50 protein-coding genes (1 of these 50 running past the window's edge) are annotated in these 55,823 nt (G+C 72.4%); 20 read left to right on the top strand and 30 right to left on the bottom strand.

Annotated elements, in window-relative coordinates; translation table 11 throughout:
• The 7 genes in view from B9O00_RS25525 to B9O00_RS25495 are tightly spaced (at most 44 nt apart) and all read right to left on the bottom strand, a layout consistent with a single transcriptional unit that may run on beyond the window.
• Window positions 1-290: the 5' portion of an amidohydrolase family protein gene (locus tag B9O00_RS25525; RefSeq protein ID WP_159460331.1), read on the bottom strand. Its footprint begins 688 nt before the window's first position; the window shows 290 of its 978 coding nt (coding positions 1-290); its start codon is at window positions 288-290; the stop codon falls past the left edge of the window.
• Window positions 287-1,717: an aldehyde dehydrogenase family protein gene (locus B9O00_RS25520; RefSeq protein WP_085125548.1), complete on the bottom strand. Its 1,431-nt coding sequence runs from the start codon at window positions 1,715-1,717 to the stop codon at window positions 287-289. The genes B9O00_RS25525 and B9O00_RS25520 overlap by 4 nt, the downstream gene beginning before the upstream one ends.
• Window positions 1,718-1,761: 44 nt before the next feature.
• The gene (locus B9O00_RS25515; protein WP_085125547.1) at window positions 1,762-2,730 is read right to left on the bottom strand and encodes a dipeptidase; all 969 of its coding nucleotides are present in this window, start codon (window positions 2,728-2,730) and stop codon (window positions 1,762-1,764) included.
• Between the two features lie 33 nt (window positions 2,731-2,763).
• Window positions 2,764-4,416, bottom strand: a complete 1,653-nt coding sequence (locus B9O00_RS25510) for a phytoene desaturase family protein (protein WP_085125546.1) — start codon at window positions 4,414-4,416, stop codon at window positions 2,764-2,766.
• The gene (locus B9O00_RS25505; RefSeq protein ID WP_085125545.1) at window positions 4,413-5,426 is read right to left on the bottom strand and encodes an ABC transporter substrate-binding protein; all 1,014 of its coding nucleotides are present in this window, start codon (window positions 5,424-5,426) and stop codon (window positions 4,413-4,415) included. Before B9O00_RS25505 ends, B9O00_RS25510 begins: the two co-directional genes overlap by 4 nt.
• 18 nt (window positions 5,427-5,444) lie before the next feature.
• Window positions 5,445-6,308, bottom strand: coding sequence for an ABC transporter permease (locus B9O00_RS25500; protein ID WP_085125544.1), 864 nt, complete (start codon window positions 6,306-6,308; stop codon window positions 5,445-5,447).
• The gene (locus B9O00_RS25495) at window positions 6,305-7,132 is read right to left on the bottom strand and encodes an ABC transporter ATP-binding protein (RefSeq protein ID WP_085125543.1); all 828 of its coding nucleotides are present in this window, start codon (window positions 7,130-7,132) and stop codon (window positions 6,305-6,307) included. The genes B9O00_RS25500 and B9O00_RS25495 overlap by 4 nt, the downstream gene beginning before the upstream one ends.
• Window positions 7,133-7,257: 125 nt before the next feature.
• Between B9O00_RS25495 and B9O00_RS25490 the strand changes: the two genes are divergently transcribed.
• The gene (locus B9O00_RS25490) at window positions 7,258-8,268 is read left to right on the top strand and encodes a LacI family DNA-binding transcriptional regulator (protein ID WP_085125542.1); all 1,011 of its coding nucleotides are present in this window, start codon (window positions 7,258-7,260) and stop codon (window positions 8,266-8,268) included.
• Window positions 8,269-8,277: 9 nt separating this feature from the next.
• On the opposite strand, the gene B9O00_RS25485 is transcribed toward B9O00_RS25490, so the two are convergent.
• Together B9O00_RS25485 and B9O00_RS33185 are read right to left on the bottom strand one after the other, a co-directional pair.
• Complete coding sequence (locus B9O00_RS25485; RefSeq protein WP_085125541.1) at window positions 8,278-9,174, bottom strand: cytochrome c; 897 nt, start codon at window positions 9,172-9,174, stop codon at window positions 8,278-8,280.
• Between the two features lie 6 nt (window positions 9,175-9,180).
• Complete coding sequence (locus B9O00_RS33185; RefSeq protein WP_159460330.1) at window positions 9,181-9,639, bottom strand: c-type cytochrome; 459 nt, start codon at window positions 9,637-9,639, stop codon at window positions 9,181-9,183.
• Window positions 9,640-9,864: 225 nt separating this feature from the next.
• Between B9O00_RS33185 and B9O00_RS25475 the strand changes: the two genes are divergently transcribed.
• The 5 genes from B9O00_RS25475 (at window position 9,865) to B9O00_RS25455 (ending at window position 17,822) form a co-directional block, all read left to right on the top strand.
• A complete protein-coding gene (locus B9O00_RS25475) occupies window positions 9,865-11,124 on the top strand; it encodes a virulence factor family protein (protein ID WP_159460329.1) in 1,260 nt (419 codons plus the stop codon).
• An 87-nt stretch (window positions 11,125-11,211) separates the two neighbouring features.
• Window positions 11,212-13,779 carry a bifunctional lysylphosphatidylglycerol flippase/synthetase MprF gene (gene mprF, locus B9O00_RS25470; RefSeq protein ID WP_159460328.1) on the top strand — a complete coding sequence of 856 codons (2,568 nt, stop codon included), beginning with the start codon at window positions 11,212-11,214 and terminating at the stop codon, window positions 13,777-13,779.
• A 207-nt stretch (window positions 13,780-13,986) separates the two neighbouring features.
• Window positions 13,987-15,732 (top strand): asparagine synthase (glutamine-hydrolyzing), encoded by a 1,746-nt coding sequence (gene asnB, locus B9O00_RS25465; protein ID WP_085125537.1) that lies wholly within the window; start codon window positions 13,987-13,989, stop codon window positions 15,730-15,732.
• A 40-nt stretch (window positions 15,733-15,772) separates the two neighbouring features.
• Entirely contained in the window at window positions 15,773-16,450 is a 678-nt protein-coding gene (locus tag B9O00_RS25460) for a winged helix-turn-helix domain-containing protein (RefSeq protein ID WP_085125536.1), read from the top strand.
• Window positions 16,434-17,822, top strand: a complete 1,389-nt coding sequence (locus B9O00_RS25455) for a HAMP domain-containing sensor histidine kinase (protein ID WP_143596345.1) — start codon at window positions 16,434-16,436, stop codon at window positions 17,820-17,822. Before B9O00_RS25460 ends, B9O00_RS25455 begins: the two co-directional genes overlap by 17 nt.
• Before the next feature lie 10 nt (window positions 17,823-17,832).
• Here the strand turns inward: B9O00_RS25455 and gltA are convergent, their stop codons facing one another.
• Both gltA and gltX read right to left on the bottom strand, forming a co-directional pair.
• Complete coding sequence (gene gltA, locus B9O00_RS25450) at window positions 17,833-19,155, bottom strand: citrate synthase (protein WP_085125534.1); 1,323 nt, start codon at window positions 19,153-19,155, stop codon at window positions 17,833-17,835.
• A gap of 135 nt (window positions 19,156-19,290) precedes the next feature.
• The gene (gene gltX, locus B9O00_RS25445; RefSeq protein ID WP_085125533.1) at window positions 19,291-20,685 is read right to left on the bottom strand and encodes a glutamate--tRNA ligase; all 1,395 of its coding nucleotides are present in this window, start codon (window positions 20,683-20,685) and stop codon (window positions 19,291-19,293) included.
• Window positions 20,686-20,892: 207 nt separating this feature from the next.
• Here gltX and B9O00_RS25440 point away from each other — a divergent pair, with 207 nt between their 5' ends.
• Window positions 20,893-23,082, top strand: coding sequence for a ComEC/Rec2 family competence protein (locus B9O00_RS25440; RefSeq protein ID WP_143596344.1), 2,190 nt, complete (start codon window positions 20,893-20,895; stop codon window positions 23,080-23,082).
• 10 nt (window positions 23,083-23,092) lie between these two features.
• On the opposite strand, the gene B9O00_RS25435 is transcribed toward B9O00_RS25440, so the two are convergent.
• The 7 genes from B9O00_RS25435 to B9O00_RS25405 all read right to left on the bottom strand — a co-directional run bounded on the left by B9O00_RS25435 (window position 23,093) and on the right by B9O00_RS25405 (window position 28,624).
• Complete coding sequence (locus tag B9O00_RS25435) at window positions 23,093-23,485, bottom strand: hypothetical protein (RefSeq protein WP_085125531.1); 393 nt, start codon at window positions 23,483-23,485, stop codon at window positions 23,093-23,095.
• 28 nt (window positions 23,486-23,513) lie between these two features.
• Window positions 23,514-24,215 carry a transcriptional repressor LexA gene (gene lexA, locus B9O00_RS25430; protein ID WP_085125530.1) on the bottom strand — a complete coding sequence of 234 codons (702 nt, stop codon included), beginning with the start codon at window positions 24,213-24,215 and terminating at the stop codon, window positions 23,514-23,516.
• Window positions 24,216-24,390: 175 nt separating this feature from the next.
• Window positions 24,391-25,605 (bottom strand): molybdopterin molybdotransferase MoeA, encoded by a 1,215-nt coding sequence (locus B9O00_RS25425; RefSeq protein WP_085125529.1) that lies wholly within the window; start codon window positions 25,603-25,605, stop codon window positions 24,391-24,393.
• Between the two features lie 17 nt (window positions 25,606-25,622).
• Window positions 25,623-26,111, bottom strand: a complete 489-nt coding sequence (gene moaC / locus B9O00_RS25420) for a cyclic pyranopterin monophosphate synthase MoaC (protein ID WP_085125528.1) — start codon at window positions 26,109-26,111, stop codon at window positions 25,623-25,625.
• A complete protein-coding gene (gene trpC / locus B9O00_RS25415) occupies window positions 26,111-26,917 on the bottom strand; it encodes an indole-3-glycerol phosphate synthase TrpC (protein WP_085125527.1) in 807 nt (268 codons plus the stop codon). The genes moaC and trpC overlap by 1 nt, the downstream gene beginning before the upstream one ends.
• 23 nt (window positions 26,918-26,940) lie before the next feature.
• A complete protein-coding gene (gene trpD / locus B9O00_RS25410) occupies window positions 26,941-27,978 on the bottom strand; it encodes an anthranilate phosphoribosyltransferase (RefSeq protein WP_085125526.1) in 1,038 nt (345 codons plus the stop codon).
• Window positions 27,979-27,991: 13 nt separating this feature from the next.
• Entirely contained in the window at window positions 27,992-28,624 is a 633-nt protein-coding gene (locus tag B9O00_RS25405) for an anthranilate synthase component II (RefSeq protein WP_085125525.1), read from the bottom strand.
• A gap of 174 nt (window positions 28,625-28,798) precedes the next feature.
• On the opposite strand from B9O00_RS25405, the gene B9O00_RS25400 reads away from it, so the two are divergent.
• Window positions 28,799-31,576, top strand: a complete 2,778-nt coding sequence (locus B9O00_RS25400) for a heavy metal translocating P-type ATPase (RefSeq protein ID WP_085125578.1) — start codon at window positions 28,799-28,801, stop codon at window positions 31,574-31,576.
• Window positions 31,573-31,980, top strand: a complete 408-nt coding sequence (gene cueR / locus B9O00_RS25395) for a Cu(I)-responsive transcriptional regulator (RefSeq protein ID WP_085125524.1) — start codon at window positions 31,573-31,575, stop codon at window positions 31,978-31,980. Before B9O00_RS25400 ends, cueR begins: the two co-directional genes overlap by 4 nt.
• 23 nt (window positions 31,981-32,003) lie before the next feature.
• Here cueR and B9O00_RS25390 read toward each other — a convergent pair whose 3' ends face one another.
• The 3 genes from B9O00_RS25390 to B9O00_RS25380 all read right to left on the bottom strand — a co-directional run bounded on the left by B9O00_RS25390 (window position 32,004) and on the right by B9O00_RS25380 (window position 34,823).
• Window positions 32,004-32,774 carry an FkbM family methyltransferase gene (locus B9O00_RS25390; protein WP_085125523.1) on the bottom strand — a complete coding sequence of 257 codons (771 nt, stop codon included), beginning with the start codon at window positions 32,772-32,774 and terminating at the stop codon, window positions 32,004-32,006.
• A 225-nt stretch (window positions 32,775-32,999) separates the two neighbouring features.
• A complete protein-coding gene (locus tag B9O00_RS25385) occupies window positions 33,000-33,791 on the bottom strand; it encodes a class I SAM-dependent methyltransferase (RefSeq protein WP_085125522.1) in 792 nt (263 codons plus the stop codon).
• A gap of 108 nt (window positions 33,792-33,899) precedes the next feature.
• A complete protein-coding gene (locus B9O00_RS25380) occupies window positions 33,900-34,823 on the bottom strand; it encodes an AraC family transcriptional regulator (RefSeq protein ID WP_089229803.1) in 924 nt (307 codons plus the stop codon).
• Between the two features lie 213 nt (window positions 34,824-35,036).
• On the opposite strand from B9O00_RS25380, the gene B9O00_RS25375 reads away from it, so the two are divergent.
• On the top strand, window positions 35,037-36,092 hold the full coding sequence (locus tag B9O00_RS25375; protein ID WP_085125521.1) for an aldo/keto reductase: 1,056 nt from the start codon (window positions 35,037-35,039) through the stop codon (window positions 36,090-36,092).
• Window positions 36,093-36,124: 32 nt separating this feature from the next.
• The gene (locus tag B9O00_RS25370; RefSeq protein WP_085125520.1) at window positions 36,125-37,087 is read left to right on the top strand and encodes a 2-dehydropantoate 2-reductase; all 963 of its coding nucleotides are present in this window, start codon (window positions 36,125-36,127) and stop codon (window positions 37,085-37,087) included.
• 4 nt (window positions 37,088-37,091) lie between these two features.
• Here B9O00_RS25370 and B9O00_RS25365 read toward each other — a convergent pair whose 3' ends face one another.
• The 7 genes from B9O00_RS25365 to B9O00_RS25335 all read right to left on the bottom strand — a co-directional run bounded on the left by B9O00_RS25365 (window position 37,092) and on the right by B9O00_RS25335 (window position 44,115).
• Complete coding sequence (locus B9O00_RS25365; protein WP_085125519.1) at window positions 37,092-38,474, bottom strand: HD domain-containing phosphohydrolase; 1,383 nt, start codon at window positions 38,472-38,474, stop codon at window positions 37,092-37,094.
• A gap of 135 nt (window positions 38,475-38,609) precedes the next feature.
• The gene (locus B9O00_RS25360) at window positions 38,610-40,244 is read right to left on the bottom strand and encodes an AMP-binding protein (protein ID WP_085125518.1); all 1,635 of its coding nucleotides are present in this window, start codon (window positions 40,242-40,244) and stop codon (window positions 38,610-38,612) included.
• A 123-nt stretch (window positions 40,245-40,367) separates the two neighbouring features.
• Window positions 40,368-42,101: a gamma-glutamyltransferase gene (gene ggt / locus B9O00_RS25355; protein WP_085125517.1), complete on the bottom strand. Its 1,734-nt coding sequence runs from the start codon at window positions 42,099-42,101 to the stop codon at window positions 40,368-40,370.
• A gap of 142 nt (window positions 42,102-42,243) precedes the next feature.
• On the bottom strand, window positions 42,244-42,642 hold the full coding sequence (locus B9O00_RS25350; protein WP_085125516.1) for a DUF1801 domain-containing protein: 399 nt from the start codon (window positions 42,640-42,642) through the stop codon (window positions 42,244-42,246).
• A gap of 210 nt (window positions 42,643-42,852) precedes the next feature.
• A complete protein-coding gene (locus B9O00_RS25345) occupies window positions 42,853-43,263 on the bottom strand; it encodes an SRPBCC family protein (RefSeq protein ID WP_085125515.1) in 411 nt (136 codons plus the stop codon).
• On the bottom strand, window positions 43,260-43,586 hold the full coding sequence (locus B9O00_RS25340) for an ArsR/SmtB family transcription factor (protein ID WP_085125514.1): 327 nt from the start codon (window positions 43,584-43,586) through the stop codon (window positions 43,260-43,262). Before B9O00_RS25340 ends, B9O00_RS25345 begins: the two co-directional genes overlap by 4 nt.
• Before the next feature lie 97 nt (window positions 43,587-43,683).
• On the bottom strand, window positions 43,684-44,115 hold the full coding sequence (locus B9O00_RS25335; protein ID WP_085125513.1) for a helix-turn-helix domain-containing protein: 432 nt from the start codon (window positions 44,113-44,115) through the stop codon (window positions 43,684-43,686).
• Between the two features lie 89 nt (window positions 44,116-44,204).
• On the opposite strand from B9O00_RS25335, the gene B9O00_RS25330 reads away from it, so the two are divergent.
• The 3 genes from B9O00_RS25330 (at window position 44,205) to B9O00_RS25320 (ending at window position 47,057) form a co-directional block, all read left to right on the top strand.
• Window positions 44,205-45,083: a class I SAM-dependent methyltransferase gene (locus tag B9O00_RS25330; RefSeq protein WP_200808662.1), complete on the top strand. Its 879-nt coding sequence runs from the start codon at window positions 44,205-44,207 to the stop codon at window positions 45,081-45,083.
• 199 nt (window positions 45,084-45,282) lie between these two features.
• A complete protein-coding gene (locus B9O00_RS25325; RefSeq protein WP_085125511.1) occupies window positions 45,283-45,912 on the top strand; it encodes a DJ-1/PfpI family protein in 630 nt (209 codons plus the stop codon).
• A gap of 389 nt (window positions 45,913-46,301) precedes the next feature.
• On the top strand, window positions 46,302-47,057 hold the full coding sequence (locus B9O00_RS25320; RefSeq protein WP_200808661.1) for an alpha/beta fold hydrolase: 756 nt from the start codon (window positions 46,302-46,304) through the stop codon (window positions 47,055-47,057).
• 28 nt (window positions 47,058-47,085) lie between these two features.
• Here B9O00_RS25320 and trpE read toward each other — a convergent pair whose 3' ends face one another.
• Both trpE and B9O00_RS25310 read right to left on the bottom strand, forming a co-directional pair.
• Window positions 47,086-48,606, bottom strand: coding sequence for an anthranilate synthase component I (trpE, locus tag B9O00_RS25315; protein ID WP_085125510.1), 1,521 nt, complete (start codon window positions 48,604-48,606; stop codon window positions 47,086-47,088).
• A gap of 190 nt (window positions 48,607-48,796) precedes the next feature.
• Window positions 48,797-50,668 carry a SurA N-terminal domain-containing protein gene (locus tag B9O00_RS25310; RefSeq protein WP_085125509.1) on the bottom strand — a complete coding sequence of 624 codons (1,872 nt, stop codon included), beginning with the start codon at window positions 50,666-50,668 and terminating at the stop codon, window positions 48,797-48,799.
• A 255-nt stretch (window positions 50,669-50,923) separates the two neighbouring features.
• Between B9O00_RS25310 and tpiA the strand changes: the two genes are divergently transcribed.
• The 6 genes from tpiA to B9O00_RS25280 all read left to right on the top strand — a co-directional run bounded on the left by tpiA (window position 50,924) and on the right by B9O00_RS25280 (window position 55,733).
• Complete coding sequence (gene tpiA, locus B9O00_RS25305) at window positions 50,924-51,697, top strand: triose-phosphate isomerase (protein WP_085125508.1); 774 nt, start codon at window positions 50,924-50,926, stop codon at window positions 51,695-51,697.
• Between the two features lie 144 nt (window positions 51,698-51,841).
• Window positions 51,842-52,252 (top strand): preprotein translocase subunit SecG, encoded by a 411-nt coding sequence (secG, locus tag B9O00_RS25300; RefSeq protein ID WP_085125507.1) that lies wholly within the window; start codon window positions 51,842-51,844, stop codon window positions 52,250-52,252.
• A gap of 239 nt (window positions 52,253-52,491) precedes the next feature.
• Window positions 52,492-54,117 (top strand): CTP synthase, encoded by a 1,626-nt coding sequence (gene pyrG, locus B9O00_RS25295; RefSeq protein ID WP_085125506.1) that lies wholly within the window; start codon window positions 52,492-52,494, stop codon window positions 54,115-54,117.
• Between the two features lie 12 nt (window positions 54,118-54,129).
• Complete coding sequence (kdsA, locus tag B9O00_RS25290) at window positions 54,130-55,002, top strand: 3-deoxy-8-phosphooctulonate synthase (RefSeq protein ID WP_085125505.1); 873 nt, start codon at window positions 54,130-54,132, stop codon at window positions 55,000-55,002.
• Window positions 55,003-55,070: 68 nt separating this feature from the next.
• Window positions 55,071-55,307: a hypothetical protein gene (locus B9O00_RS25285; protein WP_085125504.1), complete on the top strand. Its 237-nt coding sequence runs from the start codon at window positions 55,071-55,073 to the stop codon at window positions 55,305-55,307.
• A 102-nt stretch (window positions 55,308-55,409) separates the two neighbouring features.
• Window positions 55,410-55,733 carry a hypothetical protein gene (locus B9O00_RS25280; protein ID WP_085125503.1) on the top strand — a complete coding sequence of 108 codons (324 nt, stop codon included), beginning with the start codon at window positions 55,410-55,412 and terminating at the stop codon, window positions 55,731-55,733.
• Window positions 55,734-55,823: the final 90 nt, after the last annotated feature.

The raw sequence follows: 55,823 nt of genomic DNA, 5'->3' as shown, positions 1-55,823 counted from the left end.
GCCAGGCCCTCGTTGAGGCAGGCGATCCAGTGGGCCGCCGGCCCGGCCTCGAGCTCCAGCCGGTAGAGCGGAGGCGGCACCGAGATCCAGGCCCGCTCGACGGCGTTGCGGTCCATCCAGTCGAGCAGCGCCTCGACCCGGTAGACCGAGGGCGCGGCCAGCAGGTAGCCGTCGATCTCCAGCGCCGGGCCCGCGCCGCGCCAGGCGATGCCCTTGAGGCCCTCCGTCGCCGCCGGCGTCAGCGGCACCAGGTGGCAGTGCAGGTCGAGCAGGATCCGCTCCATGGTCATTCCGCTCCGTAGCCGACGATGGCCTTGGTCTCCAGGAACTCCGAAAGGCCGTGCTCGCCCCATTCCCGGCCGTTGCCGGACTGCTTGTAGCCGCCGAAGGGCGCGCCGCGGTCGACCGGCGGGTAGTTGATGTGCACGCTGCCGGCGCGCAGGGCCCGGGCGACCCCGCGGGCGCGCTCGAGGTCGGCGCCCTGGACATAGGCGTTGAGGCCGTAGGGCGTGTCGTTGGCGATCTCGATGGCCTGCTCGACGCTGTCGTAGGGCAGGATCACCAGGACCGGGCCGAAGATCTCCTCGCGGGCGATGTCCATGTCGTTGCGGACCGCGGCGAAGACCGTCGGGCGGGCGTACCAGCCGCGCTCCAGTCCCTCGGGGCGGCCGGTGCCGCCGGCGACCAGCCGGGCGCCCTCCTCGACGCCGCGCGCGATCAGCCGCTGCACCTTGTCGAACTGGGCCCGGCTGACCAGAGGGCCGAGCTGGGTCGCCTCCAGCTCCGGCGGGCCGACCCGGTAGCCCTCGGCGACCCGGGCGGCGATCGCGGCGACCTCCTCGTGCCGCTCGGCCGGCACCAGCATGCGCGTCGCGGCGCTGCAGGACTGGCCGCTGTTGCCGAAGCAGCGGGCGACGCCCAGGCTGACGGCGCGCTCCCAGTCCCCGAGGTCGGGCAGCAGGAGGTTCGGCGACTTGCCGCCGAGCTCCTGGGCGACCCGCTTGACGGTCGGCGCCGCCAGCTCGGCGACCCGGACCCCGGCGCGCGTCGAGCCGGTGAAGGAGACCATGTCGACCTCGGGGTGCGCGGCCAGCGCCTCGCCGACCGTCGGGCCGTCGCCGTTGACCAGGTTGAAGACCCCGGGCGGCACCCCGGCGTCGTGCAGGATCTCGGCGACGACGAGGGCGCTCAGCGGCGCGATCTCGCTCGGCTTCAGCACCATGGTGCAGCCGGCAGCGAGCGCCGGCGCGACCTTGCAGACGACCTGGTTGATCGGCCAGTTCCAGGGCGTGATCAGGCCGCAGACGCCGATCGCCTCGCGGGCCACCAGGGTGCTGCCGCGCCGGGTCTCGAAGGCGAAGTCCTGAAGCACGCGGATCATCTCGGCGAGGTTGTTCGGCCCGCTCGCGACCTGGGCCGAGGAGGCGACGGAGAGCGGCGCTCCCATCTCGCGCGACACCGTCAGCGCCAGCTCCTCGTGGCGCGCGGCGAAGCCGTCCTTGATCCGCTGCAGCAGCGCCAGCCGCTCCTGCCGCGAGGTGGCGGCGAAGGACGGGAAGGCGCGGCGGGCGGCGGCGACGGCGCGGTCGACGTCCTCGGCCTCGCCGAGGGCGACCTCGCAGATCGGCTCCTCGGTCGAGGGATCGACGACCGGCAGGCGGCGCCGGCCGGCCGGCACGACCCAGCGGCCGTCGATGTAGAATTCGCTGACATGCATGGGGACGGTTCCCGCAGTTCGGAGAAGAGGGCAGGGGCGCGGCGTCAGCCGCCGAAGACCTCGCGGTAGACGCGCAGCCAGTTGCCGGCGGTGATCTTGGCGACCTCCTCGGGCGAGAAGCCGACCTCGGCCAGCCCGCCGGGGATCAGGTTCAGGTTGCCGACCTCCTTGAACCAGTCGGCCGGCGGCACCTTGCCCGGCCGTGCCGCCGAGCCGGCGCCGTAGTCGATGCCGCGGGTCCAGCGGCCCTGGCGCATCCAGTCGTAGTCGGGCTTGGCGAAGTTGTGGCTGCGGTCGGTGCCGATCGCGACGTGGTCGATGCCGGCGATCTCGACGGTGCGCGCGACCATCTCGGCCCAGGCCTTCGGCGTGCTGCAGTAGTAGTCGCCGGTGATGTTGCGATAGGTCGCGCAGCCGATGACGCCGCCGTTGTCGGCCAGGGCCTTCAGCACGTCGTCGGTCTTGTTGCGCTTGTGGGCGAACAGCGAGTCGGCGTTGGCGTGGGTGATCGCCACCGGCTTCTTCGAGTGCTTGACCGCCTCCAGGGTCGAGCGGTTGCCGACGTGCGACAGGTCGACCAGCATGCCGGTCCGGTTCATCTCGTCGATGACCTCGCGGCCGAAGCGGGCGAGGCCGGAATCCTCGGTCTCGTAGCAGCTGCCGGCCAGTTCGTTCTGGTTGTTGTAGGTCAGCTGCACGACCCGGACGCCGAGCTCGGCGAAGAGCTCGACGAAGCGGATGCGGCCCTCGAAGAGGTTGGAGTTCTGGTAGCCGATCAGCAGCGCGGTGCGGTTGCTGGCGGCCGCCCGCTCGATGTCGGCGGCGGTCGTCGCGAGCACGACCAGGTCCTGGTTCTCGCGGATCAGCTCGCGCCAGCGCGCCAGCGCATCCAGCGATTCCATCGTGCCTTCCCAGAAGCCGGCGGTGATGGTCACGCAGGTGACCCCGCCGCGGCGCAGCTCCTCGAAGGTCTCGCGGGTGAAGTGGCCGCACTGCAGGCCGTCGATCAGCATGTCTCGTGGTTCCTTCGTGTGGGCGACCGGCGGTCAGCGCGGGCTGCGCAGCAGCTCGGCCAGCGGCGAGTCGGCGGACGCGAGGTCGGAGAGCACGGCCCTGGCCGCGTTGTGGCCGGCGATGCCCGAGACGTAGTTGCCCGGCCAGGTGCCATTGCCGCTGAGGTAGAGGCCGGGGGTCGGCGTGCGGTAGGCGTGCAGGCCGGCCATCGGCCGCATCCAGAAGCTGTTCCAGGGCATGGTGTCGCCGTGCGTGATGTTGGCCTCGACCAGGCCGTAGCGCTGCTCGAACTCGATCGGGTCGATGCAGCGGTAGTCGGTGATCAGGTCCGGCAGGGTCGGCATCCACTCGGCCAGCGCGGCGATCGCCCGCTTGGCCAGGACGTCGCGCTGCGTCGCCCAGCTGCCCTCGCGCAGGCGGTAGGGCGCGTTGCCGATGTTCAGGCTCAGCACCTGCTTGCCCTCGGGCGCCAGGCTCGGCGAGGAGAGCGAGGGGCAGAGGCCCCAGATCACCGGCTTGTCGGAGAGCCGCCCGAGCAGCATGTCGCTGTGCGCCTCCTCCAGGTAGTCGATGCTGGGGGCGATGCGGAACTGGGCGGTCGCCAGCAGCCGCGCTTCGGCCGCGTCGGCGGCCGCGGCGTAGCGCGGCACGCCGTCGAGCGCGAGCACGATCTTGAAGGCCCGGCCGCGCATCTGCTTGCGCTGCAGCTTGCCGCGCAGCGGCCCCCAGTCGGCGGCCTCGTCGAGCAGCGCGACCGTCGTCTTCGGATTGAGCGCCGAGATCACCAGCGGCGCGTCGATCTCCTCGCCGGCGGCGGTGACCACGCCGGCGATGCGGCCGTCGCGCACGCGCAGCAGCTCGACCCGCTCGCCGGTGCGGACCGCGCCGCCCTGCTGCTGCAGACTGGCGGTCATCGCCGCGATGATCGCGCCCATGCCACCGACCGGCAGTCCGGTCGAGCCGCGCAGCGGCAGGCGGCGCGGGTCGTAGTCGGCCTCGCTCTTGATCGAGGCCAGCGACAGCGGCCGCATCAGCAGGTTGAAGGGCGTGCCCGGGGTCGAGGGGGTGACCTGGCCGCCGACCACGGCGAGCGGCCCGATCAGCGCCTGGGTCTCGGGCGCCAGGCCGAACTCGTCCATCAGGTCGCGGGCGCTGCCGAGCAGGATCCGGCTGAAGGCCTCCTGGTCCTCCGGGCGGGTCAGGTTGCGGACCAGCTGCTGCAGGCTGGGCGGAGGCTCGAAGAGCGAGATGCCGAGCCGGTCGGCGAAGTCCTGGAGATAGGCGAAGAAGGCCTGGTAGCGCGCGGCCTCGCCGGCGGCGAAGGCCTCGATCTGGGCGTTGTTGCGCGCCGGGTCGCGCCAGCCGACGTAGAGCCGGCCGCCCTCCAGCGGCTGGACCAGCGTCGGGTCGGGGCGCACGAAGCGCAGGCCGAAGCGCTCCAGGCCCAGCTCCTCGACGATCTTCGGCTCCAGCGAGCCGGGCGAGTTGCTGATCGTCGAGAAGTAGCCGGGCATGAACTCGACCGTCGCGACCGGCCCGCCGAGGCGGTCGGCGGCCTCCAGCACGAGGACCTTCAGCCCTGCGCCCGCGAGGTAGCAGGCGGCGACCAGGCCGTTGTGGCCGCCGCCGACGACCAGGACGTCGGGGCGCTTCTGCGCCCCGACGCTTGTCGAACCAGGTTTCATTGAGGGACGAACTCGTTGCTGTAGTAGGTCGACGCCGGCTTGTCGGACTCGAGCAGCCCGACCTCGCGCAGCGTGTCGGTCAGCTTCTGCCACTCCTCGGCGCTCTGCTTGCCCCAGGTCGGATCGCTCGGCGGCGTCGAGAGCGCGAGCAGGGCATTGAAGTAGTTGACGCAGCGGCTCTGCTCGCCGGACAGGTGGACCGTCTCGGCCATGAAGGCGCAGGCCTTGGCCGGGTCGGCAGCGGCGTCCTGGAAGCCCTTCTTGGTCGCCGCCAGGAACTTCTTCACCGCGTCGGGATGCTTGGCCAGGAAGTCGTTGTTGACGCCGAAGCCGAAGCCGACCAGCGGCAGGCCGTAGTCGGAGAGGATCAGGGCCACCGGCTCCTGGCCGGTCGCCTTGACGTAGGAGGTGTAGGCCGGCGCGTCACCGCTGACGACGTCGATCTTGCCGCTCAGCAGGGCCGCCGTCTTGGCGTTGGCGTCGAGCGAGACGATGTCGAGGTCGGACGCCTTGAGGCCGGAGACCTTGGTGAAGATCTTGATGCTGAGGGCGTCGGAGCCGCCCGGCGTGCTGCCGATCTTCGGGCCGATCAGGGACTTCGGGCCGTCCAGCGCGACCTTGCCCTTGATGCCGACGAAGGAGGCGCCGGACTTGTGCTGGTAGATCCCGACCACGGTCATCGGGCCGCCCTTGCCGATCATCTGGGCGGCGTTGGTGATGTTGAGGTGGCCGATGTCGAACTGACCCTGGGAGACCAGCACAGCGGTGTTGGCCGAGCCGCGGCCCTGCTCGATGGTCACGTCCAGGCCGGCGTCCTTGTAGTAGCCCTTGTCCTGGGCGATCAGGAAGGGCGAGTGGTAGGGCAGCCAGGCCCAGTCCAGCACGACCCGGACCTTGGTCGCCTCGGCCCGGGCCGGGCTTCCGGCTGCGGCCGCCAGGGCGACCGCGACCGCGACCCCGCACAGCGATGCGAATGCGATGCGGGTAAGCGTGCTTCTCAACTGCCTCATCGTGTCCTCCTGTTCGAGCTATTTCTGGCCGGGCTTGAAGTCCCCGCGCTGGCTGGGATGCCAGGGCAGCAGCCGGCCTTCGACGTACTCGGCGGCGCGCCAGAGCAGCACGCCGAACACCGAGAACAGCGTCACCGCGGCGAAGGCGAGGGCGGTGTCCATGTCGCCGACGGCGCGGATCAGCAGGTGCCCGAGGCCCTGGTTCGAGGCGACGAACTCTCCGATCACCGCGCCGACCGGCGCCAGCGAGACCGAGAGCTTGACGCCCGACAGGATGATCGGCAGGGCCGAGGGGAACATGATCTTGCGCAGCACCTGCTGGCGGGTTGCGCCCATCGAGCGGACCAGCTGCAGGACGTCGGGGTCGGCCGACTTGAGGCCGGTGATCGTCGCGACCACGACCGGGAAGAAGGTGAAGGTGACGACGAAGAAGACCTCGCTCTGCACGCCGAAGCCGAACCAGATCAGGAACAGCGGCGCGATGACGACCTTGGGGATCGCGTGGATCACGACCAGCCAGGAAGTCAGCATCCGGTCGACCGTCGGCGACAGCGCGATGGCGGCGCCGGCCAGGATGCCGAGCGAGATCGCGATGGCGACGCCGATGGCGGCGGCCAGCACGGTCCAGCCGAGCTCGGTCAGCAGGTACTGCCACTCGCCGACCAGCTCGAGCACGACCTGGGAGGGCGGCGGCAGCACGTAGCTCGGCACGGCGAACCAGCGCACCAGGCCTTCCCAGAGACCGAGGCCGATGACCGCGCTGAGCAGCGGCGGGAAGAGGTTGGTGGCGGCCCGGCGCGTGCGCAGGCCGAGTCCGCCCGTCGCGGGCGCGCGCGGCTCGTCCAGACGGCCTTCGGGACGGCCTTCGGGCAGCGCCGTCATCCGACCAGGTCCCCCGTGCGCACGAACTGCTCGCGGATGCGCCGCACGATGGCGCTGAACTCCGGCGTCTCCCGCAGGCTGAGCCGGCGTGGCCGCGGGAAGTCGACGGCGATGTCGTCGAGCAGGGTGCCCGGCCGGCCGGACATCACCAGCACCCGGTCGGCGACGAAGACCGCCTCCAGGATCGAGTGGGTGATCAGCAGCGTGGTGACGTGCTCGGCCGACTGGACCTGCTGCAGCAGCACGTTCATCTGGTCGCGGGTCATGGCGTCGAGCGCGCTGAACGGCTCGTCGAGGAACATCAGGGTCGGGCTGGGCAGCAGGGCGCGGGCGATCGCGACGCGCTGGCGCATGCCGCCGGAGAGCTGCCAGGGATAGTGCCCGGCGAAGCGCTCGACGCCGAGCTCGGCCAGCAGCCCGGCGGCGCGGCGCCGGGCCGCCGCCGGCGCCAGGCCCTTGATCTCGGCGGGCAGCAGCACGTTGCCCAGGACGTCGCGCCAGTCGAGCAGCAGGTCGCGCTGGAACACGATGCCGAGGTCCTCGAGCGGGCCGGCGACCGGCCTGCCGCCGACCCGGATCGTGCCGGAGCTCGGGGCCTCCAGGCCGGCGATCAGCCGCATCAGGGTGCTCTTGCCGCAGCCGCTCGGCCCGACGACGCTGACCGCCTGGCCGGGAGCGAGGGTCACGGAGATCGGGCTGAGCGCCTGCACCGCGAGGGCGCCGGCGCCATAGACCTTGGTGACCCGCTCGAGCTCGATCGTCGTGCCCGGGCGGGACGGGGCGGGGCTGGCCGTTGGGCTGTGGTCGCGGTCCGGCTCGGTCATCGTTGGCCTGGGCGAATTTCGGAAACTCGGTCGGAAACTTGTGGTGGAAACGTTTTCATCGTGATGAAAACGATTACATCCTGTATCAGGACGCTAAGGAAGCAGCGAGGGACCTGTCAAGTTCGATGAAGAAAGCCTCTGGAATCCGCGACGTCGCGCGTCACGCCGGCGTCTCCTCGGCCACCGTCTCGCGCGTGCTGAGCGGCCAGGCGGCGGTCAGCGAGCAGACGCAGGCCCGGGTGCTGGCGGCGATCCAGGACCTCGGCTTCCAGCCGAACCACATGGCGCAGGGCCTGCGGCGCGGCCGCAGCACCACGGTCGCGCTGCTGGTCGGCGACATCGAGCAGGGCGTCTACGCCTCGCTGACCAAGCACATCCAGCCGGCCCTCGAAGGCCTCGGCCTCGACCTGCTGCTCTACAACCTGGGCCACAGCCAGGACCGGCTGCAGAACATCCTGGCGCGTACCGAGGCGATGCGGCTGCACGGCATCATCGTCGCCGCCAGCGACCTGCTGAGCACGCCGAACATCCAGAGCCTGGCGGCCAAGGTGCAGGAGCAGGGGCTGCCGGTGATCGCGGTCGGCCTGTCGCTGCAGGCCCACGGCATCCCCTCGATCGTCTACGACGACCGCGGGGCGATCCGGCGCTCCGTCTCGTTCATGCTGGAGAGCTACGGCGGCCCGGTCGCCTATCTCGGCAGGATCCTCGGCTCCGCCTCGGGCACCGAGCGCTTCGCCGGCTACCAGGACGCCCTGGCGGCGCGCGGCCTGGCGGTCGATCCCCGGCTGGTCTGGGATTCGGCCTACCGCTACAAGGCCGGCTGGGACAGCGTCCAGGACGCGCTCGACCGCGGGCTGAGCTTTCGCGCCATCCAGGCCGGCAGCGACGAGATGGCGCTCGGCGCGATGGCGGCGCTGCAGGCGCGGGGCCTCCGGATTCCCGAGGACGTCGCGGTCACGGGCATCGGCGACATCGAGGCCTCGGCCTATCTCTGCCCCGCGCTGACGACCCATGCGGCCTTCCCGGCGGCGGTCGCCGAGACGATCGCCGCGCTGCTGGAGGACCATCGCCGGCGCAAGCCGCTGGCGCCGGTGACGACGCTCGAGCGCTCGTTCGTGCGCCGGGCCTCGGCCTGAAGCGGGACGCTAGTCCGACTGCTTCGGCGTGACGCTCAGCAGGTAGTCGGCGATCGCCGCGCGGTCGCCGTCGGTCAGCTTGCTGGTCGAGTCCTCGATGACCGCGCCCATGGCGCCGCCGGCGACGTCGCCGTTGGGCAGGAAGCCGGTCTGCAGGAAGAAGGTGATGTCCTTGGCGCTCCAGTCGCCGATGCCGCTGCGCGGGTCGGGCGTGATGTTCGGCACCTTCTTGCCGTCCGGGCCGTCGGCGGTGCCGGCCAGGAAGCGCGAGGCCTCCATGGCGCCGGCGAAGTCGCGCGGCGTGTGGCACTCGCCGCAATGGCCGAGATCGTGGACCAGATAGTCGCCGCGGTTCCAGGACTCGCTCTTCGCCGGATCCGGCCGGAAGGGCTTGGGGTCGAAATAGACGAGGCGCCAGAGCCAGAGCCCCCAGCGCAGGTCGTAGGGGAAGCGGAGCTCGTGCGCCGGCACCGCGTTGCGCACCGGCGGCAGGCTCTTCAGGTAGGCGAAGAGGTCCCTGGCGTCCGCGTCGGTCATGCCGGAATAGGAGACGTAGGGGAAGGCGGGGTAGAGCGGGCTGCCGTCGCGCCCGATGCCCTGCTTCAGGGCGCGCAGGAAGTCGGCCTCGCTCCAGCTGCCGAGGCCGGTCTCCGGATCGGGCGTCAGGTTCGGCGTATGGAAGGTGCCGAAGGGCGTCTTCAGGGCGCGGCCGCCGGCCAGCGGCGCCGACCCGTCGGCCGCTGCGGTGTGGCAGGTCACGCAGCCGCCGGCATGGACCAGATAGGCGCCGCGCGCGACGGCATCGGTGCTGGCCGGATTCGCGCCGGCGGCGTCGACATGGGCCGGCCAGGCGGCGGCCGCTGCCAGCAGGACCGCGGCCAGCCCCCGGCGGCTGAAGAGCCTCATGCCGGCCTATTGCTGCTTGGCGCGGAAGTGCTCGTGGCAGTTGCCGCAGGAGCCGCCGAGCTCCTTGAAGGCGGCGAGGATCTTCGCCTTGTCGCCGGTCTTGGCGGCGGCCGGGAAGGCGGCGGCGGCGGCCTCGAACTTCTCGACCGCCTTCTTGAAGTCGTCGGGCTTGTCCCAGATCGCCGGCAGGGCGTTGGTCTTGGCGTAGTCCAGCGGACCGGAGTTCTCCGGGAAGATGTCGCGGACCAGCGGCGCGGTCACCGCGATGGCCTCGGCGTTGGCCTGGATCTGGTCGTAGGAGACCTGCTGCTTGACGATGGAGGCGATCGCCCCGGTGTGGCCGCCGAGGGCGTCCATGATCTTCTGGCGGTACTCCACGAGGTCCTTCGGCGAGTCGGCCGCGATGGCGGCCCCCGAAGCGGTCAGCAGCAGCGCGCTGAGCAGCGCGAGGGACAGGCGTCGCATCGTCCGGATCTCCTCCCGTTGGTTAAGGCGCGGAGACGGTACCATGGGCTCCGCCGCGCCCCGGACTGACGATTCTGTGAGCGGGCGCAGGAATCGGCAAGGGGGCCTGCCTGCGACGCTATCGCCCTCGCGCGGGCCCGGGCGAGGGTGGCAGTCTGCCCGGCGAGCTCTGCGGCGATCGCACCATCCCGGTTGACCGACGACGCAGCCTTCCGGTCGACCCGATTGCGCGATCTTCTGCTGGCCTTCCTGGCGACGGCCTTCCTGCTCCCTCTGCCCGCGGCGGCGGCGCCGTCCCGGGACAGCGACGGCCGCCTGGCCGACCTGCGCCTCTACAACGAGGCGGCGGTCGACGACGGCCTGGTCTTCCTCTTCTCCGAGGGGGCCGGGTGGTCGGCCACGGACGAGGAGGATGCCCGGGCGGTTGCGGCGGCCGGCTATGCGGTGGTCGGCCTCGACGGCGCCGCGACCCTGGCGCGCGCCCAGGCCGCGGAGCAGGGCGAGTGCATCTACCTGGTCTCCGACATCGAGGCGCTCAGCAAGGCGCTGCGCCGCCGGGCCGGAGCCGCCAGCTACCATTCCCCGGTGCTCGCCGGGCGCGGGCTCGGCGGCCTGCTGGCCGAGGTCGCCCTGGCCCAGGCGCCGGCCGCGACCGTCGCCGGGGCGGCCGCGATCGCGCCGGACGCGGCGCTGCCCGGCCGGCTGCCGTTCTGTCCCGGCGCACGGGCCGAGCGCCGGGACGCCGGCTTCGGCTATGCGCTGCAGGCCGATCTCCCGGGCTGGCTCGATGCCCGGGCCGACGCGGGCGGCGGGCTGGTCGCGGCGATCCAAGAGGGTCAGGCCGGCCGGGACGGCGACGGGCCTCTGTCGGACCTGCCGCTGGTCGCGCTGCCCAGCCAGGGCCGGCCGCGCGCGCTCGCGGTGGTCTTCTCCGGCGACGGCGGCTGGCGCGACCTGGACAAGCAGATCGCCGAGATCCTCGCGAAGCGCGGCGTCGCCGCGGTCGGCTGGGACAGCCTGCGCTATTTCTGGAGCGAGAAGACGCCCGCGACGGTCGCGGCCGACCTGTCGCGCGTGCTGCGGCATTATCGCAAGGCCTGGGCGGTCGACCGGGTGCTGCTGATCGGCTATTCCTTCGGCGCCGACATTCTGCCCGCGGTGATCGCCGACCTGCCGGCGACCGATCGCTCGGCCGTCGTCCAGGTCTCGCTGCTCGGGCTCGGTCCCTCGGCCCACTTCAAGATCGAGGTCGAAGGGTGGCTCGGCATCGACGCCGCGGGGGGCAGCCCCATCGAACCGGCACTGGACCGGCTCGCCCCCGGCAGGGTCCAATGCTTCATGGGCCGGGAAGAAGAGGACAGCCTCTGTCGAAACAGGTATTTCGACAGCGCTGAGCGGATCGTGACCGACGGTGGCCACCATTTCGACGGCGATTACGAGGCCCTGGCGGCGCGCATTCTGGCAGGGCTCGACAAGCGGGGTTAGGGCTTGAGGGGCATTGCCGAGGATACCAGGGGCTCTGCCGACGCGGGGGGCGTCGCCGAGCCCGAGCCGACGGAGGTCGCAGCGGACGTGCCACCGTCCCTGCTGCAGCGCCTGCGTACCGTCCTGCCGTTCCTGATCGGGGCGGTCACGCTGGGCGCCGCGATCTGGCTGCTGCACGGCGTCTTCGCCCACTTCCGCTACCACCAGCTGGCCCGCGAGCTGGGCCGCATGAGCGCGCACCAGCTGACCTTCGCGACCGGGCTGTCGCTGCTCAGCTACTTCGCCCTGACCGGCTACGACTACTGGGGCCTGCGCCACATCGGCCAGGCCTTGCCCTACCGGCGGGTCGCCGCGGTCTCCTTCATCGCCCAGTCGGTCGCCCACTCGACCGGCTTCGCCGGGCTGATCGGCGGCGGCATCCGCTACCGGCTCTACGCCGCCGAGGGCCTGTCGCTGGCCGACGTGGTCAAGGTCCAGCTGTTCTTCGGCGTCACCTTCGGCCTCGGCCTCGGCACGATGATTGGCGGCGTGCTGGTCATCGAGCCGGGCATCGCCGCCGGCCTGGCCTCGCTCTCGGAGGGCGCCTGGCGCGCCATCGGCGGCGCCCTGCTGGCGGCCGTGCTGGCCTACCTGATCTGGAGCGACCGGACGCGCCGTGAGCTGAGGCTGTTCGGCCATAGCTTCCCGCCGACGCCGCTCGGCCTGACGACGATCCAGATCGTCCTGGCGATCGTCGACATCGGCGCCGCCGCCGGCTGCCTCTGGCTGCTGCTGCCGGCCGGCCTGCACGTCAGCTATCCCCTGCTGCTCGGAATCTTCGTGCTCTCGACCATCGCCGGCGTGATCAGCCACGTGCCCGGCGGCCTCGGGGTCTTCGACGGCGCCGTGCTGCTGCTGCTGTCGCCGGCCGACCAACAGCTGACCGCGGTGGTCGGCGCGCTGATCGCCTACCGCGGCGTCTACTACCTGCTGCCGCTGACCCTGGGCGGGCTGCTGCTGATGGTCTTCGAGCTGCGCCGCGCCTTCGGCCAGGCCCTGCTGCCGCTGGCCGACGCCGGCCGGCTGCTGAGCAGCCTGGCGCCGAGCGTGGCGGCGACCCTGGTCTTCGTCGCCGGCCTGGTGCTGCTGGCCTCGGGCGCGACCCCGGCGATCCACTCGCGGATGGCGGAGCTGGCGCGGCTGGTCCCGGAGGCCCTGATCGAGACCTCGCACCTGCTCGGCAGCCTGATCGGCGTCGGCCTGCTGATCCTGGCCCGCGGCCTGGCGCGGCGGCTGCGCCTGGCCTGGCGCCTGACCCTGGTGCTGCTGCCGGTCGGCGCGGCGGCCTCGCTGCTCAAGGGCTTCGACTGGGAAGAGGCGACGGTGCTGGCCCTCTTCCTGCTGCTGCTGGCGCCCTGCGGGCGGGAGTTCTACCGCCGGGCCTCGCTGCTCGACGAGCGCTTCGGCTGGCGCTGGACCCTGGCGGTCGTCGCCGGCCTGCTGGCGACCCTCTGGCTGCTGCTCTTCGCGTTCCGGCACATCGAGTACGCCGACCAGCTGTGGTGGCAGGTCGCGCTGCACGCCGACGCGCCGCGCGCGCTGCGGGCGACCCTGGCGGCGACGGTGGTGGCGCTGCTCTTCGCCGGCTGGCACCTGCTGCGGCCGTCCCGCGCCCTGCCGTCGCTGGCCGGCGCCGCGGAGCTGGCCGAGGCCGAGCGCATCGTGCGCGACTCGCCGAGCGCCGCCGCGCACCTGGCGCTGACCGGCGACAAGGCGCTGCTGTTCGACCGCGGCCGCCAGGCCTTCGTCATGTACGCCGTGCACGGACGCAGCTGGATCGCCATGGGGCCGCCGGTCGGCCCGCGCGAGCTCTGGCCGGAGCTGCTCTGGGATTTCCGCGACCTGGTCGACCGCAACGCCGGGCGCGCGGTCTTCTACGAGGTCTCGGCGCGCGACCTGCCGCCGCTGCTGGACCTCGGCCTGCATCCCAGCAAGTTCGGCGAGATCGCCTACATCGACCTCGCCGGCTTCAGCCTGGCCGGACGGCGCCGCGCGGACCTGCGCAACGCCCGCAGCCGGGCGGAACGCGAGGGCACGACCTTCGAGGTGCTCGAGGGCGAGCGGCTGGTCGCGGCGCTGCCCGAGCTCCGGCTCGTCTCCGACCAGTGGCTGGTGGAGCGCGGCACCCGCGAGAAGCGCTTCTCGCTCGGCTTCTTCGACGAGGGCTACCTCGCCCGCACGCCGGTCGCGGTGGCGCGCAACGAGGGCCGGATCGTCGCCTTCGCCAACCTCTGGCTCGCCGGCGGCCGTCAGCAGGTCTCGATCGACCTGATGCGCTACGGGTCGGCGGCGCCGAACTGCACCATGGACTTCCTGTTCGCCGAGATCCTGCTGTGGGCGCAGCAGCAGGGCTATCGCCGCTTCAGCCTGGGCATGGCGGTGCTGAGCGGCCTGCCGGCGCACCGGCTGGCGCCGCTGTGGAGCCAGGTCGCCGGCTCGATCGCCCGGCATGGCGCGCGCTTCTACAACTTCGCCGGCCTGCGGGCCTACAAGGAGAAGTTCGATCCCGACTGGGAGTCGGTCTACGTGCTGACGCCGAGCCTCGGGCTGGCGCCGGCCCTGGCCGACGCCGCGGCGCTGATCGCCGGCGGCTGGAGCGGCCTGGCCAGGCGCTGACGCGGGCATCCGTTCACTTTACCGATTTGTAAAGTGGCTGCGCGGCTCCGGTAAGCTGCCGCGGCCGATAGTGCCGGTCCCGGCACGGCCCGCCGTGACGGGGCGTACCGGTCGCTCGCCCTGCCACGGTCCTCGACGTCGGTCCGCCGCCCGGCCCAAGGGTCCGGGAGCGCAACCCAGGACCGTGGCGACCGGGGTGCGCGCGGCATGTGCGGAGTGGCTGGCCTGTTCATGGCCGAGGGCAGGGCGGTTGACCGCCGGGTCCTGCAACGCATGACGGAGGCGCTGCATTCGCGCGGGCCCGACGCCGCGGACCTCTGGACCCAGGGGCCGGTCGGCCTCGGCCATGCCCGCCTGTCGATCGTCGACCTCGCCGGCGGCGCCCAGCCGATGTCCTCGGCGGCCGGTACGGTGATCAGCTACAACGGCGAGATCTACAACGCGCCCGAGCTGCGGGCGGCGCTGCCGGGCTACCGCTTCCGCACCCTCTGCGATACCGAGGTGATCCTGGCGGTCTACGAGACCTTCGGGCCGGAGGGGTTCGAGCGGCTGCGCGGCATGTTCGCCTTCGCGCTGCACGACCCCGTGCGCGACCTGCTGGTCCTGCATCGCGACCGCTTCGGCATCAAGCCGCTCTACCTTCTCGACCTTCCCCAGGGCGTCGCCTTCGCCTCCTCGCCCAAGGCCTTCGTGCAGGCCGGGCTGGCCGTCGCCCGGGTCGCCGACGGCCCGCTGCAGGACTGGCTGGCGCGCGGCTACTGCCTGGGCGAGGACGCGCTGCTCGCCGGCGTCCGGCGCGTCCTGCCCGGCGAGCTGGTGACGATCGCCGGCGGCCGCCGGGCCGAGAGCCGGCTGCCGGCCCTGGCCCTGCCGCGGCGGAGCCCGCCGCCGAGCCGGGCATCGGCCCTGGTGCAGCTCGACGAGGTCCTGCTGGACAGCGTCCGGCTGCACTGCCGGGCCGACGTGCCCTACGGCCTGTTCCTGTCGGGCGGCGTCGATTCCTCGGCGATCCTGGTCGCCCACGCCAAGCTCGGCCTGCCGCCGATCCAGTCCTTCACGATCGGCTTCGACGTCGGCCCGCGCGGGGGCAAGGGGGGGGATGCCGAGCCGGAGCGGGCGCGCCGCCTCGCCCAGCGCTTCGGCAGCGAGCACCAGGCGCTGACCTTCACCGAGGCCGACTGCTGGACCTATCTGCCGCGGGTCGCCGCCTACATGGAGGATCCGGTCGCCGACTATGCGGCCCTGCCGACCTGGAAGCTGGCCGAGACCGCCGCGCAGTCGCTCAAGGTCGTGCTGTGCGGTGAGGGCGGCGACGAGGTCTTCGCCGGCTACGGCCGCTATCGCCAGAGCTGGCTGCGCAGCTGGCTGCGGCGGCTGCGCGGCCGCGAGTCCTTCGCGCCGGTCCCGGAGCGCAGCGCCTTCCGTCCGGCCGGGGGCGGGCCCGGCCCGTCGCGCCTGGTCGCCCGGCAGCTCCGCGACCTCGCCGAGACGCTGCCGGCCAAGCTGCTGCTGCGCCTGGACAACTGCCTGATGGCGCACGGCCTGGAGGGGCGCACGCCCTTCCTCGACCGCGAGGTGCTGCAGTTCGGCCTGGGCCTGCCGGACCGGCTCCGGCTGTCCGGCGGGACCGGCAAGCTGCTGCTCAAGACCTGGCTGCAGCGCGAGGCGCCGGAGGCCGGTGCCTTCGACCGCAAGCGCGGCTTCACGGTGCCGGTCGCCCACTGGATGGAGCGCAGCGCCCGGCGCCTGGCCGGCCTGCTCGCCGACAACCGGGCGCTCCGGCTCCACCTGCCGGAGCTCGACGCCGGCCGGCTGTTCCGGGAGGCCCGGCGCGAGACGGCCGGCCTGCGCTGGCAGCTGCTGTTCTTCGCGGTCTGGCATGCCCTGCACATCGAGATGCCGGGCTGCCGCGACGCCGTGAACGTCGACACCTTCGCGCTGCTCGGGGGATAGTGCGCCCGGACGGAAACGACCCGAGGGACCGACCCCGACCGTGAAAGTGCTGCTGATCGAGGACGACGCCGACACGGCGGACTACATCGTGCGCGGGCTGCGCGAGCGCGGCGACTTGGTCGACCACGCGGCGACTGGCCGCGACGGCCTGTTCCTGGCCAGCGACGGCCAGTACGACGTGCTGGTCCTGGACCGGCTGCTGCCCGGCATGGACGGCCTGCAGGTCGTCAAGCTGCTGCGCGAATCCGGGGTCGAGGCGCCGGTGCTGTTCCTCAGCGCCCTGAGCAGCCTGGACCACCGGGTGACCGGGCTCGACGCCGGCGGCGACGACTACCTGGTCAAGCCCTTCGCCTTCTCGGAGCTGACCGCGCGGCTGCGCGCCCTGGTCCGGCGGCGGCCGCTCAACCAGCCAGATGCCGAGCTGTCGGTCGGCGACCTGACGCTCAACCGCCTGACCCGCCAGGTCCAGCGCGGCGGCCAGACGATCGAGCTGCAGCCGCGCGAGTACCGGCTGCTCGAGTACCTGATGCAGCACGCCGGCGAGGTCGTCACGCGCACGATGCTGCTGGAGCACGTCTGGGAGTACAATTTCGAGCCCAAGACCAGCGTCGTCGAGACCCACATGAGCCGGCTGCGCGCCAAGGTCGACCGACCCTTCGCCGAGGAGCTGATCCGGACCGTCAGGGGAGCCGGCTATGTCCTTGCGCCAGCCGGCTAAGATCCTCTCCTCGGCCTCGTTCCGGCTGACCATCGTCTACGTCGGCCTGTTCGTCGTCGGCGTGGTCTCGCTGCTGCTGGCCGGCGGCACCGCCGCGGTCTGGTACATCGAGCGCGACCTGCGCGGCGACGTCGAGCGGGAGATCGTGCGCCTGCGCCAGCTCGAGCAGGCCAAGGGCCTGGCGGCGCTGGCGGTCGAGCTCGACGCCCGGACGCCGAACTTCCAGGACACCGGCTTCCTCTACGGCCTGAGCCGGGGCGGGCAGGGCCTGCTCGCCGGCAGCATGACGGCGCTGCCCGGCCGCGCCGGCTGGTTCGAGTACAGCGCGCTCGACGACGACGAGCCGATGATCGCCAAGGCGGTCGGCCTCGGGAACGGCATGCTGCTGGCGGTGGCGGTCAACTCCGAGCTGCTGCACGACACCACGGCGCTGGTGCGCAACGGCACCAGCTGGACCTTCGCCATCGCGGTGCCGCTTGCGCTGATCTGCGGCTGGATGATGGCGGTCATGGTGCTGCGCCGGATCGACGGCATCGCGCGGGCGACCGAGCGGATCCGCGACGGCGGGGTCGCGACCCGGATCCCGCTGCACGGCACCGGCGACGAGTTCGACCGGCTGTCCGGCAACATCAACGCTATGCTCGACGGCATCGAGGCCCTGACCCAGGACGTCGAGATGGTCTCCAGCGGCATCGCCCACGACCTGCGCACGCCGCTGACCCGGGTCCACAACCGGCTGGAGGCGCTGCGCTTCGAGGACCCCGGGCCGGAACGCCGCGACCGCCTGGTCGTGGCGGCGCTCGACGAGGTCGACCAGCTGCTCGCCACCTTCGACGCCCTGCTGCGCATCGGCCAGATCGATTCCGGGACGACGCGCGCCAGCTTCCTGCCGGTCGACCTCTCGGCGCTCGCCGCCGAGCTCGCCGAGACCTACGAGGCCGTGGCCAGCGAGGCCGGCAAGCGCTTCGCCTCGACGATCGCCGCCGGCCTGACGGTGCGCGGCGACCGGGCGCTGCTGACCCAGATGGCCGCCAACGCGCTGGAGAACGCGATCGAGCACACGCCGCCGGGCGCCAGCCTGTCGCTGGAGCTGGCGCGGCGCGGCGGCCGGCCGCTGCTGGCCGTCGCCGACGACGGGCCGGGCATCCCCGAGGCCGAGCGCGAGCTGGTCTTCAAGCGCTTCTACCGGCTCGACCGCAGCCGCTCGACGCGCGGCAACGGCCTGGGCCTCAGCATCGCCCGCTCGATCGCGCTGCTGCACGACGCCGAGATCCGCCTGCTCGACAACCGGCCGGGGCTGCGGCTCGAGGTGCTGTTCCCGTCACCGGGACAGGCGGCCCGGCCGGCGCCCTCGGCGCTGGCCGAGGCCTGAGGGCCGGCGCTCAGCCGCGCTGGTCGAGGGGCTTGTAGGCGCGCTCGGTGTAGCCCTTGTAGAGCTGGCGCGGCCGGCTGATCTTCTGCTGCGGGTCCTCGATCATCTCGGTCCACTGGGCGACCCAGCCGACCGTGCGGGCCAGGGCGAAGAGCACGGTGAACATCGAGGTCGGGAAGCCCATCGCCTTGAGGATGATGCCCGAATAGAAGTCGACGTTCGGGAACAGCTTCTTCTCGACGAAGTAGGGGTCCTCCAGCGCGATCTTCTCGAGCTCCATGGCCAGCTCGAGCAGCGGGTCGTTGCTGTCGCCCAGCTCCTCCAGCACCTCGTAGGCCGACTGGCGCAGCACCTTGGCGCGCGGATCGTAGTTCTTGTAGACGCGGTGGCCGAAGCCCATCAGGCGGAAGGGATCGTCCTTGTCCTTGGCGCGCGCCAGGAACTCCGGGATCTTGTCCTTGTGGCCGATCTCCATGAGCATGTTGAGCACCGCCTCGTTGGCGCCGCCGTGCGCCGGGCCCCAGAGGCTGGCGATGCCGGCGGCGATGCAGGCGAAGGGATTGGCGCCCGACGAGCCGGCGATGCGCACCGTCGAGGTCGAGGCGTTCTGCTCGTGGTCCGCGTGCAGGATGAAGATGCGGTCCATGGCGCGCGCCATGACCGGGCTGACCTTGTACTCCTCCGCCGGCACCGCGAAGGTCATGTAGAGGAAGTTCTCGGCGTAGCTGAGGTCGTTGCGCGGATAGACGAAGGGCTGGCCGATCGAATACTTGAAGGCCATCGACGCGATCGTCGGCATCTTCGCGATCAGGCGGTGCTGCGCGACCATCCGCTGGTGCGGGTCCCGGATGTCGGTCGAGTCGTGGTAGAAGGCCGAGAGCGCGCCGACCACGCCGCACATGATCGCCATCGGGTGGCTGTCGCGCCGGAAGCCCCGGAAGAAGTACATCATCTGCTCGTGCAGCATCGTGTGGTAGGTGATGTTCTTCTCGAAGGACTTCATCTGCGCCTTGTCCGGCAGCTCGCCGTGCAGCAGCAGGTAGCAGACCTCCAGGAAGTTGGACTGCTCCGCCAGCTCCTCGATCTTGTAGCCGCGGTGCATCAGCACGCCCTGGTCGCCGTCGATGTAGGTGATCGCGGACTCGCAGGACCCGGTCGAGGTGAAGCCCGGGTCGTAGGTGAACATGCCGGTCTCGGCGTAGAGCTTGCGCACGTCGATCACCCGTGGCCCGACCGTTCCCTCCAGGATCGGAAAGTCCCAGCTCTTGCCGGTCGTGTTGTCGGTCAGGGTTGCCGTTGCGTTCTTGCCATCCGCCGCCACGTGACTCTCCATGTTCCCTAGAGGAAATGCGCGGATATCGGCCCGCGCCCTTGGTTGCGGCGCAGCATACTGAGCGGGCCGCCGTCGATCAATTGCGTCGCTCCGCCGCCCTGCGTCGCGTGAAATTCAGGGGTCGGCGAACGCCGCTCAGGGTGGCGCGAGACGGTCGTCGAGCCGCGCCAGCGTCTCGTCGCGCCCCAGGATCGCCGCCGCCTCGAAGATCGGCGGCGAGACGTTGGAGCCGGTCAGCGCGGCGCGCAGCGGCTGCGCCACGGCGCCGAGCTTGAGCCCGGCGGCCTCGGCGAAGGCCCGCGCCTCGGCCTCGATCGCCTCGGCGGTCCAGTCGGCCAGCGACGCCAGGCGGGGGCGCAGCGCGGCGAGGGCCTGGAGCGCCTCTGCGGTCAGCAGCTTCTCCGCCTTCTCGTTCAGGACCAGCGGCCGCTCGGCGACGTAGAAGGCGCCGAGCTCGGCCAGCTCCTTCAGGGTCTTGGCGCGCGCCTTCATGCCGGCCATGCCGGCCGTGAGGCGGCCCAGCGCCGCCGGCGAGGGCGCCGGCTCGAAGCTGCCGGCGACCAGCCCGGCGAGGCGCGCGTCGTCGGCCTCGCGGATGTAGTGGCCGTTCAGGTGGTTCAGCTTGTCGAAGTCGAAGCGCGCCGGCGAGCGGCCGACGCCGTCGAGGTCGAACCACTCGATCGCCTTGTCGGTCGGGATGATCTCGTCGTCGCCGTGCGCCCAGCCGAGGCGCAGCAGGTAGTTGCGCAGCGCCTCCGGCAGGTAGCCCATCTCGCGGTAGGCCTCGACACCGAGCGCGCCGTGGCGCTTCGACAGCTTGGCGCCGTCCGGCCCGTGGATCAGCGGGATGTGCGCGAAGGCCGGCGGCTCCCAGCCGCACAGCCGGTAGAGCTGGGTCTGGCGGAAGGCGTTGGTCAGGTGGTCGTCGCCGCGGATCACCGTGGTGATGTCCATGTCGTGGTCGTCGACCACGACCGAGAGCATGTAGGTCGGCGTGCCGTCGGCGCGCAGCAGCACCATGTCGTCGAGCTGCGCATTGGCGACCGTGACCTCGCCCTGGACCAGGTCGGCGATCGTCGTCTCGCCCTCCTGGGGCGCCTTCATGCGCACGACCGGCGGCACGCCCTCCGGCGCCTCGGCGGGGTCGCGGTCGCGCCAGCGGCCGTCGTAGCGCAGCGGCCGGCCCTCGGCGCGCGCCGTTGCGCGCATCTCCTCCAGCTCGGCCGGCGTGGCGTAGCAGTAGTAGGCGCGGCCCTCCGCGACCAGGCGGCGGGCGACCTCGGCGTGCCGCTCGGCACGGGCGAACTGGTAGACGACCTCGCCGTCCCACTCCAGGCCGAGCCAGGCCAGGCCGTCGAGGATCGCGGCGATCGCGGCCTCGGTCGAGCGCGCCCGGTCGGTATCCTCGATGCGCAGCAGGAAGCGGCCGCCGTGGTGGCGGGCGTAGAGCCAGTTGAACAGCGCCGTGCGGGCGCCGCCGATGTGCAGGAAGCCGGTCGGCGAGGGGGCGAAACGGGTGACGGGAGGCATGGCCGGCGTCGGGTCCTGTGGTGGGTCAAGGTGTCGGGTCGGGCTGTCTAGCACGCGGCGACGGTCGCCGCACCCCCGAGGCGCCGCCCGCTGCCGGCCACCTTGCCGCGGGCGCGCTGCTGCATTTGCCGCCTGGGCGTGCTCAACTGTCCGCCAGGTGCAACCTGTTCGGGCGGTCCTCGTGGCGCGCGGGAGGCGCGGGCGGTCGTGATCCCAGGCTTCGGCCGGCAGATAGGGGCCCTGGTCCAGGCGGCCCGCCCGCAGGCGGCGCTCTGGCTGCCGGTGCTGCTCGGCGCCGGCATCGCGCTCTACTTCGCGCTGCCGCTCGAGCCGCCGCGCTGGCTGGCGCCCCTGGTCGTCGGCCTGCTCGGCTTGCCGCTGCTGCTGCTCTGGCGCCGCGCCTGGATCGGCCCGCTGCTGCTCGCGGCTCTGGCCGCCGCGCTCGGCTTCCAGCTCGCCCAGCTGCGCAGCCTGGCGGTCGCCGCGCCGGTGCTGCAGCAGGAGCTCGGGCCGGTGCGGCTGCAGGCGACGGTCGAGCGGGTCGAGCGCGACGGCGAAGGCCGCCGCCTCTGGCTCGGCGAGGCCCGGATCGGGCGCCTCCCCGGGGCGGCGACGCCGGAGCGGCTGCGCGTCTCGCTGCGCGGCCTGGAGCCCGAGGTCGGGCCCGGCGACCGGATCGCGCTGCTGGCGATCCTGCGGCCGCCGCCGGGGCCGGCGACACCCGGCGCCTACGACTTCGCCCGCCGGGCCTGGTTCCTCCGGCTCGGCGCCGTCGGCTTCGCGCTCGGCAAGCTGGAGCGCCTGGCACCGGCGGCCGGCGGCGAGCCGGGCCTCGGGGCGCGGCTGACGCGCTGGCGCGACGGCCTGCGCCAGGCCATCGCCGAGCGGGCGCTGGCGGTGCTGCCGGACCGGCGCGGCGCGGTCGCGGCGGCCCTGACCGTCGGCGAGCGCGGCGCGATCTCGGAGCCCGACCTGGCGGCGCTGCGCAACAGCGGCCTGGCGCACCTGCTGGCGATCTCCGGCCTGCATCTGGGGCTCGCCGCCGGCGCCGTGTTCTTCGCCCTGCGCGCCGGGCTGGCCGCGGTGCCGGCGCTCGCGCTGACCCGGCCGATCAAGAAGTGGGCGGCCGCCGCGGCGCTGGCGGCCGCCTTCGGCTACCTGCAGCTGGCCGGCGCCAGCGTCACCGCGCAGCGCGCCTTCGTCATGGTCGGCCTGGTGCTGCTCGCCGTGCTGCTCGACCGCACCGCCCTGACCCTCCGCCTCGTCGCCTGGGCCGCCGCCGCCGTCCTGCTGCTGGCGCCCGAGAGCCTGGTCAGCGCCTCCTTCCAGCTGTCCTTCGCCGCGGTCGTCGCGCTGGTCGCGGCCTGGGAGCTGTGGCGCGGCTGGCGGGAGCGGGGGCGGGGCCTGAGAGCCCTGGCGCGCGGCGAGAGCCTCTGGCTGCGGCCGCTCGGCTACCTCGCCGCGCTCGCCTTCACCTCGCTGATCGCGGGCCTCGCGACGGCGCCCTTCGCCGCCTACCACTTCAACCGTCTGGCGCTCTACGGCCTGGTCGCGAACCTGCTGGCGGTGCCGGTCGCGGCCTTCCTGGTCATGCCGGCCGCCCTGCTCGCGCTGCTCGCCATGCCCGTCGGGCTCGACGCGCCCTTCCTCTGGCTGCTCGGCGAGGGCATCCGGGCGATCCTCTGGGTCGCCGGGATGGTCGCCGGCTGGCCGAGCGCCGTCGCCCTGGTGCCGGCGATGCCGGGCTGGGGCCTCGCGGCGGTCGCGCTCGGCGGCCTCTGGCTCTGCCTCTGGAAGCCGCCGGCGCTGCGGCTCCTGGGGCTGCCGCTGCTGCTGCTCGGGCTGGCCTCGCCCTGGACCCGGCGGCCGCCCGACCTGCTGGTCGCCGAGGACGGACGCCTGGTCGCGGTGCGCGGCGCCGGCGGCGGGCTCGCCCTGTCGAGCGGCCGGCGGGCGCGCTTCGTCGCCGAGCAGTGGCTGCGCCGCGCCGCCCTCGACGAGGGGCTGGACTGGCCGGACGCCGGTGCCTCGGTGCCGGACTGGCTGCGCTGCGACGGCTACGGCTGCCTCTACGAGACGCGCTGGGGCCGGATCGCGCTGCCCGAGGACGCCATGGCGCTGCTGGAGGACTGCCGCGCCGCCCGGGTCATCGTCACGACGCTGTCGGTGCCGCGGGCCTGCGGCCAGGGCCCGCCGGCGCCGCAGCTGATCGTCGACCGCTGGCGGCTGTGGCGCGAGGGCGGCCAGGCGATCCGCCTGTCGGCCGCGGGCATCTCCGTCGAGACAACCCGCGAGGCCCGCGGCGAGCGGCCCTGGGTCCGCCGTAGCGACCGCCCGCGCCGGCCGCCGTGGGCCGCGCCCGAGGGCGCGGAGGATGGCGACGCTGAGGGCGACTGATCGTGCAGGCCTAATTGGCTTCCGGAGACGAGATCTTCGATGCCGAAGCGCGGTGGCGTCGGACCGCCTCAATGCAGGCGAAGACAGCGATCGGGATGCCGAGGGGAACGGTCGCCACTTGGAAGAAGAACCCCCAGGCGAACAGAACGTCGCCCAGCGGAAGCGCGCAGGTGCCGAGCAGGCTGAAGCACTGCGCCAAGGGCGCGTAGCGCTCGCCGGCATGGGCCAGGACGAGCAGCGCGGTGAAAACGAAGGCGACATCGCCCAGCGCGCGCCAGAGCGTCGTCTCAAGGGCGGAGAGGCCCCAGAATCGTCCCACACACTTGCGAATGACCCAAACCGGCAGCGTCAGCGTGAGGGCGATGACAAGGGTCGTCGGGACGGCGTAGACCAGAAGAATCATCGCCGCGCCTGCCGGCCCGCCGACAGCCTCAGTAGCGGCGGATCAGGCCGACCAGGCGGCCCTGGATCGTGACGCGGTCGGGCGGGAAGAGCCGGGTCTCGTAGTTGACGTTGGCCGGCTCCAGGGCGATCGCGCCCTGGCGGCGGCGCAGCCGCTTCAGGGTGACCTCCTCGCCGTCGACCAGGGCGACGACGATGGCGCCGTTCTCGGCGTAGTCGGTCTCCTCGATGATCACCGTGTCGCCGTCGTGGATGCCGGCGTCGATCATCGAATCGCCCTCGACCTCGAGGGCGTAGTGCTTGCCCCGGCCGATCAGGGTCGGCGGCACCTCGACGAAGCGGTCCTCGTTGCGCAGCGCCTCGATCGGCGTGCCGGCGGCGATGCGGCCGTAGAGCGGCAGGCTGCTCGCCTCCAGGCCGGCCTCGCTGGCCTGCACCGGCCGGCCGATCGGCTTGCGCGGCTCGGCGCGGCCGCCCTGGATGACCGCCGGGGCGAAGCCGGCGCGGCCGGTCACGTCCTCGGGCAGGCGCAGCACCTCGATGGCGCGCGCCCGGTGCGGCAGGCGGCGGATGAAGCCGCGCTCCTCGAGACCGGTGATCAGACGGTGGATGCCGGACTTGGATTTCAGGCCGAGCGCGTCGCGCATCTCGTCGAAGGAGGGCGAGACGCCGTGGTCGGCGAGGTACTTCTGCAGGTAGGTCAGCAACTCGTGCTGTTTACGCGTCAGCATGGTCCGTATTCCCCCCGGTGCGCGCTGACATCGACGACAGAACCTGGCGAGCGATGACGGTTACGACACGGTTACAGGCTGGAACGAAGCGAAAACTTATCGGGACGTTCTATCAATGTTCCAGGGTGTCGTCAAGCAACCGGAGAGTAACAGAAGTGACGTCTTTTGACGCGCCTCAGAGCGACAGCAGATCGCCGTCCAGGGGCAGGTAGGCGATCGGGTCGCCGGCGGCGGCGGGCGGCGCGTGGGGCGCCCGCACGACCAGGCCCTCGGCCTGCGACAGCACCGCCAGCATCGAGGAATCCTGCCGCGGGAAGGGGCTGGCGACGACCGTGCCGTCGGGCTGGCGCTCGAGCCTGCTGCGCAGGTAGTCCTGGCGCCGGTCGTTCTGCTTCAGCGGCACGCCGAGCCGGGCCGGCAGCAGCCGGTGCGGCGGCCGCTCCAGGCCCTGCAGGCGCTCCAGGACCGGGCGCAGGAAGAGGGTGGCGCAGACCACGGTCGAGACGGGGTTGCCCGGCAGGCCGAGCAGCGGCGTGCCCTGGATCCGGCCGAACATCAGCGGCTTGCCCGGGCGCATGGCGATCTGCCAGAAGTCAAGCTCCAGGCCGCGCTCGCCGAGCGCCTGGCGTACCAGGTCGTGCTCGCCGACCGAGGCGCCGCCGGTGGTGACCAGCAGGTCGGCGCCGCGCGCCTCGCCGGCCAGGGCCTGCAGCGAGGCGGCGTCGTCGCGGGCGATCGCCAGCAGCAGGGGCTCGCCGCCGCAGGCGCGCACCGCGGCCGAGAGCGACAGGCCGTTGGAGCTGACGATCTGGTTCGGCCCGCGCGGCTCGCCGGGCATGACGACCTCGTCGCCGGTCGCCAGGATCGCGACGCGCGGCCGGCGCCGCACCGACAGCCAGGGCCGGTCCATGGCGGCGGCGAGGCCGACGTCGCGGGCGGTCAGGCGCCGGCCGGCCTCCAGGCCGACCTCGCCGGCCCGGAAGTCGAGCCCGGCCGGGCGCACGTAGTTGCCCTGACGCACTGATTCGAGCACGCGGACCCGGCCATCCAGCGCCTCGGTGTCCTCCTGGATGACGATCGAGTCGGCGCCCTCGGGCAGCGGCGCGCCGGTGAAGATGCGCACGGCCTGGCCGGGCTGCAGCCGGCCGTCGTGGCTGCTGCCGGCCGGCACGTGGCCGACGACCTCGAGCTCGCAGGGCACCGCCGCGACGTCGGCGGCGCGCACGGCGTAGCCGTCCATCGCCGAGACCGCGGCCGGCGGCTGGGTCGCGCGGGCGACCAGCGGCTCGGCCAGGACGCGGCCGAAGGCCTCGCCGATCGGCAGCACCTCGGCGGGCAGCGGCTGGAAGCCGGCGAGGATGCGCTGCAGGGCCTCCTCGACCGAGATCATTGGGCGGTCTCCATGGCTCAGGCGGCCTCGTAGCCGCCGGACTTGCCGCCGGCCTTGTGGACCAGACGGATCTCGCCGATGCGCATGGCGCGGTCGACCGCCTTGCACATGTCGTAGACGGTCAGCGCCGCGACCGAGACGGCGGTCAGGGCCTCCATCTCGACGCCGGTCCGCCCGGTCAGCTTGCAGGTCGCCTCGATCTCGACGGCGTTGCGCTCCGGGGCCAGCCGGAGGTCGACCTTGACCGAGGCGAGGGCGAGGGGATGGCAGAGCGGGATCAGCTCCGGGGTGCGCTTGGCGCCCATGATGCCGGCGAGCCGCGCGACCGACAGCACGTCGCCCTTCTCGACGCCGCCGTCGCGGATCAGCGCCAGGGTCGCGGGCTGCATGACGATCTCGCCGCGGGCCGTCGCCGTGCGCTCGGTCTCGGCCTTGGCCGAGACGTCGACCATGACCGCCTTGCCCTCGGCGTCGAAGTGGGTGAAGCCGCCGCCCGACCCGCCCATCAGGCCGCCTGCTCGTCGCCGGCGAAGAGCGCCCGGGTCGCCGCCGTGACGTCGGCCTGGCGCATCAGCGATTCGCCGATCAGGAAGGCCCGGGCGCCGGCGCGGCGCAGGCGGGCGATGTCGGCCGGCCCGTAGACGCCGCTCTCGCCGACCAGGAAGCGCTCGCGCGGGACCCGCGGCGCCAGCGACTCCGTCGTCGCAAGGTCGACCTGCAAGGTCTTGAGATTGCGGTTGTTTATGCCGAGCAGCGGCGACTTGAGGCTGAGCGCCCGCTCGAGCTCCGCGGCGTCGTGCACCTCGAGCAGCACGTCCATGCCGAGCTCCAGCGCCGTGCTCTCCAGCTCGGCCGCCTGCGCGTCGGAGAGGGCCGCCAGGATCAGCAGCACGCAGTCGGCGCCGAGCGCCCGGCTCTCCAGGATCTGGTAGGGCTCGAGCATGAAGTCCTTGCGGATCACCGGCAGCCCGACCGCGGCGCGCGCCGCGATCAGGTGCGCGTCGCTGCCCTGGAACCAGGGCTCGTCGGTCAGCACCGACAGGCAGGAGGCGCCGCCGGCGGCATAGGCCTCGGCTAGGCGCGGCGGGTCGAAGTCCTCGCGGATCAGGCCCTTGGAGGGCGAGGCTTTCTTGATCTCGCAGATCAGGGCGAAGCCGTTCCTGAGGCAGCCGGCCTTGAGCGCGGCGAGGAAGCCGCGCGGGCGCGAGGCCGCGGCGGCCTCGGCGGCGAGCCGCGCTTCCGGCCGGATCGCCTTGCGCGCCGCCACGAAGGCGCGCTTGTCGTCGCAGATCCGTGCCAGCACGTCGCTCACCGGGACTCTCCTCCCTCGTCTGTTCAGACCGGCGTTTTGCCGTCGGTCACCTGGATCAGGCGCTCCAGCACCCGCATCGCCCGGCCGCTGTCCAGCGCCTCGGCCGCCTTGGCGACGCCCTGCTTCAGGTCGCCCGCCTTGTCGGCAACGATCAGGGCGGCCGCCGAGGTCAGCAGCACGGTGTCGCGGAACGGGCCGTGCTGGCCGCCGAGCAGGGCGCGGATCGCCGCGGCGTTGGTCTCGGCATCGCCGCCCTTGAGGTCGTCGGGGCTGCAGCGCGGCAGGCCGGCGGCCTCCGGCGTCACCTCGAAGGTCCGGACCCGGCCGTCGGCCAGCGCCGCGACCCAGCTGGTCCCGGAGGTGGTCAGCTCGTCGAAGCCGCCCTCGCCGTGGAACACCCAGGCCTTCTCGTGGCCCAGGCCCTTCAGCACCTCGGCCAGCGGCTCGATCCAGGCCCGGTCGAAGACGCCCATGATCTGGCGCCTGACCTTGGCCGGATTGCACAGGGGCCCCAGCAGGTTGAAGATCGTCCGGGTACCGAGCTCGACCCGGGTCGGCCCGACGTGGCGCATCGCGCTGTGGTGGCGCGGCGCCATCAGGAAGCAGGTGCCGACCTCCCAGAGCGCGCGCTGCACCGTCGCCATGTCGGTCTCGACGTCGATGCCCAGCGCCCCCAGCACGTCGGCGGCGCCGCTCTTCGAGGACAGGGCCCGGTTGCCATGCTTGGCGACCGGCACGCCGCAGGCCGCGACGACGAAGGCGGCGGCCGTCGAGATGTTGTAGGTGCCCTTGGCGTCGCCGCCGGTGCCGCAGGTGTCGATGGCGCCGGCCGGCGCCTCGATCGTCGTCATCTTGGCGCGCATGGTGCGCGCGGCCCCCAGGATCTCGTCGACCGTCTCGCCGCGCACCCTGAGCGCCATCAGCAGGCCGCCCATCTGCGCGGGCGTGGCGTTGCCCGACATGATCACGTCGAAGGCGCGCTCAGACTCCTCCAGGCTCATCGGCCGGCCGGTCGCGACCTCCGCGATCAGGCTGCGGATCTCCTTCAGGTCCCCCTGCATCGGCCGCTCCCGGTCAGGCGGCCGTCGCCGCGGCGGCGGCCGGCAGCGGCCGGATGTCGTTCATGCCGGCGAGACGCAGGAAATTGCCGAGCAGGCGGTGGCCATGCTCCGAGGCGATCGATTCCGGGTGGAACTGCACGCCGTGGATCGGCAGCTCGCGGTGCTGCAGGCCCATGATCACGCCGTCTCCCCCGCCTTCCGATTCGGCCTCGGCGGTGATCTCCAGGCAGTCGGGCAGGCCCTCGCGGGCGACGACCAGCGAATGGTAGCGGGTCGCGGCGAAGGGCGAGGGCAGGCCGGCGAAGACGCCGCGGCCCTGGTGGACGACCTGCGTCACCTTGCCGTGCATCGGCGCCGGGCCGCGCACGACCCTGCCGCCGAAAGCCTCGCCGATCGCCTGGTGGCCGAGGCAGACCCCGAGCAGCGGCAGCTTGCCGGCGGCCTTGGCGATCAGCTCGAGGCAGATGCCCGCTTTGGGCGGGTCGCAGGGCCCGGGCGAGAGGATGATGCCCTGGGGCTTGAGCGCCAGCGCCTCGTCGGCGGTCAGCGCGTCGTTGCGCCGGACCTCGAGCTCCGCCCCCAGCTCTCCCAGGAAGTGGAAGAGGTTGTAGGTGAAGCTGTCGTAGTTATCGATCAGCAGGAACATCAGCGCCTTACCGGACGGAGCGGAGAGGAGGGCCAAGCGGGCCGACGGAGGTTTATAGCAGGCGCGGCGCCGCGGAAGAAAGACGCCGGCTGAAGGCCCAGTTCAGCGCGACGGCGGAGGCCGCTCTATCCGTCTCTTGACCTTCCAGCTACTGGAAGCTCCATCTTGGCCGGCATGACCGATTCCATCATCGAAGATCCCGCGGCCGCGACCTCGCCACGCGCCCTGGCGCTCCGGGTCGAGGGCATGCATTGCGGTGGCTGTGCCGGCAAAGTCCGGCGCGCGCTCGAGGCGGTCGAGGGCGTCGCCTCGGCCGAGGTCGACCATGCGGCCGGCCGCGCCGAGGTGACGCTCGCGGACGCGGCGGTCGAGCCCGGGACCCTGCTCGCAGCCCTGCGCGAGGCGGGCTATCCGGCCGGGCTGGAGGCGCCTGGCGAGGCGCCGGCCGCGGAGCCTGCGGACCGGACCACCGTGCTGCGGGTCGAGGGCATGCGCTGCGGCAACTGCGCCGCCAAGGTGCGGCGGACGCTCGAGGCGGTCGAGGGGGTCGCCTCGGCCGAGGTCGACCACGCCGCCGGCCGTGCCGAGGTCGCCCTGGCCGATCCGCCGGCCGCGCGCGAGCGCCTCGTCGCCGCGCTTCAGGCCGCCGGCTATCCGGCGGCGCCCTGGAGCGAGCCCTCCGCCGCGCCCTGCCGTCCGGCCGCGGTGGACGAGGCGCCGGCCGACACCACCGGCCGGGCGGCGAGCAGCAGCCTCGATCTCGCGATCGAGGGCATGACCTGCGCCAGCTGCGTCGCCAGCGTCGAGAAGGCGCTGCTCGGCGTGCCGGGCGTCGCCAGCGCCAGCGTCAACCTGGCCAATCGGCGGGCCCGCGTCGGGCTGGAGCGCGCGGTCGCGCCGGCCCTGCTGGAGCGGGCCGTGGCCGAGGCCGGCTACAAGGCCGAATCCCTGAGCGGCAGGCCCCGCTCGGCCGCGGCCGAGTCCGCGGCCGAGCAGCGCAGGCTGCGCCGCGACCTCGCGACCGTCGGGATCGCGGCGCTGCTGACCCTGCCGCTGGTCGGCCAGATGGTGCTGTCGCTCCTCGGCATCGACGCCAGCCTGCCGCCGCTGCTGCAGCTCGCCCTGGCCGCGCCGGTGCAGTTCTGGGCCGGCGCCCGCTTCTACCGGGCCGCCTGGCCGGCGCTGAAGCGCGGCCGCGGCAACATGGACCTGCTGGTCGCGCTCGGCACGAGCGCCGCCTTCGGCCTCAGCCTGGTGCTGACCCTGACGGCGGGGGCCGCGATGCTGTCCTGGCACGGGCCCCACCTCTACTACGAGGCGGCCGCCGCGGTCGTGACCCTGGTGCTGCTCGGCCGGGTTCTCGAGGAGCGGGCGCGCCACCGGACCTCGGCAGCCGTCCGGGCGCTGCTGGCGCTGAAGCCCGAGATCGCCCATGTCGAGCGCAACGGCGCCTGGACCGACCTGCCGGCCACGGAGCTCAAGCTCGGCGACCGCATCGCGGTCCGGCCGGGCGAGCGGGTGCCGGCCGACGCCGAGGTGCGCGACGGCGAGAGCCAGGCCGACGAGGCGCTGCTGACCGGCGAGAGCCTGCCGGTCGACAAGGCGCCGGGCGACGCCCTGGTCACTGGCTCGATCAACGGCAGCGGCCTGCTGATCGCCGAGGTCACGGCGACCGGCGAGGCGACGCGCCTGGCGCGCATCGTCCGGCTGGTCGAGGGCGCCCAGGCTTCGAAGCCGCCGGTGCAGAAGCTGGTCGACCGGATCAGCGCGGTCTTCGTGCCGGTCGTCGTCGCGATCGCCCTGGTCACGCTCGCCGGCTGGCTCGTCGCCGGTGCGGCGCTCTCGACCGCGATCCTGCACGCCGTCGCGGTGCTGGTCATCGCCTGTCCCTGCGCGCTCGGCCTCGCGACCCCGGCGGCGATCATGGTCGGCATGGGCGTCGCCGCGCGCAACGGCGTGCTGATCAAGGACAGCGCGGCCCTGGAGGCGGCGCGCCGGCTCGACACCGTGGTCTTCGACAAGACCGGCACCCTGACCCTGGGGCGGCCGAGCCTGGTCGAGACCGTCGCGGCCGCCGAGGGCGGGGCGGAGGCCCTGCTGCGCCTCGTCGCCTCGGCCCAGCAGGGCAGCGAGCATCCGCTGGCCGGCGCGATCCTGGCCGCGGCCAGCGAGGCCGGCCTCGGCCTGTCGGCGCCCAGCGGCTTCAAGGCGCTCGCCGGCCGCGGCATCGAGGCCGAGGTCGAGGGCCGGCGGCTCGCCGCCGGCAACCGCCGGCTGATGGCCGAGCGCGCGGTCCCGACCGCGGCCCTGGAGGAGGCGGCCGGCCGGCTGGAGCGACGCGGCCTGACGGTCGTCTGGGTCGCGCTCGACGGCGTGCCCGCCGGCCTGCTGGCGCTCGGCGACGAGCTCCGGCCCGGCGCCGCCGAGGCGGTGACGGCGCTGCAGACCCGCGGCCTGGAGGTCGTGCTGCTGACCGGCGACAACCGGCGCGCCGCCGACGCCGTGGCGACGGCGGCCGGCATCCCGCGGGTCGTCGCCGAGGTGCTGCCCGAGGACAAGGCGGCGGAGATCGCACGGCTGCAGGGCGAGGGGCGGCGGGTCGCCATGGTCGGCGACGGCGTCAACGACGCGCCGGCCCTGGCCCGCGCCGAGCTCGGCATCGCCATGGGCGAGGGCAGCGACGTCGCCCTCGAGACCGCGCCGGTGGCGCTGATGCGCGCCGAGCCGCTGCTGGTCGCCGAGGCCGTCGATCTGGCCAAGGCGATCCATCGCAAGATCGCCGAGAACCTGTTCTGGGCCTTCGTCTACAATGCCGTGGCCATCCCCTTCGCCGCCTTCGGGCTCCTGAGCCCGGTGGTTGCGGGGGCCGCGATGGCGCTGTCCTCGGTCTCGGTGGTCGGCAACGCCCTGCTGCTCAACCGCCACCGGAGCAGGGTGCGGAGAGCGAGATGAACATCGGAGAGGCGGCCGAGCGCTCGGGCGTGCCGGCCAAGACGATCCGCTACTACGAATCGATCGGCCTGATCGCCCCGGCCGAGCGCAGCGAGGGCGGCTACCGGGTCTACGACGCCCGCGAGGTCGAGACCCTGCGCTTCGTGCAGCGCGCACGCAGCCTGGGCTTCTCGATCGAGCAGGTCTCGGCGCTGCTCGCGCTCTGGCGCGACCGCGGCCGGGCCAGCGCCGACGTCAAGGCCATGGCCCGCGGCCAGGTCGCCGCGATCGACCGCAAGATCGCCGAGCTGCAGGGCATGCGCGACACCCTGGAGCACCTGATCGAGCGCTGCCACGGCGACCACCGCCCCGACTGCCCGATCCTCGAGGACCTGGCGGGGCAGGGAACCGGCGCCGCCGGATAGCGGCGGGGCAGCCGGCGCAGATCCTAGTGCCAGACCCTGAAGTGGGTCCCGCTGTCCTTCAGGTGCCTGATGAGCCGCGTCTCGCGCAGCCGTTCCGCGCGGCGCCTCGGGTTCTTCAGGAAGAACGAGTGGAACTCGACATAGAGGGTGTCGATGTAGCGGAGAAGGTCGCGCTCGATGAGCCCTTCGAGGAGGTCGTTCTCGGCGCCCTCGACGTCGAGCTTCACGACGATGGTGTCGTAGCGTTCGCCGCTCGATCTGATGTAGTCGCAGAAGTCGATCGCCGGGACCTCGAGCGCCTCGCCGGCATCGGCGTCGTAGAAGACCGAGTGCTGGTGCCGGTTGACGGAGGCGCCCGTGGAAAGCGGGCCGCCTTCGCGCTCGGTGATCCCGAAGAGGCGGAGGGAGCCGCTGCGGGTCGAGAGCGCGGCGGGATGGAGCCTGACGATCGCGCGGTCGAAGCCGGCGAGCTTCCTCCTCAGGGGCTCGATGCAGTTCGGGTTGGGCTCGAAGACGTCATATTCGACCCGTCCCGGCGGAAAGTAGGACGAGAAGAACCTGAAGCCGCCGCCGAGATGGCCGCCGCCGTCGACGAACAGGACCTTCCCGGCCGGCGCCCTGGCCCTGAGTATTCTCCCGGAGTCCTTCCAGGCGTAGTAGCGCTCGACGAGCGGAGCGGGGCTCCGGCGGATCAGGGCGGCCAGCAGGTGCGGGTGCGTGATCGCGGCGCGGGCGTGGGCGACCAGCTCGCGCCATGCGACGGTGCCGAGAAGCCTTCCCAAGGATGTCGGCATGCGCGGCTTCGATCGGCCTTGCCCGTTCCGAAGACGCGATGATGCCCTGGCGGGTCGAGGCCTTCAATCCCGATGGAGCGGGAATGGTCCGGCTGTCCAGCCATGCGGGGTCTCGCGGTCGCGGACCTTCGACATAGCGGGGCGGGGCCGAGCCGCTCGACCGGACCGCCGTGGCCCGGGAACGGAGGGAAGGCGGTCCGGGCGCGTCGCCACGAGGGCGCGGCCTCAGCCCTCGTCGACGGGCTCGGGCGGCTCGCCGATGCGCAGGGCGAGCTGGCGGCGGCCCATGGTCATGTCGGTGACGTGGCGGAGCAGGGGGCGCAGGGACTCGTGGAGCGGCAGCTCCTCGACCGGCCGCTTCTGGAAGCGCCAGAAGACGGCGCGCACGAAGTCGCCCCAGACGTCCGCGCCGTAGTCGACCTCTCCGCCGGCCGGCTTGGCAACGGTGTGCAGGTCCTCGATGACGTAGAGGGCGCCGGGCCTCAGGTAGCGGGACAGGGTCACGAAGCTGATGCGCTGGTGCTCGCTGACGTGGCTGCCGTCGTCGATGACCAGGTCGAAGGGACCGTGGTTGCGGGCGAGGCGCTTCAGCGCCTTGGGGTCCGACTGGTCGCCCCGGACCACGGCGATCCCCTCGGGCAGGTCCTTGAGGGTGGGCTTGATGTCGAGCCCGACGACCCGGGCCTGGGGGAAGAGCGCGCGCCAGAGCAGCAGGCTGCCGCCGCCCTTGACGCCGATCTCCAGGATGCGCTCCGGCGCGAGGTCGTAGCCGCGGATCAGCCGGCGATAGAAGGCGAGCGAGTCCTCGGTCTTGTGGACGATCGCGGCGCGCGACAGCACGCCCTTCTCGACGAACTCCTGCAGCGCCTCGAAGTCACGGGTATGGCGCCTCAGCATCTGCGCGGCCAGGGCCTCGGCCAGCTTGCTCTGCAGCAGCCGGGTCGCTAGGCTCCTGGCCGCCTTGAGCTCGCCGCGCAGGCGGCGGACTTCGGAGGGAGTCGCGAAGGGGCCGAACACGAGAGCTCCTGCAGCGGGCGAGGGACCGGAAGCGGGGGTGCGGCGCCCCGTCGCGCCCCGGTTGCCAGACCTGCCGGATTTCGGCGCCGCGGGCAAGCTCTCCGCCGCTCAGAGCGGCTGCGCGACCTCCTCCCGCTCCTCGACCGAGGCCTGGCGCAGCCGTGCCGCGTCGCGCCGCGGCGGGGCGCCGAACAGCCGGCTGTACTCGCGGCTGAACTGCGACTGGCTCTCGTAGCCGACCGCGAAGGCGATGCTGCCGGCCGAGGCCTGGCGGGCGAGCAGCTGGCGCCGCGCCTCCTGCAGGCGGATGCGCTTCTGGAACTGCAGCGGGCTGAGCGCGGTCACGGCCTTGAAGTGGCGGTGCAGGGACGAGGCGCTCATGCCCGCGACCTCGGCCAGCGCCTCGATGCGCAGCGTCTCGGCGTAGTGGCGCTGGATCCAGTCGATGGCGCGGCCGACCTGGGAGATCCGGCTGCCGGCCAGGGCGATCTGGCGCAGCATCGCGCCCTGGCGGCCGAGCAGCAGGCGGAACAGGATCTCCTGGCGGGCCAGCGGCGCCAGCACCGGAATCTCCTGGGGCCGGTCGAGCAGGCGCAGCAGGCGCAGCAGCGGGTCGAGCAGCTCGGGCGTCAGGCCGTGCATCGCCATGCCGGCGGTCGCGCCGTCGACGGCCGGGAGGTCGGGGGCGGCTTCGGGCAGCTCCAGCAGCAGGGCGGCCAGCGTCGCCGGCTCAAGGTCCAGGGAGCAGGCGAGATAGGGCCGCTCGGGACTGGCCTCGACAATCTCGCCGCTGACCGGCAGGTCGACGGAGACCAGGAAGTAGTCGCCGGCGCGGTAGTCGAACAGCCGCTCGCCGAGCAGTACGCGCTTGCAGCCCTGGGCGACGACGCAGAAGCGTGGCTGGTAGAAGCCGTGCATCGGCGCCGTGGTGGCGTCCGAGCGCATCAGGGTCAGGCCGGACAGCGGGCTGTGGCAGAGGCCGCCGCCGCAGTGGCGCCGGATCAGGTCGCGCAGTTCGTCCAGAGGCTCCATCGGCTCTCCCGGCATTTCGGTCATAGCAGCAAGAATAGGCATCCGAGCGCGCCTGGAGGATGGTCCGGCCGGCTTTTTGACAGGATCGGGCAAAAAACACGGGACATCGGGCTAAGCCGCCGGGGCCGCAGAAGACATCTCGAAAGGGTGCGGCCAGCGCTCCGGGCGTCCGGGCCGACCGCCCGATTCCCGATCAAGCGAGAGGGCTCAGCCTTGCGATACAACAAGCTCGGCCGGACCGGCCTCTATGTTTCCGAGCTCTGCCTCGGCACCATGACCTTCGGCGGCGGCGAGGGCATCTGGCGTCAGGTCGGCACCGTCCAGCAGCAGGAGGCCGACGCCCTGCTGCGCACGGCCCTCGACGCCGGCGTCAACCTGATCGACACCGCCAACGTCTACTCGGCCGGCCTGTCGGAGGAGATCACCGGCCAGGCCTTGCGCAACCTCGGCATCCCCCGCCACGAGGTCGTCGTCGCGACCAAGGTCTTCGGCCGCATGGCGCCCGGCCCGAACGGCGCCGGCGCCTCGCGCGGCCACATCCTCGACCAGGTCGAGGCCAGCCTGAAGCGCCTGCAGCTCGACCATATCGACCTCTACCAGATCCACGGCTTCGATTCGCAGACCCCGATCGAGGAGACCCTGGAGGCGCTCGACCTGCTGGTCCGCCGCGGCCAGGTCCGCTACCTCGGCGTCTCCAACTGGGCGGCCTGGCAGGTCGCCAAGGCCCTGGGCGTCGCCGAGCGCCGCAACCTCTCGCCGATCCGTTCGCTGCAGGCCTACTACAGCCTGGCCGGCCGCGACCTGGAGCGCGAGATCGTGCCGATGCTGGCCTCTGAGCAGGTCGGCCTGCTGGTCTGGAGCCCGCTCGCCGGCGGCCTGCTGTCGGGCAAGTACGGCCGCCACCAGGCGGCCTCCCAGGGCAGCCGGCGCACCACCTTCGACTTCCCGCCGGTCGAGCGCGACCGCGCCTACGACGTCATCGAGACCCTGCGCGCGATGGCCAGGACCAAGGGTTGCACCGTGCCGCAGCTGGCGCTCGCCTGGCTGCTGCACCAGCCGGCCGTGAGCAGCGTGATCCTGGGCGCCCGCCACGTCGACCAGCTGGCCGACAACCTGGGCGCCGTCGAGGTCGAGCTGACCGCCGAGGAGCTGGCCACGCTCGACACGGTCAGCGCGCTGCCGCGCGAGTACCCCGGCTGGATGCTGGAGCGGCAGGGCGAGCAGCGCCAGGAGGCGGCGGCGCCACGCCAGCCGAAGCGGGCCGCTTGACGGCGTCCGCCGCTTCCTGACACTGCGGGCCCATGACCTCGGATGAGCCTCGGCCCCCTGCCATCCCGGACGCGCCCGGCACGCCGGCCGTCGCCGTCGTCGGTCTCGGCGGCGTCGGCGGGGTGGTCGCCGGCTGCCTCGCCGAGGCCGGCCGGTGCGCGCTCGTCACCTGCACCCGCCGGCCGCTGCCGGCGCTGATCTTCGAGCGTGCCGGCGCGGCCGTCGAGCTGGCGCCGCGCAACCTGACCCGGCCCGACGCGGCCGGACCGGTCGACTGGGTGCTGCTCTGCACCAAGACCTACGACAGCGCGGCGGCCGGGGCCTGGCTGCGGCGGCTCTGCGGCCCCTCGACCCGGGTCGCGGTGCTGCAGAACGGCCTGGGGCAGGTCGAGCGCATCGCGCCCTTCCTGGGCGAAGCGGCCGCCCTGCCGGCCATCGTCTACTACAACGGCGAACGGCTGGCGCCCGACGGACCGGATCGCGTCCGGGTGCGGCTCAATCCGGTCGGCGCGCGCGACCTGGTCGTGGCGGACGACCCGGCCGGGCGCGCCTTCGCCCGGCTGTTCGAGGGCACGCCGCTCAGGGTCGAGCTGAGCGGCGACTTCGTCACGCTGATCTGGCGCAAGCTGCTGCTGAACGGGGCGGCCAACCCGATCTCGGCGCTGGTGCGCCAGCGCCAGGTCGCGTTCCGGCGGCCCGAGATCCAGGCCCTGGCCCTGGAGGTGCTGACGGAGGCCGTCGCCGCCGGCCGCGCCGAAGGCGCCCGCCTGGAGCCCGACGAGGCCGAGCGGATGCTGGCGATCCTGCTGAGCTATCCGGCCGAGACCGGCACCTCGATGTACTTCGACGCGACCCTCGGCCGGCCCCTGGAGATCGAGGCGGTGACCGGCGAGATCGTCGCCGCCGCCGAACGCCACGGCATCGCGACGCCGATCAACCGCACGCTGCTGACCCTGCTGCGCGCGGTCAGCGACGCGGCCGCGGCCGGAAGCTAGCGGCTCAGGCGGACTCGGCGGTGCTCCAGCCGGGCACCGTGATCTCCTGGCGCTCGATCAGCTCCAGGCAGGCGTCGACGACCTCGGCGTCGAGCTTGCGGCCGCGCAGCGCGCGCAGGATCTCGATCGCCTTCTCGAGTCCGAGCCCGGGCCGGTAGGGCCGGTGCGAGGTCACCGCCTCCAGGACATCGGCGACCGACAGGATGCGCGATTCCAGCAGCAGGCGGTCGCCGGTCAGCCCCTGCGGGTAGCCCGAGCCGTCGATCGCCTCGTGGTGCTCGCGGACCATGCGCGCGACCGGCCAGGGGAAGTCGATGTCCTTGAGGATCTCGTAGCCGACCTCGGCGTGGGTCTTGACGATCTCGAACTCGGGCTCCGAGAGCCGCCCCGGCTTGTTCAGGATGTCGCTCGGCACGTTGATCTTGCCGATGTCGTGGACGATCGCCGCCAGGCGCAGGCCTTCCAGGCGCGATTCGTCGAGGCGGAGGCGGCGGCCGATCGCCAGCGCGATGTCGGCGACCCGATTCTGGTGTCCGATGACGTAGGGGTCGCGGCGCTCGACCGTGGCACAGAGCGCCTGGACGGTCTTGACCATCGAGACCTTGAGGCGGCGCAGTGCCTGGACCTGCTCGGTGACGTCGTGGCAGCTCAGCAGCCAGCGGCTGCTGCCGATCCTGATCGGCTTGGCGTTGATCAGGAGGTCGCGCCGCGAGCCGTCTGGCCGCAGCACGCTGGTCTCGATGTTGCGGGTCTCGCGGTCGCGCGGCAGCGAGCGGAGCAGGCAGGTGTCGCGGCCGATCAGCTCGCGGAGTGTCCGGCGCGACAGCACCTCTTCGGAATCGATGCCGAAGATCGCCCGCACGTTGGGCGTGGCGAAGGTGAAGCGGCAGGCGGCGTCGAGCAGGAGCACCGAGTCGGAGATGCTCTCGACCACCACCCGCTGCAGGGCCTCGGCCTCCGCGAGATGCTGCTCGGTCGCGCGCTGCTCCGTCCGGTCGATGATCAGGACGAGCAGGCCTGCCGGTCGGGCATAGGCGTCGTCGAGGCGCATCTTGAAGATCTCGCCGCGCACCGTCTTGCGGCCCTTGAGCCGCAGCTCGAACGGGGAGGTCGCGGTGCCGCCCTCGGTCAGCACGCGGCGGTCGATGTCCTGGTGGAGCACGGCGTCGACGATGTCGAGCTGCGCCGAGGTCTTGCCGATCAGGTCGCTCGCCGGGCGGCCCAGGAAGCGGCAGAGTGCCCGGTTGGCGTGGGTGATGACGAGATTGATGTCCTTGATGAAGGCCGGCAGGGGCAGCATCTCGAAGACCGTGCTGTGGCCCAGCGGCGTCATCGTCACGGCCGGCGGATAGAAGCTCGGCCCGACATCGGACAGCTCGGCATCCATTGATTAGCCTTCGAACGTATTAGTGGTGCACGGCGGCATCTCCGCACTTATAGGGCGGCGGCAATTAACAGTGTATTTACGTTGAAAATCGTCGACCGCCCGCGTCGGCGCGGGCGGTCGCGCCCAGGCGTGGCCTCAGGGCCGGCCGCGCAGGTCCCGGCGCAGGATCTTGCCCACCGTCGACTTCGGCAGGGCGTCCAGGAACGCGACCTCTTTCGGCACCTTGTAGGCGGCGAGGCCCTTGCGGCAGTGCGCGATCAGGTCGGCCGCACAGAGCTCGGTGTCCGGTGCCCGGACGACGAAGAGGCGGACCGCCTCGCCGGTCTTCTCGTCCGGCGCGCCGACGCAGGCGCATTCGGCGACGCCGGCGCAGGCTGCGGCGACCGCCTCGACCTCGTTCGGATAGACGTTGAAGCCGGAGACGCTGATCATGTCCTTCTTGCGGTCGACGATCTTCAGCTGCCCGGCGGCGTCGAAGATCCCGATGTCGCCGGTGCGGAACCAGCCGTCGCCGGTGAAGGCCGTGGCGTTGGCTTCGGGCTTCTGCCAGTAGCCGGCCATGACCTGGGGGCCCTTGACGCAGACCTCGCCGGCCTCTCCGAGCGGCACCGCCCGGCCGGTCTCGTCGAGCAGGACGATGTCGGTCGAGGGGAAGGGCAGGCCGACGGTCGCCGAGAAGCCGCCGCCCGGCCGGTTGAGCGTCAGCACCGGCGAGGTCTCCGACAGGCCGTAGCCCTCCAGGATCGGGCGGCCGGTCACGGCCTCCCAGCGCTCCGAGGTGATCGGCAGGATGGTCGCGCCGCCGCCGATCGAGACGCGCAGCGCGGCGAAGTCGAGCGCCCGGAACCTGGGATGCTGCACCAGGCCGCCGAACATCGTGTTGACCCCGGTGAAGACGCTCGGCTTCGCCGCGGCGAAGGTGTCGACGAAGGCCTCCGGGTCGCGCGGGTTGGGCACCAGCCAGTTCTCGGCGCCGAGCGAGAAGTAGGTCAGGAAGTTCACCATCAGCGCGAAGACGTGATAGAGCGGCAGGGCGGTCAGCACGACCTCCTCGCCGGGCCGCGTCATCTCCGGCAGGAAGGCCTTGAACTGCTCGGTGTTGGCGACGAGGTTGCGGTGCGACAGCGCGGCACCCTTCGCCTGGCCCGTCGTGCCGCCCGTGTACTGCAGGAACAGCAGGTCGTCGCCGGTCAGCGCGACCGGCGCGAAGGGCAGTGCGGCGCCCCGCGCCAGGGCCTCGGCGAAGCCGACGGCGCCCTCGAGGCGCGGGTCGGGCGGCGGGCTGGGCAGCGCTGCACCGGTGCCGTCGGCCAGCCCGACGGTGACGACGTTGCGCACCGGCGTCTGCCCGACGATCTCGGCGAGCGCCGCCGAGACGCCGCCGAAGATCACGATCGTCTCGGCGCCGGCGTCGGCGAGCTGGTCCTTCAGCTCGCGCGCCGTGTAGAGCGGATTGACGTTCACCTGCACGGCGCCGGCCCGCACGATGCCGATCAGCGAGATCGGGAAGGCCGGGACGTTCGGCAGCATGACCGCGACCCGGTCGCCCCTGGCGACGCCGAGCCCGCCCTGCAGGAAGGCGGCGAAGTCGCGCGACAGCCGGTCGACCTCGCGGTAGGTCAGGGTCTGCCCGAAGCAGCGGAAGGCCGGCCGCTCGGCGTAGCGCGTCATGGCCTCTTCGAGCAGCGCCAGGACCGACGGATAGGCGTCCGGGTCGATCTCGGCCGGGACGTGCGCGGGATAGCTGGCGAGCCAGTGCTTTTCCGACATGACCTTTCCTCCCCTCGAGGCGGCCTTTTGGCCGGCCGCTCTCGTCGCGGTTGGCGCCCGGAGACACCCCCGGAGGCGCGCCGGGAAAGGCTAGCGCCAATTCGCGGCGCTGTCAGTCACCGGTCAGTAGCCGGCGGCCGCGCCGGCCGGCCGGCGGTCGTCGTTGGCGCCGTAGAGCACCCGCCGCGCGGCGCCGCCCGCGGGGTCGGGCTCGCTGCCGACCTCGATGCCCTCGGCCGCGCCCCAGCCGCGCTGCTCGACGAGGTCGTAGCCCATGGCGGCCAGCTTCGCGCGGGTGTCGGGCGACAGGGCGTAGGGCTCGACGAAGACCTTGTCGGGCAGCCACTGGTGGTGGATGCGCGGCGCGTCGATCGCGGCCTGGATGTCCATGCCGTGGTCGACGACGTTGAGGATCGCCTCCAGGGTGATGGTGATGATGCGCGAGCCGCCGGGGCTGCCGACGACCAGGAAGACCTTGCCGTCCTTGGTCACGATGGTCGGGCTCATCGAGCTCAGCGGGCGCTTGCCGGGCGCGATCGCGTTGGCCTTGCCCTGGACCAGGCCGAAGAGGTTGGGCACGCCGGGCTTCGAGGTGAAGTCGTCCATCTCGTCGTTGAGGAAGAAGCCGGTGTCGCCGGCGATCACCTTGGCGCCGAAGAAGGCGTTGATCGTGTAGGTCAGCGAGACCGCGTTGCCGTCCTTGTCGACGATCGAGAAGTGCGTCGTCTGGGTGCCCTCGTGGGGCGGCACGCCGGGCCTGACCGCGCTCGACGGTGTCGCCTTTTCCGGCTCGATCGCCTGGCGGATCGCCGCCAGGTGCGCGGGCGACAGCAGCTCGGCGACCGGGTTGTCGACGAAGGCCGGGTCGCCGAGCGAGAAGTTGCGGTCGACGTAGGCGTGGCGCATCGCCTCGACCATCAGGTGCACGGCCGCGGCGGAGTGGAAGCCGAGCCGGGCCATCGGGTAGCCCTCGAGCACCCCGAGGATCTCGCAGAGCGTCGTGCCGCCCGAGCTCGGCGGCGGCGACGAGAGGATCTCGTAGCCGCGGTAGCCGCAGCGCAGCGGCGCGGTCTCGGGGACCGTGTAGTCGGCGAAGTCCTTGAGGGTCAGCAGGCCGCCGTGGGCCCGGCTCGCCGCCACGATCGCCGCGGCGATCGGGCCCTTGTAGAAGGCGTCCGCGCCGTCCTTCTCGATCTTCCCGAGGGTTGCCGCCAGGTCCTTCTGGACCAGCCGCTCGCCGGCCTGCCAGGGCCGGCCCCCGTTCAGGAAGATCGCCGCGACGTTGGGCTCGCCGGCGAAGGCCTCGGCGCCGCGCTTCAGGATCTCGGCGTCGCCCTTGGTCAGGAGGTAGCCGTCGCGGGCCAGCGCGATGGCCGGCGCCATCAGCCGGGCGCGGGTCATGGTGCCGTAGCGCTGGCGCAGGGTCTCCAGCCCGAGCACCGTGCCCGGCACGCCGACCGCCTTGTAGCCGCGCAGGCTGAGGCCCGGCACGACGTTGCCGGCGGCGTCCAGGTACATGGTCTCGGTCGCGGCCTCCGGCGCCTTCTCGCGGAAGTCGAGGAAGCTGTCCCTGCCGTCGGCCAGGTGGAGCGTCGCGAAGCCGCCGCCGCCGAGGTTGCCGCAGCAGGGATGCACGACGGCCAGGGCATAGCCGACCGCGACCGCGGCGTCGACGGCGTTGCCGCCGGCCTTCAGGATCTCGACGCCGATCTCGGAGGCGTAGTGCTGGGCGGTGACGACCATGCCCTGGCTCGCCTCGACCGGCGGCGGCGAGACCGCAGCGGACGTGCCGGGCCAGGCGAGGCAGGTGAGCGGAGACAGGGCGACGAGCAGGGCGAGGCGGAGCAGCCGGCGCATGTCCTCTCCTTCGGACGCAAGACTCGGGCCCGGCAGCACAGGGCTGCGCGGGCACCGTCCCAAGGGGAGCACGAGCGGGCGGTTCGCGCCAAGCGCCGATGGCCGCGTCCGGTGGTCGCCGGCCGGGACCCGGCTGCGCGGATCAGCGCCTGGCCTTGGATCGGTTGAGAGCCACGGCGGCGCGCACCAGCGCCTTGAAGGCCGCCTCGTCGATCACCGCACCCTCGCGGAAGTCGATGGCGCGCCGGGCATTGCCCTCGAGGCTGGCGTTGAACAGGCCCGAGGGGTCATCGAGGGCCGCGCCCCTGGCGAAGGTCGTCTTCACCACGGCCTTGTAGGTCTCGCCGGTGCAGAGGATGCCGTGGTCCGACCAGACCGGCACGCCGCGCCACTTCCACTCCTCGACGACCTCGGGAGCGGCCTCCCTGACGAGGCCGCGAAGCCGGCCGAGCAGCGCGCCGCGCCAGTCGCCCAGCTCGGCGATCCGCGTGTCGATCAGCTCGGACGGCGACCGGGTCTCCGGTGCTTCGTTCGTCGTCATGGTCGTTTCCCAATTTCGTTCCGAGAGGTGTGGGTGTAGGCGTATCCTTGACGCACCTAGTTCGCTTCATCCTGAGCCTGTCGAAGGGTGAAGCGAAGGTGGCACCGGCAGCGCCGAATGGCTTCACCCTTCGACAGGCTCAGGATGAAGCCATCCTTGACGATAGAATGACACCGACGCCGAGCCGATCCGTCCCGGCGCCGCGTGCCCTCACGCCGCCCGCGCCAGCAGCTGCTCCAGGTTGTCGAGGAAGCGCGGCCAGCCGTGCCGGGCGCCCTGGTAGGCCTGCTGCTGGTCCGGCCGGAAGCCGACCTGCTCCATGCGCAGGCGGGTGCCTCTGCCGCTCGGGGTGAGCGTCCAGGTCACGACGCTCTCGAGGCCATGGGCCGCCCAGCTGTAGGACAGCGTGCGGTTCGGCTCGATCGTCAGGACCTCGCAGTCGACGCTGCCCCAGTCCGCGCTGAGGTCGAAACGCCGGCCGACGACCGGCTGGAAGTCGGTCTTCATCAGCCACTCCTCGATCAGCTGCGGCTGCGTCAGCGCGCGCCAGATCTTTTCGGGCGGGTGCGGGATCTCGCGCTCGACGACGACGGAGAGCGTTTCGGTCGTGCTTGTGGTCACTGGTCCATCCTCTTCAGCAGGTCTTCGAGCCGGTCGAACCGGCCTTCCCAGAAGCCGGCCATCTGGCTCGTCCAGTCGATCAGCGGCGCCAGGGCGCCGGGCAGCGCGCTGTAGTGGGTCTGGCGCCCCTGGTGGCGGTCGCGCACCAGCCCGGCCCGCTTCAGCACGCCGAGGTGCTTCGAGACGGCCGGCTGCGAGATCCCGGCGTGCGCGGTCAGGACCCCGACCGTCTGCTCGCCGTCGCGGCACAGCCGCTCGAAGAGCGCCCGGCGCGTCGGGTCGGCGAGCGATCTGAAGAGCAGGTCTCGGGGGTCTGGCGTCATGATCCATAACCAATGGTCTATGAATCAATCCATAACTGTTTGGTTATTCGTGAGTCAAGCGCGAAGGCGCCGCGGCGGCGGCCTTGCCGGCCGCGCATCAGTCCGGCTGCGGCACCCGCCTGCGCGGGGCCCGGATCGTTCCCGCGGCCGCGGCCTGCATCAGCCGGCGGAAGGTCGGGCATTCCAGGTGGCTCGGCGCCGGGCAGGCGGCGGCGTGGCGCAGGCCGTCGCGCAGGGCGCTCAGGTCCCGGATCGTCCGGTCCAGCTCCTCGGCCTTGGCTGCGAGCTGCTGCCGGTCGATGCGCGGCGTGCCGTCCGGCGCGAACATCGCCGCGATCTCGTCGAGGGAGAAGCCGCTGGCGCGCGCCAGGGCGATCAGCGCCAGCCGCTCCAGCACGCCGGGATCGAACAGGCGGCGCAGCCCGCGCCGGCCGATCGAGGCAATCAGCCCCTTCTCCTCGTAGTAGCGCAGCGTCGAGGCGGGCAGGCCGGAGCGCCGCGCCACCGCCGCGATGTCCAGGTCCTGCATGGGCCGCTCCTTCGGGACTTGACCTCAAGTCGGCTTGAAGTGGCAGGGTCGTCTTCGAGAGCGCAAACGGCAAGCGAAAGGCGACGGCGATGGACGAGCGGAAGGCGCGGAATGGGATGCAGGAGGCGGCGCCGGGCGGCGACCAGGCGGCGCGCTGGAACGGACCGGCCGGCCGGGCCTGGGTCGAGGCGCAGGCGGCGCTCGACGCGCTGTTCGAGCCCTTCGAGCGGCTGCTCGCCGGGCAGGTCCCGGAAGGCTCCGCAGCCGGCGTGCTCGACGTCGGCTGCGGCACCGGCGCCACGACCCTGGCGATCGCCCGCCGCCTCGGGCCCGGCGGCCGCTGCCTCGGCCTCGACCTCTCGGCGCCGATGCTGGCCCGCGCCCGGGAGCGCGCCGCGGCGGAAGGCTCGCCGGCCCGCTTCCTCCAGGCCGACGCGGCGGGCCACGCCTTCGAGCCGGCGGCCTTCGATCTCATCGTCTCGCGCTTCGGCGTGATGTTCTTCGACGATCCCGTGCGTGCCTTCGCCAACCTGCGCGCCGCCGCCAAGCCGGGCGCGGCCCTGCGCTGCATCGCCTGGCGCAGCCCCGGCGAGAACCCCTTCATGACCACCGCCGAGCGCGCCGCCGCGCCGCTGCTGCCGCCTTTGCCGCCGCGAGTGCCCGACGCCCCCGGCCAGTTCGCCTTCGCTGACCCGGAGCGGGTGCGGGGCATCCTGGAGGACAGCGGCTGGACCGCCGTCGCCCTCCGCCCCCTCGACGTTCCCTGCCGCCTGCCCGCGGCCGACCTGCAGCGCTACATCACCCGCATGGGCCCGGTCGGCACGGCCCTGCAGCAGGCCGACGCGGCGACGCGGGCGCGCGTGGTCGCGGCGCTGGAGGCGGCCTTCGCGGCCTATGTGGCGGAGGGCGAGGCGCGCTTCACGGCGGCCTGCTGGCTGGTCGAGGCGACAGCGGCGAAGGAGCGATGAGCGGTCGCTCCTGGCGCGGGTACTCGTTCTTCGATGGCTTCCGGCGCGCACCGCGGGCGCACGGCAGCCGCGCCGGCCGCGAGGCCGATGACCATCGGCCGGAATTGTACCGGAGGCAATGTTCCGGTTGCCCGACGGACGTGGGCGGGGGCAGGGTTCGCAGGCCGATCCGAAACCCTGTCGGGTAAGGGCCTCCGCCATGCAGATCGCCGTGCTCACCTTCGAGGGCTTCAACGAGCTCGACTCCTTCGTCGCGGCCGGCATCCTGAACCGCATGAGGCCGCAGGGCTGGAAGGCCTTCGTCACCTGTCCCGCCGAGACCGTCACCTCGATGAACGGCGTCACCGTCCAGGCGGAGCGGCCGCTGGAGTTCGCCGCCGCCGCCGATGCCGTGCTCTTCGGCAGCGGCGTCAAGACGCGCGAGATCGCGCGGGACCCTGGCCTGCTCGCCCGGCTGCGGCTCGACCCGGCGCGCCAGCTGATCGGCGCCCAGTGCTCGGGAACCCTGCTGCTCGCCAGGCTCGGGCTGCTCGGCGACCGGCCGGCCTGCACCGACCTCACGACCAGGCCCTGGGTCGTCGAGGCCGGGGTCCGGGTCCTGGACCAGCCCTTCCACGCCGCGGGCAACGTCGCGACCGCCGGCGGCTGCCTCGCCTCCCAGTACCTCGCCGCCTGGATCCTGCTGCGCGGCGCCAGCCGCGCGGCGGCCGAGGCCGCGCTGCACTACGTCGCGCCGGTCGGCCAGAAGGAAGAGTACGTCACGCGGGCGATGGCGGCGGTCGCGCCCTACCTGCCCGTCGAGACCGGCGCGCGGGCAGCGGCGCTCTGACCGCCGGCCAGGTTCGGGCCGTCGGGGCCCCTCGTGGCCGTCATGCCCGCCGAGGTGGGGACGACGACGGCCTGAAGGATGGGCTTGCACCGCGACGTCGCCGCCGGTGCCCCTTGCGAGCGACCTGTCCGACTTGCCCCGCTCGTGCTAGCGTCGCGCCGCTGGACGTCGCCCTGCTGGTCGTCATGCTGCGCGACGGTCGGGCCAGCGGCTCTCTGACGGCGGGAGGTGCGCGATGCTGAAGGTCCTGTCGGGCGCTCTTGCGGCGACCGCGATCGCCGGTCCGGCGGCGGCGGAGGCGCCGGCTTTTCCGGAGACCGCGGACCCGGGAGATCGAGACCGACGGCGCGGTCATCCACGTCCGCGTCGGCGGCCAGGGCCCCGCGGTCGTGCTGCTGCACGGCTTCGGCGACACCGGGGACATGTGGGCGCCTCTGGCGGTCGACCTCGCGCGGGATCACACGACCGTGGTGCCGGACCTGCGCGGCATGGGGCTGTCGAGCCACCCGGAAGGCGGCTACGACAAGCGGACCCAGGCCGCCGACGTCCGGGCGGTGCTCACCCGGCTCGGTCTCGACCGCGCCGCGATCGTCGGGCACGACATCGGCACCATGGTGGCCTACGCCTATGCGGCCCGCTATCGCGACAGCACCGGGAAGCTGATCGTGATGGACGCGCCGGTCCCCGGCATTCCGCCCTGGGACCAGATCGTCCGCAGCCCGCTGCTGTGGCATTTCGATTTCGGCGGGCCGGACATGGAGCGACTCGTGGCGGGACGGGAGCGCATCTATCTCGACCGCTTCTGGAACGAGTTCGCCGGCGATCCCTCGAAGATCGACGAAGCGACGCGGGCGCACTACGCGGCGCTCTACGCCCGGCCGGGCGCCATGCGGTCCGCCTTCGCCCAGTTCCGCTCGATCCGGCAGGACGCGGCGGACAACGCGGCGGCGATGGCGACGAAGCTGACCATGCCGGTGCTCGCGATCGGCGGCGAGAAGTCCTTCGGCGCCAACGAAGCGGTGGTCATGCGCAACGCCGCCGTCGACGTGACGGAGCTGGTCGTCCCGGATTCCGGACACTGGCTGATGGAGGAGCAGCCGGCCGCCACGATCGCCGCCGTGCGCTCCTTCCTGTCCCGCCGGTAGGCAGGCCGGCGGCCGTTCCGCGCGAGCGCTACCGGTTCCTTCCGCCCGTCCGGTCCGCGACCTTCACGGCCTCCTCGGCGCTGCGCACGAGGGCCCGGGCCTTGTTGCGGCACTCCTGGTGCTCGGACTCGGGGTCGCTGTCGGCGACGATGCCGGCGCCGGCCTGGATGTACATGGTCTCGTCCTTGACCAGGGCGGTCCGGAGGGCGAGGCAGGTGTCCATGGCGCCGCCGGCGCCGAAGTAGCCGACGGCCCCGCCGTAGGGGCCGCGGCGGTCGGGCTCCAGCTCCTCGATGATCTCCATGGCGCGGACCTTGGGCGCGCCGGAGACCGTGCCGGCCGGGAAGCCGGCGACCAGGGCGTCGATGGCGTCGTACTTCGGGTCGAGCTCGCCCTCGACGTTCGAGGAGATGTGCATGACGTGGCTGTAGCGCTCGATGACGAACTTCTCGGTGACCTCGACCGAGCCGATCTTCGAGACCCGGCCGACGTCGTTGCGGCCGAGATCGAGCAGCATCAGGTGCTCGGCGCACTCCTTGGGGTCGGCCAGCAGCTCCTCGGCCAGCGCCCGGTCGCGCTCGGGCGTCGCGCCGCGCGGGCGCGTGCCGGCGAGCGGGCGGATCGTCACGCGGCCGTCGCGCAGGCGCACCAGCACCTCGGGCGAGGAGCCGACCAGCGAGAAGCCCTCGAGGTCGAGGTAGAAGAGGAAGGGCGAGGGATTGAGCCGGCGCAGCGCCCGGTAGAGCGAGAAGGGCGGCAGGCGGAAGGGCACCGAGAAGCGCTGCGCCAGGACGACCTGGAAGATGTCGCCGGCGTAGACGTACTCCTTGGCCTTGGCGACCATCGCCTTGTAGGCCTCGGGCGTCATGTTCGAGACCGGCTCGGGCAGGGCGTCGATCTCGTCCTGCCAGGAGCGGCGGTAGGGCAGGGCGCGCTCGAAGTCCTGGGCGACCTCGGCCAGGCGCTCCAGGGCGCGGTCGTAGGCGGCGGTCGGGCCGACGTCGTCCTGCGGCCAGACCGGCGTGAAGACGGTGATCAGGTCCTCGACCCGGTCGAAGACGCAGGTCACGGTCGGGCGCACGAAGATCGCGTCGGGCACGCCCAGCACGTCGGGGTTCTCGTCGGGCAGGCGCTCCATGTGGCGCACCATGTCGTAGCCCATGTAGCCGATCAGGTTGGCGGCCATCGGCGGCGCGCCCGCGGGCAGCTCCAGGGCGTTGGCGCGGACCAGCTTGCGCAGCTCCTCGAGCGGCGGGCCGTCGAGCGGCTCGAAGGCCTGCGGCGCGTGGCGCGCCTTGCGGTTGATCTCGGCCCGGCCGCCCTTGGAGCGCCAGATCAGGTCCGGCTTCATGGTGATGAAGGAGTAGCGGCCGATCGTCGTGCCGCCCTCGACCGATTCGAAGAGGCAGGAGTAGGGCCGGCCTTCGGCGAGCTTGAGATAGGCCGAGACCGGCGTCTCCAGGTCGGCGATCAGGCGGGTCGAGACGACCTGCGGCCGGCCGGCCTTGTAGGCGGCCTCGAAGGCCGGAAAGTCGGGCGTCACTTCCATGGGGTCACTGACCTCGTCGCTGCGCGTGGGCAGGGGCGGCCCGGCGATCGCGTCGCGCTACGGTTTCGCATCCCTTCGGCCCTCAAACGATCCGTCGCTTCCTGGTGAGCCTGTCGAACCACGACGCGTGACTGCACCGTCGCGGACAACGTGGTCGACGACAGGCGGCGCTCCCTCGGTGACCGTCGGCCTAGAGGCCCGCCAGCACCTGGTCTATCCGATTCTGGTAGACCTGGACGCCGTGGCGCTGCTGCAGGGCGCGCAGGTAGAGGTCGAAGAGGTCGCCGCGCATGCGCTTGGTCAGGTTCTCGCGGATCTGTGCGACCTCCTGCGGCGCCTTCGCCGGGTCCGGCTCCTGGATGTCCTGGAGGACCGCGACGATCGGCCCGTCCGGCCCCTCGGCGGTGACGCTCTTGCCCTTCTTGGCGTCGAACAGCGCCTGGACCAGCGCCGCCGAGGGCTCCTGGGCGTCGCGCTTGACCGGCTTGCCCTCGGTCACGGTCAGGCCGGCCGCCTCGGCGACCTTGGAGAGGGTCTGGCCCTCGTCGAGCTGCTTCTGCAGGGCGTCGGCCCGCTTCCAGGCCTCGGCCTGCTCCTGGTCCTTCTGCCACAGCTTGCCGACCTGGTCCCTGACCGCCTCGAAGGGCTTCGGCTTGGCCGGGGTCTCGCCGTCGACGCGCAGCACGAAGTAGCCGTTCTGCTCGGTCTCCAGGACCAGCGACTGCTCGCCGACCGCGGTCTCGAAGGCCTGCTTCAGGAACTGCTGGGGCGCGGGCAGCGGGGTCACGGCGGTGCCGTCGGGCGCCGTGCCCTGGCGGTCGACCGCCGGGATCTTGCGCAGCTTCAGGTTCAGCTTCTTGGCGGCCTCGTCCAGGGTGGCGCCGCCGCCCAGCTCGTCGTCCAGCTGGTTGACGATCGAGACCAGGGCGTCGACCGCCTGGCGGCGCTTCAGCGCGGCCTCGATCTTCGGCTTGACCGTCGCGAAGTCGGGATGCTCGCCGTCCTTGATCGCCTCGACCTTGATCAGGTGCCAGCCGAAGCTGCTCTCGACCGGCGCCAGCACGCCGGGCGCCTTGCTGCCGAAGGCGACGTCGCGCAGCACCGGCGGCAGGGCGCTCTTCGCGACCGTGCCGAGCGGCACCGGGTCGGCCTTGGTCGTCTCCTTGACGACCTTGGCGTAGTCCTCGCCGGCCTCGACCCGCTTGTAGGCGGCCTCGGCGGCCTCCTTGCTGTCGTAGACCGCCTGCTCCAGGGTCCGCGTCTCGGGCTCGACGTAGGCCTCGAGGTTGTTCTTGTACTCGGCCTGCACCGCCTTCTCGTCGATCGAGACCTCGTCCATCAGGTCCTCGGGCTTCAGCCAGACGAAGCTGACCGAGCGGTAGGCCGGCGCCATGAAGGCGTCGCTGTGCTTGTCGTAGTAGGCCTTCAGCGTCGCGTCGTCCGGCAGCGCCACCTCGGGCTGGTCGGCCAGCTTGATCTCGACCCAGTCGGCGCGGCGCTGCTCGGCCTCGCGCCGGTAGAGCGTGTCGACCAGCAGGGCCGGCGGCTCGATCGCGGCGCCGAGCGCCGTGGTCAGCTGCTGCTGCAGCAGCTGTTCGCGCAGGTCGGCGACGTAGCCGGCTTCGCTGAGCTGGGCCTGGAACAGCGTCTGCTCGTAGCGCGAGCGGTCGAACTTGCCGTCCGGGCCGCGGAACGCCGGGTTGGCGTAGATCGCGTCGCGCACCTGGGTGTCGGTCACGATCAGCCCGCGCTGCCTGGCCTCCTCGGTGATCAGCTTGTCGGTGATCAGGCGCTGCAGGACCTGCTGGGGCAGGCCCAGCGACTGCGCCATCTGCATGTCGACCTGGCTGCCGATGCGGCGCGAGAGGATGTTCATCGTCTCGGACATCTCGCGGCGATAGACCTGCTCGGTGATCTCCTGGCTGCCGACCTCGGCGACCACGGGCTTGTCGCCGTGCTGGCGCAGCATGTCGCCGATGCCCCAGATCGCGAAGCTGAGGATCAGCAGGCCGAAGAGAACGATGACGAAGATCTTGGCGACGATGCCGCGCAGCTTATCCATTGAACCTGTCCGTGGAACCGGGTGAGTCGTCCGGCCGTCCCGCAAGGCCGGGTCGCGAAGCCTGTCCTCGCGAAGGCGGAGGGCGGCGCATATTAGGTGCGCTGCCGGAGCACGGCAACCGCCGCCCGGCGCCCGTGCGGGAAGGCGCCGCGGGCTGGTTTGCAGGCCCCCCTGCGTGCTAAGCACCTGTGCCGCCCGACCGGGGGCGGCCGGGGAGGAGTCCCCAGGCGAAGAAGACGAAGAGGGAGCGGGGCCATGGGCCGACCGTTGATCGCCGGCAACTGGAAGATGAACGGGCGGGTCGCCGACGGGCGCCTGCTGGCCGAGGAGATCGCCCAGCGCATGCACCGGGCCCGCGAGACCGACGAGCCGCAGCTGCCCGAGTGCGACCTCCTGGTCTGTCCGCCCTTCACCCTGCTGGAGACGGTGCACCGGGCGCTCGCCGGCAGCGGCGTCGCGCTCGGCGCCCAGGACTGCCACCCGGCGGCCTCCGGCGCCCACACCGGCGACATCTCGGCGGCGATGCTGGCCGACCTCGGCTGCTCGCACGTCATCGTCGGCCACTCCGAGCGGCGCCACGACCACGGCGAGGGCGACGCCCTGGTGCGCGCCAAGGCCGAGGCGGCGCTCGCCGAGGGCCTGGTGCCGGTCGTCTGCGTCGGCGAGACCGCGGCCGAGCGCGACGCCGGCCGCGCGCTGGCCGTGGTCACCGGCCAGCTCGCCGGCAGCCTGCCGGAGTCCTTCGAGCCCGAGCGCCTGGTCCTGGCCTACGAGCCGGTCTGGGCGATCGGCACCGGCAAGACCGCGACTCCGGCCGATGCCGCCGAGGTCCACCAGGCGATCCGCGGCGCCCTGGCCGCGCGCTTCGGCGCCGGGGCCGCCGCGGCGGTGCGGATCCTCTACGGCGGCTCGGTCAAGCCGGAGAACGCCGCCGAGCTGCTGCGCGCGCCGGAGGTCGACGGCGCCCTGGTCGGCGGCGCCAGCCTGAAGTCCGACGATTTCTGGCGCATCGCCCAGGCGGCGGGCTAGGGTGGTATCGCTGGCGGGCCGTCCGCATCCGCTCTAGCCATCGGGCGGCCGACCTATTAAATAGCCCGGCAACGGCGACCGCCCCGGCCCGGGCGCGGGCCGCCGTTCGTCGCGTTCCCGCTCGAGCCCGGAAGAAGTGCCCTCATGATCCAGATCCTGTTGATCGTCCACCTGGTGATCGCCCTGGCGATGATCGCCGTCGTGCTGCTGCAGCGCAGCGAAGGCGGCGGCCTCGGCATCGGCGGCGGCGGGGGCGGCGGCATGGCCGGCTTCATGACCGGCCGCGGCACGGCCAACATGCTGACCCGGACGACGGCGATCCTGGCGACCCTCTTCATGGTCAGCTCGATCACGCTGGCGATCCTGACCGGCAGCTCGCGCACCAGCGCGCCGACCTCGATCCTCGACACCGGCACGCCGCCGGCGGCCGGCGAGAGCCAGGCGCCGGCGGGCAGCGGCGGCGCGGCGGCGCCCGGCTCGACCTCGGGCACGGCGCCGGCGACCGGCGGTGCCGCCAAGAGCGAGCCCGCGGCGCCCAGCGTACCGGTCCAGTAGTCCCGGTCCCGTAGCCCCGGTCCGGCAAGCCGGGTCCGGCGACCTCGTCCTCCGTCCCGCTGCGGCGCCCGCGACTCGGGGCGCGCACCGGATCCCCTTCGACCCTCTCTTTCTTCGGCCTCCGGCGGCCGGGCGGCTGTCGCCCGGGCCCGCCGTTTGCCTAGCCCTGCGGAGCCTGCATGCTGTCCAGCCACCAACGCGCTTGCCCGAGCGCGCGACCGTCGCAATAGTGGGGGCCCATGGCGCGGTTCATCTTCATAACCGGCGGCGTGGTCTCCTCCCTCGGCAAGGGTCTGGCTTCCGCGGCACTGGGTGCCCTGCTGCAGGCGCGCGGCTTCAAGGTCCGCCTGCGCAAGCTCGATCCCTATCTCAACGTCGATCCGGGGACCATGAGCCCCTACCAGCACGGTGAGGTCTACGTCACCGACGACGGGGCCGAGACCGACCTGGACCTGGGGCACTACGAGCGCTTCACCGGCGTCGCCTCGACGCGCAGCGACAACGTCACGACCGGCCAGATCTACTCCAAGATCCTGGCCAAGGAGCGGCGCGGCGACTACCTCGGCGCGACGGTGCAGGTGATTCCGCACGTCACCGACGCGATCAAGGAGTTCGTGCGCGGCGACCTGCGCGACGAGGACTTCGTGATCTGCGAGATCGGCGGCACGGTCGGCGACATCGAGTCCCTGCCGTTCCTCGAGGCGATCCGCCAGCTCGGCAACGAGCTCGGCCGGGCCCGCTCGATGTTCGTGCACCTGACGCTCGTGCCCTACATCACCTCGGCCGGCGAGCTGAAGACCAAGCCGACCCAGCACTCGGTCAAGGAGCTGCAGTCGGTCGGCATCCAGCCCGACATGCTGCTCTGCCGCTCCGAGCACCCGATCGGCCAGGACGCCCGGCGCAAGCTGGCGCTGTTCTGCAACCTGCGGGAGGAGGCGGTGATCCAGGCGCTCGACGTCGACACGATCTACGCCGTGCCGCGCGCCTATCACGAGGAGGGCATGGACGACGTCGTCTGCCGCCACTTCGGGCTGGAGACGCCGGCGCCGGACATCGAGACCTGGGACCGCATCACCGAGATCCTGCGCCATCCCGACGGCGAGGTGACGATCGGCGTGGTCGGCAAGTACACCAGCCTGATCGACGCCTACAAGTCGCTGGCCGAGGCCCTGACCCACGGCGGCGTCGCCAACAACGTCAAGGTCCGGATCAACTGGCTCGATTCCGAGATCTTCGAGAAGGACGGCCACGTCCAGGAGCTCGAGGGCGTGCACGGCATCCTGGTGCCGGGCGGCTTCGGCGAGCGCGGCAGCGAGGGCAAGATCGCCGCGGCCCGCTTCGCCCGCGAGCGCAAGGTGCCCTACTTCGGCATCTGCTTCGGCATGCAGATGGCGGTGATCGAGGCGGCCCGGCACCTGGCCGGCATGTCCGGCGCCGGCTCCAGCGAGTTCGGGCCCTGCGACCCGGCCGTCGTCGGCTTGATGACCGAATGGGTCAAGGACAACGCGGTCGAGCGCCGCGGCAACGCCGACGACCTGGGCGGCACCATGCGGCTCGGCGCCTATCCCGCGGTGCTGGAGGCCGGCAGCAAGGTCGCCGAGATCTACGGCCAGCGCCAGATCAGCGAGCGGCACCGCCACCGCTACGAGGTCAACGTCAACCTCCGGCCGGCGCTCGAGGCGGTCGGCCTGCACTTCTCCGGCCTGTCGCCCGACGGCGAGCTGCCCGAGATCGTCGAGGTCGCGAGCCATCCCTGGTTCATCGGTGTACAGTTCCACCCGGAGCTGAAGTCGAAGCCCTTCGATCCGCACCCGCTGTTCACCTCCTTCGTGCGGGCGGCGGTCGAGCAGTCGCGCCTGATGTAGGAGCGGAATTCCTTGCCTGAGTCGGCCAGAGGGCCCGGTACCGCGGCGCATGCCGTCGAGGTCGGGTCCGTCACCTTCGCGAACGACCGCCCGCTGGCGCTGATCGCCGGGCCCTGCCAGCTCGAGAGCCGGCAGCACGCCCTGGAGATGAGCCGGGCGCTGAAGGAGGTCTGCGCGAGGGCCGGGGTCGGCCTCGTCTACAAGACCTCCTTCGACAAGGCGAACCGCACCTCGCTCGGCGCGCAGCGCGGCCTCGGCCTGGCGGACAGCCTGCCGATCTTCGCCGAGATCCGCGAGAGCCTCGGCATCCCGGTGCTGACCGACGTCCACGCGCCCGAGCAGTGCGCCCCGGTCGCGGAGGCGGTCGACGTGCTGCAGATCCCGGCCTTCCTCTGCCGCCAGACCGACCTGCTGGTGGCGGCGGCCGCGACCGGCGCGGCGGTCAACGTCAAGAAGGGCCAGTTCCTCGCGCCCTGGGACATGAAGAACGTCGTCGACAAGATCCGCGGCTCGGGCAACGACCGGATCCTGCAGACCGAGCGCGGCGTCTCCTTCGGCTACAACACCCTGGTCTCCGACATGCGCGCCCTGCCGATCATGGCGCGCGACAGCGGCGTGCCGGTGATCTTCGACGCGACCCACTCGGTGCAGCAGCCGGGCGGGCAGGGCGGCAGCTCGGGCGGCCAGCGCGAGTTCGTCGAGGCCCTGGCCCGGGCGGCCGTGGCGATCGGCGTCGCCGGCGTCTTCGTGGAGGTCCACCAGGACCCCGACAAGGCGCCCTCCGACGGCCCGAACATGGTGCCGCTCAAGGCCTTCCCGGCGCTTCTGGAGACGCTGGTCGAGTTCGACCGCCTGGCCAAGGCGCGCCCCTTCCGGCTGGCGTAGAGCCGACGGCGGCACTATATTTGGGTCGGTTGTTGGATTGGGGGCACCCGCCTTTTCGGAGCGTCGACGTGCAGAAGAGGAAAAGCAGCAGCTTCGCCGGTTCGTTCTCGAAGTCTGCTTACCTGGGCACCGCCAGCAATCTCCAGGATATCGCAGAGGCTGAGCTGGCCAAGGCACAGAGCCTCGCCGAGCAGGCGAGGGCGGAGAGCGACCCGGCGCGGCGACGCGTCCTGATCGAGCAGGCCCGCGAGGCCGCCCTGACGGCGCGCAGCGTCTCGGAGAAGGTCAAGCAGCTGGTGAAGTAGCGCCGTCTTCGGCGAAAGGGGCTGAACGTGAGCGACGCGTCAGCGAGCGAACCGCGGAGCAATCCCGCCGCGATAGCCGGATCGGACGCGTCAGGCGCCGACTTGGCCTCCCTCGATGCTCTGGTCAGCGACGTCAGGGCCGGGGTCACCCAGACCCGCGAGAGCCTCGTCGACCACCTCGCCAAGGTCCAGGCCGCCGACCGCTCGCTGATCGCCAAGCTGGTCGTCTGGCTGTTCCTGATCGCCTGCCTCGGCACGGTCGTCTTCATCGTCGTGGCGATCTGGGCCGGCTTCGCGGTCGCCGAATGGGACACCGGTGCCGAGCGGCTGATCCAGCTGCTCTCCTCGGTGATCCTGCCGGTCGTCACCCTGGTCATCGGCTACTACTTCGGCAGCGAGCAGAGCCGCCGGTCGGCCGACGGCTAGAGCAGTTTCTCAGCTGACGGAATCGTTAGGGATTCCGGCGCGCCGGGAAATCTGATTCAAGATGCCGGCTGGTGAGGGAGGCCAGCCTGC

This window comes from Tistlia consotensis USBA 355, assembly GCF_900177295.1.
In the GTDB taxonomy this organism is placed as follows: Bacteria; Pseudomonadota; Alphaproteobacteria; order Kiloniellales; family DSM-21159; genus Tistlia; species Tistlia consotensis.
This window is presented reverse-complemented; position numbering and strand designations above follow the sequence as displayed.

Excerpts from the sequence above, each read along its gene's own strand:
- B9O00_RS25520 (WP_085125548.1), bottom strand. The coding sequence starts at position 1,717 with ATGCATGTCAGCGAATTCTACATCGACGGCCGCTGGGTCGTGCCGGCC.
- B9O00_RS25515 (WP_085125547.1), bottom strand. The coding sequence starts at position 2,730 with ATGCTGATCGACGGCCTGCAGTGCGGCCACTTCACCCGCGAGACCTTC.
- B9O00_RS25510 (WP_085125546.1), bottom strand. The coding sequence starts at position 4,416 with ATGAAACCTGGTTCGACAAGCGTCGGGGCGCAGAAGCGCCCCGACGTC.
- B9O00_RS25505 (WP_085125545.1), bottom strand. The coding sequence starts at position 5,426 with ATGAGGCAGTTGAGAAGCACGCTTACCCGCATCGCATTCGCATCGCTG.
- B9O00_RS25500 (WP_085125544.1), bottom strand. The coding sequence starts at position 6,308 with ATGACGGCGCTGCCCGAAGGCCGTCCCGAAGGCCGTCTGGACGAGCCG.
- B9O00_RS25495 (WP_085125543.1), bottom strand. The coding sequence starts at position 7,132 with ATGACCGAGCCGGACCGCGACCACAGCCCAACGGCCAGCCCCGCCCCG.
- B9O00_RS25490 (WP_085125542.1), top strand. The coding sequence starts at position 7,258 with ATGAAGAAAGCCTCTGGAATCCGCGACGTCGCGCGTCACGCCGGCGTC.
- B9O00_RS25485 (WP_085125541.1), bottom strand. The coding sequence starts at position 9,174 with ATGAGGCTCTTCAGCCGCCGGGGGCTGGCCGCGGTCCTGCTGGCAGCG.
- B9O00_RS33185 (WP_159460330.1), bottom strand. The coding sequence starts at position 9,639 with ATGCGACGCCTGTCCCTCGCGCTGCTCAGCGCGCTGCTGCTGACCGCT.
- asnB (WP_085125537.1), top strand. The coding sequence starts at position 13,987 with ATGTGCGGAGTGGCTGGCCTGTTCATGGCCGAGGGCAGGGCGGTTGAC.
- gltA (WP_085125534.1), bottom strand. The coding sequence starts at position 19,155 with ATGGAGAGTCACGTGGCGGCGGATGGCAAGAACGCAACGGCAACCCTG.
- gltX (WP_085125533.1), bottom strand. The coding sequence starts at position 20,685 with ATGCCTCCCGTCACCCGTTTCGCCCCCTCGCCGACCGGCTTCCTGCAC.
- B9O00_RS25435 (WP_085125531.1), bottom strand. The coding sequence starts at position 23,485 with ATGATTCTTCTGGTCTACGCCGTCCCGACGACCCTTGTCATCGCCCTC.
- lexA (WP_085125530.1), bottom strand. The coding sequence starts at position 24,215 with ATGCTGACGCGTAAACAGCACGAGTTGCTGACCTACCTGCAGAAGTAC.
- B9O00_RS25425 (WP_085125529.1), bottom strand. The coding sequence starts at position 25,605 with ATGATCTCGGTCGAGGAGGCCCTGCAGCGCATCCTCGCCGGCTTCCAG.
- moaC (WP_085125528.1), bottom strand. The coding sequence starts at position 26,111 with ATGGGCGGGTCGGGCGGCGGCTTCACCCACTTCGACGCCGAGGGCAAG.
- trpD (WP_085125526.1), bottom strand. The coding sequence starts at position 27,978 with ATGCAGGGGGACCTGAAGGAGATCCGCAGCCTGATCGCGGAGGTCGCG.
- B9O00_RS25405 (WP_085125525.1), bottom strand. The coding sequence starts at position 28,624 with ATGTTCCTGCTGATCGATAACTACGACAGCTTCACCTACAACCTCTTC.
- B9O00_RS25400 (WP_085125578.1), top strand. The coding sequence starts at position 28,799 with ATGACCGATTCCATCATCGAAGATCCCGCGGCCGCGACCTCGCCACGC.
- cueR (WP_085125524.1), top strand. The coding sequence starts at position 31,573 with ATGAACATCGGAGAGGCGGCCGAGCGCTCGGGCGTGCCGGCCAAGACG.
- B9O00_RS25390 (WP_085125523.1), bottom strand. The coding sequence starts at position 32,774 with ATGCCGACATCCTTGGGAAGGCTTCTCGGCACCGTCGCATGGCGCGAG.
- B9O00_RS25380 (WP_089229803.1), bottom strand. The coding sequence starts at position 34,823 with ATGGAGCCTCTGGACGAACTGCGCGACCTGATCCGGCGCCACTGCGGC.
- B9O00_RS25370 (WP_085125520.1), top strand. The coding sequence starts at position 36,125 with ATGACCTCGGATGAGCCTCGGCCCCCTGCCATCCCGGACGCGCCCGGC.
- B9O00_RS25365 (WP_085125519.1), bottom strand. The coding sequence starts at position 38,474 with ATGGATGCCGAGCTGTCCGATGTCGGGCCGAGCTTCTATCCGCCGGCC.
- B9O00_RS25360 (WP_085125518.1), bottom strand. The coding sequence starts at position 40,244 with ATGTCGGAAAAGCACTGGCTCGCCAGCTATCCCGCGCACGTCCCGGCC.
- ggt (WP_085125517.1), bottom strand. The coding sequence starts at position 42,101 with ATGCGCCGGCTGCTCCGCCTCGCCCTGCTCGTCGCCCTGTCTCCGCTC.
- B9O00_RS25350 (WP_085125516.1), bottom strand. The coding sequence starts at position 42,642 with ATGACGACGAACGAAGCACCGGAGACCCGGTCGCCGTCCGAGCTGATC.
- B9O00_RS25340 (WP_085125514.1), bottom strand. The coding sequence starts at position 43,586 with ATGACGCCAGACCCCCGAGACCTGCTCTTCAGATCGCTCGCCGACCCG.
- B9O00_RS25335 (WP_085125513.1), bottom strand. The coding sequence starts at position 44,115 with ATGCAGGACCTGGACATCGCGGCGGTGGCGCGGCGCTCCGGCCTGCCC.
- B9O00_RS25330 (WP_200808662.1), top strand. The coding sequence starts at position 44,205 with ATGGACGAGCGGAAGGCGCGGAATGGGATGCAGGAGGCGGCGCCGGGC.
- B9O00_RS25325 (WP_085125511.1), top strand. The coding sequence starts at position 45,283 with ATGCAGATCGCCGTGCTCACCTTCGAGGGCTTCAACGAGCTCGACTCC.
- trpE (WP_085125510.1), bottom strand. The coding sequence starts at position 48,606 with ATGGAAGTGACGCCCGACTTTCCGGCCTTCGAGGCCGCCTACAAGGCC.
- B9O00_RS25310 (WP_085125509.1), bottom strand. The coding sequence starts at position 50,668 with ATGGATAAGCTGCGCGGCATCGTCGCCAAGATCTTCGTCATCGTTCTC.
- tpiA (WP_085125508.1), top strand. The coding sequence starts at position 50,924 with ATGGGCCGACCGTTGATCGCCGGCAACTGGAAGATGAACGGGCGGGTC.
- secG (WP_085125507.1), top strand. The coding sequence starts at position 51,842 with ATGATCCAGATCCTGTTGATCGTCCACCTGGTGATCGCCCTGGCGATG.
- pyrG (WP_085125506.1), top strand. The coding sequence starts at position 52,492 with ATGGCGCGGTTCATCTTCATAACCGGCGGCGTGGTCTCCTCCCTCGGC.